Below are 57,671 nucleotides of genomic sequence, written 5' to 3'. Positions count from 1 at the left end.
CCTTCGTCACCGGCGCCCTGTTCAGCTTCGGCCAGAAGCTCGCTTTGGCGCTGGCCCGGCGCGGCGCCCGCTCCGCCTGGGTCGGGGATGGCGTCGTCTGGCTCGCCCTCCTCGTCGGGTCGTTCGCCGGAACGGTCGCCTACGGGCGCCTGGCGTTGTATGCCCTCGCCATCCCCGCCGGCATCGCCGGTATCCTCGCCCTCGTCGCCACGGTCCTGACGGCACGGCGTGCCTCCGGCACGACGCCGGCGTGAGGTCCGGGCGCCACAGGTTCGGGTGCCCCGGGCCGACCGCAACCGCCTGACGAGAGTTCCCGCCGGATGGCCGAGACCGCTCCCTCCCTCCGCGACCACGTCGCCCCCATCGCGGCCGGCGCCCACGTCACCGCCGCCATGTGGCTGAAGGACACCCTGGCCCTGGCGCTCGGCGACGGCGCCGTGCTCCTCGCCGCCCGGGGCGAGGTTCGCCGCATCGAATCCCACCCGCAGGGCGCCATCCTGGTCGCAGCCGGCGACGGACGCCGGATCGTCACCGGCGGCGATGACGGTCGTGTGGTCGCGACCTCGGCCGAGGGGGAGACCGTCGCGGTGGCCTCCGCCAAGGGCGGCACCTGGATCGACGCCCTCGCGCTCCATCCCGATGGCGCCATCGCGTATGCGGCCGGGCGCAACGTGGTGGCGCAGGATGCCAAGGGTCGTGAAAAGGTGTTCGCCGCACCGTCCACGGCCCGGGGCCTCGCCTTCGCGCCGAAGGGCTATCGCCTCGCGGTGGCCCACTACAACGGCGCGACCCTGTGGTACCCGAATCTCGAGACCGCCCCCGAGTTCGTCGAGTGGAAGGGCTCGCATATCGACGTGACCTGGTCGCCCGACGGTCGCTTCATCGTCACCACGATGCAGGAGAACGCCCTGCACGGCTGGCGTCTCCAGCCCGACCGGGGCCACATGCGGATGTCGGGGTATCCCGGCAAGGTCCGCTCCGTGGCGTGGTCCGGCGACGGGAACTGGCTCGCCACGGGCGGGGCCGAGGCGGCCATCATCTGGCCGTTCGATTCCAAGGAAGGCCCCACGGGCAAGGCCCCCCGCGAATGCGGCGTGCGCCCGGCTCGGGTTTCCCGCGTGGCGTTCCACCCGAAGGCCCTCGTCCTCGCCATCGGGTACGAGGACGGCTGCATCCTGCTCGTGCGCTTCGCCGACGGCTCCGAACTCCTCGTGCGCCCGGCCGTGAGGGGCTCCGGCGTTACGGCCCTGGCCTGGGATGCGCGCGGCGCCCGCCTCGGCTTCGGCTGCGCCGATGGCGCCGCCGGCCTCCTCACCCTGCCGGGTTGACGTCGTGGCGCTGTTCGGATTCGGGCGCCGTCCGTCCCCGGCGGACGCCGCGGTGCGTGAGCGGCTTCTCGCCTGGACCCAAGCCGCCGCCGGCCTCGGGGCGGACGCCGTGGTCAAGGTCAACGAGATCGTCTGCGCCGACCCGGCCTGTCCCGGCCTGGAGACCATCCTGCTACTGATGCCGCCGGGCGCGGCAACGCGCGCCGTGAAGATCGGGAAGCCCATGGCTGAGGTGACGGAAGACGACGTGCGCCAAGCCCTGACGTCGGACTGACCCGGTCGGCCCGCGCACCCGAGGTCTCGCGCGGGGCGGGTCCCGCGCAGGATTGAATCCCGGTCGCTTTTCTGTCATATGCCGCCTCGCGTTGAACCGCCCGGCTGATCGGGCTGCCGTGGCGGTTCGTGCTGCTCCATCAGAAGCATCAACCGAGCGCATCCCTCCGATCCACCCGGATCGGGGCCAATGCGCGTTCAGGAGAGCCAAATGCCCAAGCTGAAAACCAAGTCGGGCGCGAAGAAGCGCTTCAAGATCACCGGCACCGGCAAGGTCATGTACGCCCAGGCCGGCAAGCGCCACGGGATGATCAAGCGGACGACGAAGCAGATCCGCAACCTGCGCGGCACCACAACCCTGTTCGAGGGCGATGCCGCCAACGTGAAGAAGTACTTCCTGCCCAACAGCCGGTAAGTTTTCCTCACCCGCCGAACTGCCTTTTTCGTAATCCAGGAGAGAACCCATGGCCCGCGTCAAGCGCGGCGTGACCAGTCACGCAAAGCACAAGAAAGTCCTCAAGGCCGCCCGTGGTTATTACGGCCGCCGCAAGAATACGATCCGGATCGCCAAGCAGGCGGTCGAGAAGGGCATGCAGTATGCCTACCGCGACCGGAAGAACAAGAAGCGCACGTTCCGTGCCCTCTGGATCCAGCGCCTCAATGCCGCTGTCCGTGAGCATGGCCTGACCTACTCGCGCTTCATCAATGCCCTGTCGAAGTCCGGCATCGAGGTGGACCGCAAGGCCCTGTCGGAGCTGGCCATCCATGAGCCGGCGACCTTCGCCGCCGTGGTCGAGAAGGCCAAGGCGTCGCTGCAGGGTGCCGCCAAGGCCGCTTGAGGCGCCTTCGTCCGACCTTCCGGTCGCGACCCGACGGACAAGGCGCGGTTCCCCATGGGGCCGCGCCTTTTTTCGTGTTGCCGAGGCGCCCCGGAGAATTGCGGGCCTCGCCCGCCCGCCTGGGGCTTGCCAAGCCGGCCTCGACCCGCAAAACCCCACTCATTACCCGCGACCTCCTACCCGCCACCCCATGAGCGCCCGGCCATCCCGCGGCCGCCCGCGCACCCGGTGAGTTGAACCCGATGACCGATCTCGACACCCTCGAAGGCGACCTCCTCGCCCAAGTCGCGGCCGCGTCCGACGAAGCGGCCCTCGACGGCGTGCGGGTGGCGGCGTTGGGCAAGAAGGGTTCGGTCTCCGAACTCCTGAAGACCCTGGGGGCCATGACGCCCGACGAGCGCAAGGCGCGCGGACCCCTCATCAACGGGCTGCGCGACCGCGTTCAAAGTGCCCTCGGCGCCCGGCGCGAGGCCTTGGCGGAAGCGGCGCTGACGGCGCGCCTCGCCGCCGAGCGCATCGACGTGACGCTTCCCGTGCGGGAGGCGCCGGAGGCGCGCGGACGCATCCATCCCATCAGCCAGGTCATGGACGAGATCGCGGCGATCTTCGCCGCCATGGGCTTCTCCGTCGCCGAAGGTCCGGACATCGAGACCGACGACTACAACTTCACCGCCCTGAACTTCCCGCCCGGCCACCCGGCCCGAGAGATGCACGACACCTTCTTCCTGGCGCCAGACCGTAACGGTCATCGCAAGGTGCTGCGCACCCACACCTCGCCGGTCCAGATCCGGACCATGAGGTCGAATGCGCCGCCGATCCGGGTGATCTGTCCGGGCCGGACCTACCGTCACGATTCCGACCAGACCCACACGCCGATGTTCCATCAGGTCGAGGGCTTGGTGATCGACAAGGCGGCCAACATCGCCAACCTCAAATGGGTGCTGGAAGAATTCTGCCGCACCTTCTTCGAGGTCGATGCCGTGAAGATGCGGTTCCGGCCTTCGTTCTTCCCCTTCACCGAGCCCTCGGCCGAGGTCGACATCCAGTGTTCGCGCAAGGGCGGCGAGATCCGCTTCGGCGAGGGCTCCGACTGGCTCGAGATCCTCGGCTGCGGCATGGTCCACCCGAATGTGCTGCGCAATTGCGGCCTCGACCCCGACAGCGTCCAGGGCTTCGCCTTCGGCATGGGCATCGACCGCATCGCCATGCTGAAATACGGCATGCCGGACCTGCGTCCGTTCTTCGAGGCGGACGTGCGCTGGCTCGACCATTACGGCTTCCGGCCGTTGGATATCCCGAGCCTGGTGTCGGGGCTGACGGGGTGAGATCGAGAGCGACGGGGGGACGCCCGGATGACCGAAGCCGAAATTCGCAAGGTTGCCAACGAGGTGCTGCGCGAAACGCTCGGAGCCCATGGCTTCGAGCAGGCCGACGTTCGTCCGGCCCCCGATTTCGACGGTGAGCCGGCACTCTACGTCACCGCCCATTTCAAACCGCAGGCGGGTGTCACCAGTGGCGAGGCCTCGACCCGGGCGCTGTCCTCGCTGCGTCGCAGCCTCCTCGACGCGGGTGAGGAGCGGTTTCCCTACATCTGGTACGACTATCCGGATGACGAGGTGCTTGGCGACGATCCCGTGAACACGCTTCCGGACCGGCTTTGATGCCGAGGCTCGGAAATCCGTTGGTCTACGATCTACTCGAGACGTCGCGCGCACTCGCGGGTACGGGAGGGCGAGCGAACCTTCGCAAAGCGGCCATGCGTCGAGCCACGAGCGGGGCTTACTACGCGGTCTTTCACGCGCTCTGTTTCATTTGCGCGAGTGAGCTGATCGGTTGGAGCCAGGACAACGATGTCTTGGAGCCGAGTTATCGTCTCCTGGACCATGGGACGGCGAAGAAGCGTCTCAACAGCCGGGATGCGACCTTAATTGGACCGTGCGTGACCGATATCGGTAACAACTTCTTGAGTTTGCAGGAAGCCCGAAACGTTGCGGACTATTCCCCACCCGCCCTGGCGGTCCGCCACGATGAGACGCTGCGGCTGATCGAGGTTGCGGAGCGGACTGTGGCGCTGATCGAATCTCTTCCAAAGCAGGACCGCAAGAAGCTTGCGGTTCTCCTCATCGCCAGAACCCGGCCGCTTTAGGCCAGACCGAGTCGAATCCATGAAATTCACCCTCTCCTGGCTGAAAGATCACCTCGAGACCGAGGCGCCCCTCGACACCATCGCCGAGACGCTGACGCGGATCGGCCTCGAGGTGGAGGGCATCGAGGACAAGGCCGCGACCCTGAAGCCCTACGTGGTCGCCCATGTGCTGTCGGCCGAGCAGCATCCGAACGCCGACCGCCTGCGCGTCTGCTCGGTGGATGCGGGTGACGGACAGCCCGTGCAGGTGGTCTGCGGCGCGCCGAACGCCCGGGCTGGCATGAAAACGGTGTTCGCGCCCCCGGGCACCTACGTGCCGGGCAAGGACATCACCCTCTCGGTGGGGACCATCCGGGGCGTCGAGAGCCGGGGCATGCTGTGCTCGGGCGCCGAGCTCGGTCTGGGCGAGGAGAGCGACGGTATCCTCGACCTGCCGGCGGACGCGCCGACGGGGCAGCCCTACGCGATCTATGCCGGCCTCGACGATCCGACCATCGAGATCAACCTGACGCCGAACCGGGCCGATTGCACCTCGATCCACGGCATCGCCCGCGATCTCGCCGCCGCCGGCGTTGGCGTCCTGCGGCACGAGCAGCAGCGGCCCATGCGCGGGGAGGGGGCTTGCCCGGTGCCCGTCACCCTGGCGTTCGAGGCGCACGACAGCGCGCTCTGCCCCTACTTCACCCTGCGCCGGATCACGGGCGTCACCAACGGGCCGTCGCCGGACTGGATGCAGGCGCGCCTGCGCGCCATCGGGTTGCGCCCGATCAACGCGCTGGTGGACATCACGAACTACCTCACCTTCGACCGGGGGCGGCCGCTCCACGTCTTCGACGCCGCCAAGGTGGCGGGTGGTCTGACCGTGCGCCGCGCGCGAAGCGGCGAAACGCTCAAGGCCCTCGACGGCAAGACCTATACGCTCACCGACGACACCGTGGTGATCGCCGATGCCAACGGCGTCGAATCCATCGGCGGCATCATCGGCGGCGAGGCCACGGGGTGCGACGCGGGCACCACGGACGTCCTCGTCGAATCGGCCCTGTGGGACTCCGTGAACATCGCCCAGAGCGGGCGGCGCCTCGGAATCATCACCGATGCACGCTATCGCTTCGAGCGTGGCGTCGATCCGGCCTTCACCCTGCCGGGGCTCGACCTCGCCACGCGCCTCATCCTGGAGATCTGCGGCGGCACCGCGAGCCAGGCCGTGATCGCCGGAGAGCCGCCCGAGACCGGGCGGGTCATCGATTTCCCCTGGACCGAGACCCGGCGTCTCGCCGGGCTCGAACTGTCGCGCGCCGAGATGAAGGTGACCTTGGAGAGCCTCGGCTTCCACGTCGCCGGCACCGGCGACCGGGTGAAGGTGCTCACCCCGTCCTGGCGCGCCGACGCCGAGGGCAAGGCCGACCTCGTCGAGGAGATCATCCGCATCGCCGGCCTCGACCGCATCGAGGCGAAGCCCCTGGAGCCTCTCCACGACAAAGGCGGCCAGCCGGTCCTCACCGTGCTTCAGAAACGGACGCGCCTCGCCAAGCGGGCCCTCGCGGCGCGCGGACTCGTCGAGGCGGTGACGTGGTCGTTCATTCCCCATGACGACGCCGTGCTGTTCGGCGGCGGCCGGGCGGACCTCGTCCTCGCCAACCCCATCGCGGCCGACCTGTCCGATATGCGGCCGAGCCTCGTGCCGGGTCTCCTGCGGGCCGCCCAGCGCAACGCCGACCGGGGCCTCGCCGATGTCGCCCTGTTCGAGGTCGGTCAGTGCTTCGAGAGCGACCAGCCCGAGGGCCAGACCATCCGCGCCACGGCGATCCGCCGGGCCACGGCCGGCCATCTCGGAGGCGGACGCCATTGGGACGGCGCCGCCGCCCCCGTGGATGTGTTCGACGCCAAGGCCGACGCCCTGGCGCTCCTCGCCGCCTTCGGCATCCCCACGGGGGGGTTGCAGGTGGTGGCCGGCGGGCCGGACTGGCTCCACCCCGGCCGCTCCGGCACCTTGCAGTTCGGACCCAAGAACCCAGTCGGATATTTCGGCGAGGTCCATCCGCGCGTGATGAAAGCCCTCGATCTCAAGGGGCAGATCGTCGCCTTCGAGATCACCCTCGATGCCGTTCCCCTGCCGAAATACCGCCCGACGAAGGTAAAGCCCGCCCTGGCCCTCTCGGACTTCCAGGCGGTCTCGCGCGACTTCGCCTTCGTGGTGCCGCGTGACGTGGCGGCGGGCGAGGTGGTGAAGGCGGCCCAGGCCGCCGAGCGCAAGCTCATCGCCGGTATCGACGTGTTCGACATCTACGAGGGTGTCGGCATTCCCGAGGGGTCGAAGTCGGTGGCCATCGCCGTCCGGCTTCAACCCGTGGAGCGGACCCTGACGGATATGGAGATCGAGGCGGTGACCGCCCGGATCGTCGCCGAGGTCGGCCGCAAGACCGGCGCGACCCTGCGCGCCTGACCGAGACCCGGAGCCTCGACATGATCGACCACGCCCTCGTCGAAGCCCTCTCGGCGGCGCGCTACCTCCCGGCGGACGAACTCCGGCGCGCCGTGGCGGCGCCGGAGACGGTGGCGGATGAAATCCTACGGGTGCTCGCCGGACCCGTCGCGGGCGTCGAGGTGTCGGAGGCGGATGCCAACCTGCTGTTCTACGGTCTGCACGTGCTGGCTGCCGCCCGCGACACCCGCGCGTTCGTGCCCCTGGTGCGCCTGCTGCACCAGGACGGCGAAACCCTCGACGCCCTGCTGGGCGATGCCCTGACGACCACGCTGGCGCGTGTCCTCGTCAGCGTCTTCGACGGGGACGTGGCCCCCCTCCACCAGCTCATCCTCGATAGCAGCCTCGACGACGTCGTGCGTTCGGAAGCCCTCGCGGCCCTGACCTTCCTGACCCAGACGGGCCGGGTCGACCGGCAGGCGACCCACGACCTCCTCGTGCGCTTCGACGACAAGCGCGCCGCCGTGGAGGGCGATCTCGGCTGGGTCGGCTGGGAGGAGAGCATCGCCCTCCTGGGCTTTGCCGATCTGGCGCCGCGCGCCGCCGCCGCGCGGAAAGACGGGCGCCTTACCGACGAGTTCAGCGACGAGCCCTGGTTCCGCACCACCCTGCGTCAGGCGCAGGCCAAGCCCGACGACCGCGCCCGGTTCGATCCGCGTCGCTACGGCACCGTCGATGATCCCGTGGCGGATCTGGCCTGGACCGCCGAGGATGCCGGCCAACCCGTGCGCAACCCCCTGAAGAATGTCGGCCGCAACGATCCGTGCCCTTGCGGCAGCGGCAAGAAGTTCAAGAAGTGCTGCCTCGACAAGGCGGCTTGATCGGGCGGATCAGCCGCGCCCGCCCAAGCGCGTGACGAGGCTGGCCGCCAGCCCGTCGTAGTCGCGCAGATGTACCCCGTCCGGGGGCGCGGCCCGGGTGGTGAGGCCCGGCCCGCCATCGCGAAACTCTGCGAACGGATCGAAGAACTCGCATCCGGTGCGCTCGCACAGATGCCGGAGGGCCGTGCTGTACGCGGCCACCGCCAGGGGATCGCGTTCCGCCTCCGCCTCCGGGCCGAGGGGCGGCACGGCCGCGACGAGAACCGTTTCGGCATCGGCCCGCAGCCATCCGAGGATGCGCGTCGCGGCCGCCTCGAACCCCGCGAGGGTCACCGCCGACCGTGGGGCGGCCCGGCGCAGGACATCGTTCGTTCCGAGCATCAGCACCGCCACTCCGGCCGGGACCCGGAAGCGGAGGGCGTCGACTTGCCGGGCATAGAGCCGCGCCGACGCGCCGCCGATGCCGCCGTTGACCACGGGTATCCGCCGCGCCAGGGCATCCCCCAACAGTTCCGCGTGCGAGTTGCCGGCCACGAATGCGAAGCCGGGCTTTGCCGCATCGAGGGCGGCGCGGATCTCCGGCAGGCGTCGGGCGAGGTGCGCGCCGGCCAGGCGTCGATTGCGCGGCGCCTCGTCCTCGGCACTGGACGCGAGGGCACTGCAGGCGGCGACGAGAACGCCCCGGCGCGTCCACTGCCCGGATCGTGTCCGGGCGTCGTCGCTTCTCATCGCACTGCCGTGCCCTCCTGGCTCCACGTGGGCCTTCGTGGCCTCGTCGCCTCGGCCGGGGAAGGCACCGCCCCGGATCGATCCGCGTCAGGCCGCGAATCCGGCGGATCGCGTGGGCATCAGGGCGGCATACTGCGCCTCGGGGACGCCATACGCCTCTGCCGAAGCTTCGAGAAGGCGTCTCCGATCGCGGATGACGATGATGCCCCGGTGGATCACCAGGGCTCCGAGGGTCACGAGGTCGCGCAGGGCCGTCGTCACACCCGCGCGCCGAACCCCGAGCATGAGCGACAGGAACTCGTGCGTGAGGGCGATATCCTCCCGGTCGACGCGGTCGTGGCACATGAGCAGCCACCGGGCGAGGCGCTGCTCGATGGTGAAGCGGCCGTTGCAAAGCGCCGTTTGGGCGACCTGGATCGAGAAGACGTGGGCGTATCGCAGGAAGTAGAGGTGCAGGGCGTGGTTCGACTCCACCGCCTCGCGAAAATCCGTCGCCGCGATCCGAAGGACCCTGCACGGAATCTGCACGAAGGATTCGTGCGGAGTGCTGTCGAGGCCGTAGAGCAGGGGGACCCCCGTCATGCCCTCCGGACCGATCAAGCCCGTTTCCAGGCGGGCGCCCCCGGGCGTTCGAGCGATCACGGAAATCAGACCGGGGCCGGGAAAGCACACCTGCGCAATCGCGGCGTTCGGTCGCTCGATCACCTGCTCCTGTTCGAGGGAGACCCCGGAGAGGTGGGGAGCGAGCCGTGCGAACAGGTCAGGCGGCAGATTGGCCAGCAGGGTGTTCTTCAAGCCGGACTGGTCGAAGGGCGATGTCATGGATGATGGGGGTCCGATCAATCAGTCGTCTGGAAATTTCATGTCTGTGGCTCGCTTCGTGGTCGTGGATACCCAAAGACGAAAGCTGTCGTTGATCTAAGATAGAAATCGCAAGAATCGTTCATTCCCGCCCCGGTCGATGTCGAAGGGGGCGTCGGTCGAGAAGGAACTGGGCCGGCGATCGAAGACCGGACACCCTCGTCGTTGGGATCAGTTGCAGCCGATGCAGATGCCCTTCGAGATTTCGTTGTCCTTCTTCTGTTGGGGTGTGCGCCGATCCGCGTCGCGGCTGACCTCCCCACCGGCCGCGGCACCCGGGGGCTTGGTCTGTCCCACGGCCGTGGTGTTGCGCGCCCGCGTCGTGGACGTGACGTCCCCGCCCGTTCCGGTCTCCATGGGGGATTGGGCAAGGGCGAGGCCGGACACCGCGAGGGTGAAGGCGACGGAGCAGATCGGAAGGACTTTCGACGGCACGTGTATTCTCCTGACCGAGGGACGACGGGGTTCAACGAACCCGGCCACGGAGGGTTCGGCGGCCCGTGCCTTTCGGTGCGGTGTCGCACGGGGGGCGGTCAGGGCCGGATTGGCGAGGCAGACGCGGGTGAGACGGGCATTCGTGGCCATGTGTCGAGCCCGTCGGGACGTGCGGCAGGAATACGCCGGCTTTTCCCGGAGCCGCCCCTGATCCTTGCGCGATCGGACCCTAGTTTGGAGGATATCCAGACTTCAAATCGCCGCCGCCCGGGGCAGCGCGATGTTCGCCCAGGCGTGCCCAACCCATCGACAGGTTCGAAAACCCCATGACGAGTCCAAGAGACTTCGAATTGAGCCGACGTGAATTGGTTGTGGGAGCGACGGCGGCCGGCGCCCTCACCACGCTCCCCCGGGGAGCCCACGCGGAGCAAGACCCCATGGATCAACCGGTTCTCGCCAAGGTCGCTTTTACGATCAACGGCGAACGCCGCGAGCTCGAACTCGATACCCGCACCAGCCTCCTCGACGCGGCCCGCGAGCACCTGCACCTGACGGGCTCGAAGAAGGGTTGCGACCACGGCCAATGCGGCGCCTGCACCATGATCGTCGACGGACGGCGCATCAATGCCTGCCTCACCCTCGCAGTCATGCACCAGGGTTCCGAGATCGTCACCATCGAGGGGCTGGGGCAGCCCGGCAACCTTCACCCGATGCAGGCCGCCTTCATCGCCCATGACGGCTATCAGTGCGGCTACTGCACGCCGGGCCAGATCTGCTCGGGCGTCGCCGTGCTGGCCGAGATCAAGGCCGGCATCCCCAGCCACGTCACGGCCGACCTCAACGCGCCGATGCAGGTGAGCGAATCCGAGATCCGCGAGCGCATGAGCGGCAACATCTGCCGCTGCGGTGCCTATTCCAACATCGTCGAGGCGATGACAGACGTTGCCGGGAGGCCCGCATGAAATCCTTCACCTACGAGCGTCCGAGCACGCCGGCGCAAGCAGCCCAGGCCCTGTCGGGCAAGCCGAACGCCAAGTTCATCGCGGGCGGCACCAACCTCCTCGACCTCATGAAGCTGCAGATCGAGACGCCGACCCACCTCGTCGACGTGAACGGCTTGGGGCTGGATAAGATCGAGGCGACGCCGGAAGGCGGCCTGCGCGTCGGTGCCCTGGTGCGCAACACCGATCTCGCCGCCGATGCGCGGGTGCGCAAGGATTACGCGGTGCTCAGCCGGGCGTTGCTGGCCGGCGCCTCGGGGCAGTTGCGCAACAAGGCGACGACCGCCGGGAATCTGCTCCAGCGGACGCGCTGCCCGTATTTCTACGACACCGCCCAACCCTGCAACAAACGCCAGCCCGGCTCGGGTTGCGGCGCCCTCGCGGGGGTCTCGCGCACCCTCGCGATCATCGGGGCGAGCGAGGCCTGCATCGCCACCCATCCGGGCGACATGGCGGTGGCCATGCGCGTCCTCGACGCCACCGTCGAGACCGTGGATGCCAGGGGCAATGCCCGCCGCATCCCCATGGCCGAGTTCCATCGCCTGCCCGGCGACAGGCCGGAAATCGACACGACTTTGAAGCCCGGCGAGCTCATCACCGCCGTCACCCTGCCCAAACCGCTGGGCGGCAAGCACATCTACCGCAAGGTCCGCGACCGGGCGTCCTACGCCTATGCCCTCGTCTCGGTAGCGGCGGTGATCCAGCCCGATGGGTCGGGCCGGGTCGCCCTCGGGGGCATCGCCCCCAAGCCCTGGCGGGTCGAAGCCGCCGAGGGCGTCCTGCCGAAGGGCGCCCGCGCGACGACGGAGCAGCTCCTGGCCGGTGCCAAGCCGACCCACGACAACGCCTACAAGATCAAGCTGGCCGAGCGCACGCTCGGCGCGGCGCTCATCGAAGCGAGGGCTTGAGCCATGAAGTTCGACACGCCCGCGGGCCAGAACCCCATCGACCAGCTCAAGGTCGTCGGCAAGCCCACCGATCGCATCGACGGCCCCTACAAGACCACCGGCACCGCGCCCTATGCCTACGAGCGCCACGACGTCGCGCCGAACCAAGCTTACGGCTATGTCCTCGGCGCCGGGATCGGGAAGGGACGCCTGCGCGCCCTGAACACCGCGACTGCACGCAGGGCGCCCGGCGTGATCGCCATCGTCAGCACCCTCGACACGCCAAAACTCGGCCTTGGACGGATGAACACCGCGAACCTGTTCGGTGGGGCGGAGATCCAGCACTACCATCAGGCCATCGCCCTCGTGGTCGCCGAGACCTTCGAGCAGGCGCGCGCCGCCGCCTTCCTCATCCGGGCCGATTACGCCGCCGAGCCGGGCGCCTTCGACCTCGACGTCGCGGCCAAATCCGCCAAGCCCGTCGAGGGCGGCAGCGGCGAGGGCAGCGGCAGCGGCGCCGAGGATCGGGTGGGCGATTTCGAGAAGGCCTTCGCCGAGGCACCGGTCCAGTTCGACGAAACCTTCACGACGCCCGACGAGAGCCACGCGATGATGGAGCCGCACGCCTCCATCGCCGCCTGGGACGGCGACAAGCTGACCCTCTGGACCTCCAACCAGATGATCGCCTGGGGCAAGGGCAGCGTCGCCAAGATCCTCGGGATCAAGCCCGAGAACGTGCGGATCGATTCGCCCTATATCGGCGGTGGGTTCGGCGGAAAGCTGTTCGTGCGCTCCGACGCGATTCTCGCCGCGCTGGGCGCCAAGGCGGCGGGGCGTCCCGTCAAGGTGGCGCTGACGCGGCCCCTGATCGCCAACAACACCACCCACCGGCCCGCCACGATCCAGCGCATCCGCATCGGTGCGACGAAGGACGGACAGATCACCGCCATCGCGCATGAGAGCACGTCCGGCAACCTACCGGACGGACGGCCCGAGACCGCCGTCGATCAGACGAAGCTCCTCTATGCCGGGGCGAACCGCCTCACCGCCCTAAAGCTCGCCCATCTCGATCTGCCCGAAGGCAACGCCATGCGGGCGCCGGGCGAGGCGCCGGGCCTGATGGCCCTCGAGATCGCCATGGACGAAATGGCGGAACGGCTCGGCCTCGATCCCGTGGCGTTCCGCATCCGCAACGACACCCAGGTCGATCCGGGGCATCCCGACCGCCCGTTCTCTCACCGCAACCTCGTCGGATGTCTCGAACAGGGGGCCGAGCGATTCGGTTGGGGCAAGCGCAATCCGAAACCCGGACAGGTCCGGGACGGGCATTGGCTCATCGGGATCGGCATGGCGGCGGGGTTTCGCAACAACATGCTGACGAAGTCGGGCGCCCGCGTCCGCCTCGACGCCAAGGGCGTCGTGACCGTCGAGACGGACATGACCGATATCGGCACCGGCAGCTACACCATCATAGCCCAGACGGCGGCCGAAATGATGGGCCTGCCCCTGGAACGGGTCGTGGTGCGGCTCGGCGATTCCGACTTCCCCGCCTCGGCCGGGTCCGGCGGCCAATGGGGCGCCAACAATTCCACGGCGGGCGTCTACGCGGCCTGCGTGAAGCTGCGCGAGGCCGTGGCGCAGAAGCTCGGCGTCAACTCGGCGGACGCGGTGTTCGCCGAGGGCGAAGTCCGGTCCGGCAATCGGGCGATGCCCCTGGCCGAGGCCGCGACGGACGGCGACCTCACGGGCGAGGATTTCATCGAGTACGGCGACATCTCGAAGCAGAAGCAGCAATCCACCTTCGCGGGCCACTTCGTGGAGGTCGGCGTCGATATGCACACGGCCGAGATCCGGGTCCGCCGCATGCTGGCGGTCTGCGCCGCCGGGCGCATCCTCAACCCGAAATCGGCCCGCAGCCAGGTTATCGGCGGGATGACCATGGGGGTGGGCGGCGCCCTGATGGAGGAACTCGCCGTGGACACGAAGCGCGGCTTCTTCGTCAACCACGATCTCGCCGGCTACGAGGTGCCGGTCCATGCCGACATTCCGCATCAGGAGGTGATCTTCCTCGACGAGGTCGATCCCATGTCGTCGCCGATGAAGGCCAAGGGGGTGGGCGAACTCGGCATCTGCGGCGTCGGCGCGGCCGTGGCGAACGCGGTCTACAATGCCACGGGCATCCGGGTGCGGGACTATCCCATCACCCTCGACAAGCTCTTGGACCGCATGCCCGACGCGGCCTGAGCGAATCCCGTGGGGCGCGCCCGATGCGCGCCCCGCCTCACTCTCGACACGCTGACCTTCGAGAGCCTAGATCCGGCGGGGGAGGGGCTTTCCCACCCGCCCGTGTCGCCAAGGGGTCTTCGTGAAGCGCGGTCGCCTCAAGATCGGTCATCCGGCCCCAGCGCAAGACAGCCGCCAGGATTCGCGCGCCGCTCCGCGTTCCCATACGGGAATCGAGGCGCCCCTCGACCTCCTCGGTCCCGACGCGCCCCGCTTCGATCGGCGCGAAGTCAACCTGCGCTGGCTCTGCGCCAGCACCCTGACGGGCTTGACGGGCGCCGGCCTCATCGGGGCGGCGATCCACGTCTCGTTTCAGAGCGACATCTCGTTCGCGGCGATTCCCGAGCGGGCGGCCGTGGTGGTCAAGCCGGCGCCGAGCGACGACGACATCGCCCTTGCCCGCAAGGGCGACCGTCTCGTGCGCAACCTCATGATCGCCTCGGCCAAGCAGAGTTTCCGCGCGCCCGTGACCGTGCGGTTGGCCGACAGGGAGATCATCAAGGTCCGGCCCTTCGTCCGCGTCTCCACGGCCCTGTCCATGACCACGGGCGTGTTCGCGGCCGAGATGCCCAAATTCGATCCCATGAAGTTCACCTCCGACGAACCGACCGAGCGGGCACCCGATCCCGGCATCACGGAGGGGCCGGGCGGCGAGGTGACGGTGGTCAAGCAGGACCTCGTCGGGCTTCCCGTCGAGGCCGGTTCGCCCGCCCTCACCGATGATGACGTCACCGCGCAGGTGGAGGAGGAGCGCCGCCTCGCTACGGAGGCCGGCCGCCGCAGCGCCGTGCCGGTGGCGCCCCAGATCATGCTGTCGCGCACCCTGCAGCACGGCGGCCCAAATCCGGATTTCGACGGGGCGGCCCAACCCGCCGGCGGCAGCCCGTTCCAGTCCATCGACGTTCTCGTGGTCCCGGAGAACGTGACGAAGCTGCCCAAGGTGAGCTTGCGGGCCGGCGATGTGTCCCTCGTCGACGAGCGCGACCTCGCCCTCAAGCGTGGCGAGACCCTCGATGCGGTGTTGCGCGCCACGGGACAGGCCAGCGAGGAGCAGGTCCGTGGCATCGTCGCGGCCCTCGGCGGACGTGCCCGCATCGCCGAACTCACCGAGGGGCAGCAATTCCGCCTCCAGATCGCCCCGGGGCCGAAGCCCGGCGATCCGAGGCAGGTGACGCGTGTAATCCTGTATGGTGAGGGCGGCATCGAAGGCATCGCCGCCGTCAACGACCGGGGCGCCTTCGTCTCCGTCGCGCCGCCGACGGAGGGCGCGCCCTCGGCCAAGGTCGCGGGCAAGACCGAAGCGACCTCCGAGGACGAGGAGGACGACGGCTCCGGCCCCCGCCTGTACCAGAGCCTCTACGAGACGGCGGCCCGGCACGAGTTGCCCCGCACCACCGTCGAGGATCTCGTGCGGATCTTCGGCTACGACGTGGATTTCCAGCGGCGCATCTCGCCGGGCGACTCCCTCGACGTCTTCTACACCTTCGACGAGGAGGCGGGGCAGGGCAACACCGAGCGGCCGGAACTCCTCTACGCCTCGCTCAACCTCGGCGGCGAGCCGCGCAAGGTGTACCGCTTCCAGTCACCCGACGACGGCACCGTCGATTACCTCGACGAGCAGGGCCGGTCGCTCAAGAAGTTCCTCATCCGCAAGCCCATCGCCGACGGCATCATGCGGTCAGGCTTCGGCTATCGGCGCCACCCGGTGCTCGGCTACGCCAAGCTCCATACGGGCGTCGATTGGTCGAACCCCATCGGCACCCCCATCGTCGCGGCGGGCAACGGCACGGTGATCAAGGCCGACTGGGATTCCGGTTATGGCCGGAGGGTCGAGATCCAGCACATCAACGGCTACGTCACGACCTACAATCATATGTCGCGGTTCGCCCGTGGCATGGCGGCGGGTGTGAAGGTCCGGCAGGGGCAGGTGATCGGCTATGTCGGGTCCACCGGTCTCTCGACGGGTGCACACCTGCATTACGAGGTGATCATCAACGGCCACTTCGTCGATCCGATGAAGATCCGCGTCCCCCGGGGGCGCGAACTCGACGGCCGGATGCTGGCCGAGTTCGCGCGTCAACGCGAGCAGATCGACGCCGTCATGCAGAAATCGCGCTCCGCCACGGCCATGGCCCAGCGCGATCCCATTCGCTGATCCTGGGCCGCCGCCGACGCCGCCGGCTCCGCAAGGGCGGAGTTCGACGACGGTCAGGCGCTGTGCGGGCTTTACTTGGGATTCGGTTTCCGCTTCGGGCGAGCGGAAGCCGGATCAGGCCGAGGCCGTCTCGCCGAGCATGATCCGGGCGGTGTCGAGCATCGTCTTCATGGCCGCCGCGGCATCCTTGTAGGCCGGGGTTCCGACATCCCAGTTGTGGGTCGCCAGGGCGCCGATCATACGCTCGGCGCATTCCAGGGCCTTGGCCTCGGCTCTGATCAGGTCGGGCAGGGCCGGATGGTTGCCGAGCGGTCCCGTGCGAAGCAATCCGGCGAGGCTCGCGCCGTCGTTCCAGGGCAGCTTGGCGAGATTGCGATCCGGCTCGGCGAGGCCGACGAGGACACGGGCGAGCTTGCGCTTCCAGGAGCCAATATCGGCCGGCAGCCGTACGATGGCGTAGGTGGATTGATCCCGGGGGCCGTTCGCCAGGGCTTTCTGCCCCACGGTTTCGGCTTTCACGAGACGGTCCGTGATCTGCGCGATCTCTTCGTGCGTCTTCGCGGCCTTGCCGGCGATGCCCTGGACGGTCGTCGAGATTTCGGCCGTGGCGCTGCGCTGCTGGCCGAGCATATGGGCGATGGCGTGGTTGAGGTCCGTCGCCTTGCCGATCCGGTCGTTGGCCTGGGCCACCCGGGTCTCCAGGCCCTCGACGATGCTCCGGCCCGTGGCGACGGCGCTGCGGCTCTCGCTCACCGCCTGCGCGATGGAGCCCATCTCGACGGTCAGCGTGTTGAGGAGCGTGCGGATCTCTCCGGTGGACTTCGCTGTCTGGGCCGAGAGGGACTTCACCTCGGCGGCGACGACGGAGAATCCGCGTCCGGCCTCGCCGGCCCGGGCGGCCTCGATGGTGGCGTTGAGTGCCAGCAGGTTCGTCTGGCTGGATATGGCCGCGATGGCGGTGGCCATGGCCTCGATCTGCGCGATGGCCCGCTCCAGCACGACCACCCGGTCGGAGATCTGGACGGTGCGACCCTCGATCGCCTGCATGGCGTTCCGCGCCTGGCCACCATCCGTGATACAGTGCTGCATCGCCGACAGGGCGTCTTCGGCCACCTTCACCACCGTATCGGACGTCTGGGCGACTTCAGCGATGGAGGCCGCCAATTCTTCCGCCGCGCCCGCGATGGTCTGGGTCGCGCGGGCGACTTCGCCGATGTCGTAGGTCATCCACCCGGTGTTGGTCGCGGCCTCCGAGGCTTCGCGCGCCACCCGTGCCGTGCTGCCGAGGGCCTGCAAGGTGGTCCGGCTGCTCGACGCGTGGAATTGGCCCAGGGCGGACTTCAGGGGACCTTCGGGAAGGTCGGTCGCGTTCAGATCCTGGGTCGCCATCAGGCGCTCCACGGCACGGACCAGGAGGGTATCGTCCGCCGGAGCGGGGGCGGCGGCCGACGTCGTCTCCGACGTCGTTTGATTCTTCGCGAATCGGGTCAGGGGCAGACCAAGCATGGAGCGGCGTCCTTTGGCAACGGACGACGAGTAGTCCGGTTGAATTAAAAGGTACTTAACATGGGGTTGCTTGCGGGCTCGCGAAAAGGTTTTCCGCACTCGTCCGAAGTGACCAGCCGTCCCGCCTGTACCAATGTCCATCGCACTTTCACGATGCAACTTCTGCTAGTTTCTTTCAAAGATCGAGCGGACTGTCTCCGGGCCATCGAACCGGTCCGGATGAGGTCGCCGATGGCCGCTCATACGAACGCTGCTTGCGTCCTTCGGAATGACGGCGTTCGGTTGTTCTCTTGACCCGCGCGGTCTCCAGATCCAGCGATTACTTCCGGAGAGTGGATGCCGGATCGATCTTGGCGCGATGTCCTGCCGATTTAAGCCATGCCTGGTGCCGCCGTGCCCGTCGCCGGGGGGGTGAGCGGATAGGCGGCGTTGCGGTCGAGGAGCGTCGGTGGGTGAATCGGGGCCGCGATGGTACAGACGACGCCCTCCGTCGCGAAAAGAAGCTTCACGTCTCCAGCGAGATCGCGGGCGAGGCTGCGTTCGATGAGGCGTGAGCCGAAGCCCGTGCGGGTGGGTGGGGTGACGGGCGGGCCGCCGCTCTCGCGCCAGCTCAAGGAAAGACGCAGATCCGGGTCTCGGCTCACCGTCCATCCAATCGCGATGGTGCCGCCTTCCCGCGACAGGGCGCCGTATTTCACCGCGTTGGTGCCGAGTTCGTGCAACGCCATGGCGATGGAGAGGGCGACGCGCGGCGGCAGGCGTAGGGCCGGCCCGGCGACATGGAACCGCGAGGCTTGGCCGTCGCCCGCATCGAGGGGCGCGATGGCGTCGGCGACGACGGTGGCGAGTTCGGCTCCCTCCCAACTCTCGCGGGTGAGGACGTCGTGGACCCGCGCCAGGGCGAGGAGCCGCGCCTCGAAGGCCGCCCGTGCCGCCTCGGCTTCCGCGCCCTCGAGGCGGCGCAGGGATTGACCGGCGATGGATTGCACGGTGGCGAGGGTGTTCTTCACCCGGTGATTGAGTTCGTGGATGAGGAGCAGGAGGTGCTCCTCCGCCCGCTTGGCCTCGGTGATGTCGACGTTGCAGCCCGTGTAGCCGAGGAAGGCGCCGGTATCGTCCCGGCGCGGAACGCCTTCGCAGCGCAGCCAGCGGACCTGACCGTCGCGGTCGATCACCCGGACTTCACCGCGGAACGACCGGCGGGCCTCGAACGCGTCCCGGAACAGGGTCGAGAAGGCCGGCAGGTCTTCGGGGTGAACAATCCTCTGCCAGCCATCGTCCTGCAGGGTTTGGGCCGCCGCGCCGAACAGGTGCTCGAAATGCATGTTGGTGAAGCTGAGCGTCGCGGTCTCGTCCGTCATCCAGATCAGGGCCGGGGCCGAATCGGCCATGTGCCGGAAGCGCGCTTCGCTCTCCCGTAAGGCGCTCAAGCCGCGCTCGGTTTCGGCCAGGGCCCGATCGCGTTCGCGGATGCGCGTGCGCAACTGGATCGAGGCATCGGCCAGGACCTCGCCGAGGGTGCGGATCTCGTTGATCTGGGAGGAGACGCGGGGGATCGCCTCGCCCCGGGCCAGGGCCGGCCCCGTCGCGGCGAGGCGCCGGAGGGGCCGGGCGACCCGCGACCACAGGCTCACGGCGAGGACCGACGACGTCGCGAGCACCACGAGGCCGAAGCCGCAGAACGCCCAGATCCAGCCATGCAGCCGGGCTTCGACGAGGGATTGCGGGATGACGGCCCCCACGGTCCATCCCGTGAGGCGGGCCCGGGCCTCCACGACGGTGACGGGCTTCATGGATCGGTCCTTCCCCTCCCAGACCCCCGCCGTGCTCGTCTGCCTCTGGCGCAGCATCGGGAAGCGGGAGCGGCCCACCACGAGATCCGGATCGGGCAGGCGCGCGAGCACGACGCCGTTCCGGTCCGAGATCCCCGTCGTCCAGCCGGCGACGCTCTCCCGAGTGATCAGGGCCTGGAGACGCGCCACGGGCGCGGTGAAGCTGAGGATGAAGGCGACCTCCCCCTCCACCGAGACCGGGACCGCGATGGCGTAGCTCGCCGTCATCGGGGACGATCCCTGAAGGAGGTTCGACACCACGGCCCGCACGGAGCCGCTGGCCACCTCGCCGTCGAACGGTAGGCCCATCTTCGGCATCGGAGCGCCTTTCGGCACCGCCGTGTTGACGAGTTGCTGCCCGTCGGGGCGGCGCAGGAGGATGTCGAGGCCCACCGCGTCGCGTACGAGCCGGGCCTGGGTCTCGAAGTTGGCGAAATCGGAATCCCTCAGGCGCGGGGAGGTCGCGAGGGTCTGGAGCACCGAGACGAGGCCGGCGGTGTCCCGATCGACCGAGAGGGCGATGCTGCGCACGTTCTCGCGCGCGTCCTGCTCGAAGCGCGCGCGCTCCGTGCTGGCATAGCGCACGAGGAGAATCGCCGTGAACAGCAGGCCCGGTCCAATGAGGGCGATGACGAGGGCGATGAGGTAGACCTGGGTCGAGACGTCGCCGCGCCAGAGATCGGGCAGCAGGCGGCCGAGGCGCTTCGAGCGCCGCCGCAAGCGTTCCAGGGGCGCGCGGCCGGGGCGCGCCTTCTCCGGATGTGACTTGCCCGGACGTGAATCCCCTGGACGTGACTCGCCCGGAATCATCTCGCCCGGCACGGTCTCGCCACCACCGGCCTGCGGGTCGGGGCCGATCATGGACGATCGACGTGACCGAGGTCGCGGGCCGGGTCGATTCGATCGCGGACCCGCTGCTTGAGCGTCTTCACGTCGGGAAAGCCGCCGTCCCGCGTCCGGTCCCAGATCGTCTCTGCGCCGCACGCGATCACGAACACGCCGCCCGATCCGGGAACCAGGGCGACTTCACCGAGGTCGTCTCGGAAGGTGGAGAGAAGTTCCTGAGCCATCCAGGCCGCACGCAGGAGCCACTGGCATTGCGTGCAGTAGACGATGGCGATTCTCGGCTTCTCGACGAGGGCGACCGGCGTTCCATCCATGGCCGGCACAGCGCACCGAACCCCCCCGACTTGTCAACCACGGGGCGTGGGGTGGCTCCTTCCGATCCGGGCCACGCTTGTCGCCGGCCCCTCGACCGGGAAACACTTTTCTTCTGAACGGCCGAGCCTATCTGTCGCAGGGCGCTCCGCGTCGGGCGCCCCGTCCTCACCGTTTTCCCCGGAGTTCCCCCGCATGCCTTCAGGCGCCGCCATCCTCCCGAACCCGTCCGTCTTCGGCCGTGTCCGTGCGGCGTTCGTGGCCCTGGCGCTCGCCACCACGCTCACGGGCTGCGGCGCCATCAACCGGGTGCCGACCTTGGAGGAGCAGGCGAAATCGTCCTGGAGCGAGGTCCAGAACCAGTACCAGCGCCGGGCCGACCTGATCCCGAACCTCGTCGAGACGGTGAAGGGCTACGCCCAGCAGGAGAAGGACGTGCTCGTCGGCGTCACGGAGGCCCGGGCCAAGGCCACGAGCGTGAAGGTCGATGCCGGGACGGTGAACGATCCGCAGAAGTTCAAGGAGTTCCAGGATGCCCAGAACCAGCTCTCGGGCGCCCTCGGCCGCCTGCTCGTGAGCGTGGAACGCTATCCCGATCTGAAGTCGAACCAGAACTTCCTCGCCCTGCAATCGCAGCTGGAGGGGACCGAGAACCGCATCGCCGTGGCGCGGCGCGACTATATCGGGGCCGTCCAGGCTTACAATACGGAGGTGCGGACCATTCCGGGCCGCTGGATCGCCGCGTGGTTCTACCCCGAGGCCAAGCCGATGGAGACCTTCACGGCAACGCCGAATTCCGAGCGGCCCCCCAGTGTGAAGTTCTAGGCCGCCATGGCGCATCTCGCCGACCGTGACGTGCGGGCGGTCCTCCTCGGGCTCGTGCTTATTCTCCAGGCGACCTGGGGGGCAGGGCCCGCCTCGGCCGCCGACCCGACGTTTCCGGCGCTCGGCGGGCGAGTCGTCGACGCGGCGGGTCTGCTCGGAGCGGAGGATCGCGCCGGCCTCGCGGCGAAGCTCAAGGCCCATGAGGACAAGACCTCCGATCAGGTCGTGGTCGCCACGGTGCCCGATCTGCAGGGCCTAACGGTGGAGGATTACGCCAACCGCCTGTTCCGGCACTGGGCGCTCGGCCAGAAGAAAACAAACAACGGTGTGCTGCTGCTCGTGGCCCCGAAGGACCGCAAGGTTCGAATCGAGGTCGGCTACGGCCTCGAAGGCGCCCTGACGGATGCCCTGTCGAAGGTGATCATCACGACGGCGATCACGCCACGGTTCAAGGTTGGCGACTATGCCGGTGGCCTGAATGCCGGCGTCGATGCGATCCTGTCGATCCTGTCGGGGGACGCCGAGACCTGGCAGCGCAAGGCCGAGATCCGCCGGGACGAGGCCGATCCGAGACAGGTGATCCTCTTCATCGTGATCTTCCTGGTGATCCTGTTCCTGGCCTACCGCATGAACAGGGGTGGGCGCGGTGGCGGGTTCGTGGTCCTGCCCGGGCCTTCCTCCGGGGGATGGAGTGGCGGCGTCTCGGGCGGCTTCGGGGATGGCGGATTTTCCGGCGGCGGCGGTTCGTCGGGTGGGGGAGGGGCCTCGGGTGACTGGTGAGTCGATCCTGAACCGGGACGCCCTGGCGCGGATCGCCGAGGCCGTCCGCCGCGCCGAGGCCGCGACGGCGGGCGAGATCGTCGTGCTGATTGCGGCCCGGGCCGGAACCTACCGCTCGGCGCCCCTGGCCTTCGCCCTAGCCTGCGGGCTCCTCGCGCCGTGGCCGCTGATCCTCCTCACGCCGTGGAGCGCCGCTTCAATCTGCCTCGCCCAGGCCTGCGTCGTTCTCGGCGCCTTGGGCCTCGGCCTGCATCCGCGCCTACGCATGGCTCTGGTGCCGCTCGCGATCCGGGAGGCCCGCGCCCACGAGGCGGCCCGACGGGAATTCCGGTCGCGCGGCCTGTGCCGGACGCCGGATCGCACGGGGATCCTCATCTATCTCGCCTGCGCCGAGGGCCATGCCGAGATTGTGGCCGATTCCGGCATCGCCGCCCGCGTGCCGGCCGCCGCGTGGCAGGATTCCATCGGGGCGTTGCTCGCCGCCCTGCGCCGGGGCGACATGGAGGCGGGGCTCCTCGCCGCCGTCGAACGGGTCGGTGCGATCCTGGCGGCCGAACTGCCCGGCCGCCCGGACGATCCCGACCTTCTCCCCAACCGCGTCATCGTCGTCGCGTGACGTATTGAGCTTGGGGCGCTGGCCGTGAGTCGCGCTCAACGGCCGCCGTTCGCTGAAACGCAAGGGTGACACTTGTGTGATGATGTTCGCGGTTTGCCTCAGACATCTGGCCCTGGCGCCGGATTTGCGCAAAAAGGGGGCTTGACGATCTGCGGATAAGGACAGGTCGCGGGAGTGAGGCGCCGATGAGTGCGATCAGTAAACACGGGCCCTGGGCCCTCGTCGGAGCGTTGGGCGCCGCCGCCCTCGCCATAGTGGCCACCACGCGTGGGGAAACGGTCAACGCCCTCTGGATCGTGGTCGCCGCCGTCTGCGTCTACCTCATCGCCTACCGCTACTATTCGCTGTTCATCGCCCGGAAGGTGATGCAGCTCGACGAGACCCGCCCGACCCCGGCGCACCGCCACAACGACGGGCTCGATTACGTTCCCACCAACCGCAACGTCTTGTTCGGGCACCATTTCGCCGCCATCGCGGGCGCCGGTCCCCTCGTCGGCCCCGTGCTCGCCGCCCAGATGGGCTACCTGCCGGGCCTGCTCTGGATCCTGGCCGGCGTCGTGCTCGCGGGCGCCGTGCAGGACTTCATGGTCCTGTTCATCTCCATGCGGCGCGACGGTCGCTCGCTCGGTGAACTCATCCGCGCCGAACTCGGGACCATTCCGGGCGTCATCGCGCTGTTCGGCACCTTCATGATCATGGTGATCCTGCTCGCCGTCCTGGCGATGATCGTCGTGAAGGCGCTCGCCGAGAGCCCGTGGGGCACCTTCACGGTCGCGGCGACGATCCCGATCGCCATGCTGATGGGTCTCTATGCCCGCTACATCCGCCCCGGAAAGGTCGGCGAGGTCTCGATCATCGGCTTCGTGCTCCTGATGCTGGCCATCGTGTATGGCGGCAACGTCGCGGCCGATCCGTACTGGGGTCCGTTCTTCACCTTCACGGGCACGCAACTCTGCTGGCTGCTCATCGGCTACGGCTTCGTGGCCTCGATCCTGCCGGTCTGGTTGCTTCTGGCCCCGCGCGACTACCTTTCGACCTTCCTCAAGATCGGCACCATCGTGGGCCTGGCGCTCGGCATCGCCTACGTCGCCCCGCACATGCAGATGCCGGCCGTGACGAAGTTCGTCGACGGCTCCGGGCCGGTCTGGGCCGGGTCGCTGTTCCCGTTCCTGTTCATCACCATCGCGTGCGGGGCGGTCTCGGGCTTCCATGCCCTGATCTCGTCGGGCACCACCCCGAAGCTCATCGACCGTGAGACGGATGCGCGCTTCATCGGCTACGGCGGCATGCTCATGGAGAGCTTCGTCGCCGTGATGGCCCTGGTCTCCGCCAGCGTCATCGAGCCGGGCATCTACTTCACCATGAACTCGCCGGCCGGCCTCGTCGGCACCACGCCCGAGAGCGCGGCGGCCGCGGTGACGAAGCTCGACCCCGCCTTCACCATCACGGCGGCCCAGATCGCCCAGACCGCCGTCGATGTCGGCGAGCACTCCATCATCTCCCGCGCCGGCGGCGCGCCGACCCTGGCGGTCGGCATGGCGCACATCATCTCCTCGGCCATCGGCGGCAAGGCGATGATGGCGTTCTGGTACCATTTCGCCATCCTGTTCGAGGCCCTGTTCATCCTCACCGCCGTGGATGCGGGCACGCGGGCCGGCCGCTTCATGCTGCAGGATCTGCTCGGCCTCGTCTCGCCGAAGTTCAAGGATACGTCCGCCTGGGCGCCCAGCATCCTGGCCACGGCCCTGTGCGTCGGTGCCTGGGGCTACTTCCTCTACCAGGGCGTCACCGATCCGCTCGGCGGCATCTACACCCTGTGGCCGCTTTTCGGCATCTCGAACCAGATGCTGGCCGCCGTGGCTCTCACCCTCGCCACCGTGGTGATCTTCAAGATGAAGCGCGAGCGCTACGCGTTCGTGACCATCATCCCCACCGTGTGGCTGTGCATCTGCACCCTGACGGCCGGCTGGCAGAAGATCTTCTCGGCGGACCCGAAGATCGGCTTCCTCGCCCATGCCGACCGGTTCTCGGGTGCCATCGCGGAGGGCAAGGTTCTGGCACCGGCCAAGAACATGGCGGACATGCACAAGATCGTCTTCAACGATCGCATCGACGCGGCCCTCGCGGTGATGTTCGTCGGCCTCGTCGTCGCCATCGCGGCCTTCGGCATCAAGGCCTGCGCGAAGGCCTACCGGGCCGATCGCTGGACCGCCCTGGAAAGCGGCGGCCCCGTCGCGGTTCCGGCGGAGTAAGCACCATGGCGCTGTCGTCGATGGAGTTGCGGGACCGTCTCAAGACCTTCTCGAAATGCGTCTGCGACGGCGCCCGCCTCATGGTGGGGCAGGGCGATTACGAGGCCTATGCCGCCCATATCCGTAAGACCCATGCGGATCAGGAGCCCATGAGCGAGCGCGAGTTCTTCCGCAATCGCGAGAATGCCCGCTTCGGGGTCGGCAACCGCAACGGGTTCCGCTGCTGCTGAACGGTCCGTCACGGTCTCCGGGGGCGCCACCGGAGACCGCGCGCGCCTTCGTCGCGCCGGCCATGACGGCGTTTGTATTCAATCCGAAACAAATCTCCCGCATGCCCCCTCCCTGCGTCGCGGTTCCGTGACGGCACGGTCCGTGCGACCGCCCGAAGGGTCGACGACGGAGACGGCATGGGTCTCGTTCAGTACGCGCTGAAATTCCGGATCACGATCTACGTCCTTGCCGTGCTGATGATGCTCGGCGGTGCCGCCGCCGTCGTCGTGGCGCCGAAGGACGTGCTGCCCACCGTCGATATCCCGGTGGTCGTGGTGGTGTGGACCTATAACGGCCTCTCGACCGCCGAGATGGAGCGCCGCATCACCACCTATGCGGAGTTCTCCCTCTCGAACAACGTCAACAACATCGCCCGGATGGAATCGACCACCCTGCAGGGCACGGCGATCCAGAAGATCTATTTCGACGGGGCGGTGAGCATCGATCTCGCTATCGCCCAGACCGTCTCGGCGATGAACTCCATCCGCTCCACCATGCCACCGGGGGTTCAGCCGCCCATCGTCCTGCGGTTCTCGGCGTCCTCCGTGCCGGTGATCCAGCTGTCCCTGTCCTCCGACCGCGAGAGCCTGACCAAGGTCTACGACTACGCCCAGTACCGGATCCGCCAGCGCCTGACCCAGGTGCCGGGCTCGACCCTGCCGTCGCCCTTCGGCGGCACCCCGCGCCAGATCATGGTCGACCTGGATCTGCACGCCCTTCAGGCCCTCGGTCTCACGGCCTTGGACGTCACCAACGCGGTGACGGCCCAGAACCTCACGGTGCCCTCGGGCTTGGCCAAGATCGGCGAGCAGCAATACCCCGTGCAGCTCAACGCTTCGCCCGAGGCCATCGACGCCCTGAACCAGATCCCCATCAAGGTGGTGGGCGGCCAGCCGATCCTCGTCCGCGACGTGGCGCATGTCCGCGACGGCGGTCCGCCGCAGGTCAATATCGTGCGGGCCGACGGCCTGCATTCCGTGCTGATGCGGATCTTCAAGAACGGCACCGCCTCGACCCTCGACGTCGTCAACAACGTCAAGAAGGCCCTACCCGACATCCGCGCCGCCGCCCCCGAGGGTATGAGCCTCAAGCCCCTGTTCGATCAGTCGGTCTTCGTCTCGGCAGCCATCGAGGGGGTGATCCACGAGGCGGTGATCGCCGCCGCACTCACCGGCCTCACCATCCTGCTGTTCCTCGGCTCTTGGCGCTCCACCATCGTGGTGCTGGTGTCGATCCCGCTGTCGATCCTCACCTCCCTGGCCATCCTGACGGCGCTCGGCGAAACCATCAATGTGATGACCCTGGGCGGTCTCGCCCTGGCGGTGGGCATCCTCGTCGACGACGCCACGGTGGCCATCGAGAACACCTACCGGCTGTTCGAGGAGGGCGAGCCGTTCCGCAAGTCCGTGGTCGAGGGCGCCGCCGGCATCGCCAAGCCGGCGCTCATCTCCACCCTGTCGATCTGCGCCGCCTTCGTGTCGGTCTTCGCCCTGACCGACACGCCGAAATACCTGTTCACGCCCCAGGCGCTGGCCGTCGTGTTCGCGATGCTGACCTCCTACGTCCTGTCGCGGACCCTGGTGCCGGTGCTCATCGACGTGCTGGTGGCGCGCGAATACGCCGAACGCCATGGCGGCGGGGTCGAGGCGCCCCGCCGGGGCCGGATCGGCCGGGCGCTCGGCTGGCTCAGCCGCCCGATCTTACGCCTCGCCGGATGGATCCGGCACGGCTTCGAGGCCCGGTTCGCCCGCTTCCAGCGCGGCTATGTCGGTCTGCTGCACGTGGTCCTACGGCGGCGAATCGTGACGCTCGGGGTGGTCGCCGCCGTCCTCGCGGGCTCGGCCGGTCTGTTCACCCTGGTCGGCCAGGACTACTTCCCGCAGGTGGCGTCGAGCCAGATGACCCTGCATCTGCGCACCCGCCCCGGCATGCGAATCGAGACCGCCGAACAGGTCTTCGCTGACGTCGAGAACGTGGTCCGCGAGGTGATCCCCGAGGGCGAGATCGATCAGATCCTCGATAATATCGGACTGCCGTCGAACAACTACAATTTCGCGTTCTCGGACGGCTCGTTCGTCGCCTACAACGACGGCCAGATGCTCATCAACCTGCGCGAAGGCCACGGCTCCGTCGCGGACTACACCAAGCGCCTGCGCGAGACGCTGCGCGAGCGTTTTCCCGACGTGGTGTTCTATTTCCAGCCGTCCGACATCATCACCCAGATCCTGAATTTCGGCACCCTGGCGCAGATCGACATCCAGGTGTCGGGCCGCAACACGGCGAAGGATCTCGAAGTCGCCCAGACCATCGTCCGGCGCCTCAAGGCGACGCGCGGGGCCGTCGACGTCCACCTGCACCAGATCGTCGGCACGCCCCAGTTCTTCGTCGATGTCGACCGCAAGCTCGCCTCCGAACTCGGCCTGACCCAGCAGCAGATCGCGCAGGGGCTCAACGTCTCCCTGGCGGGGTCCTTCCAGGTGACGCCGAACTTCTGGACCGATCCGAAGACCGGCATCCCCTACCAGCTCTGGGTGCAGACGCCGGAATTCCGCAACGATTCCCTCGACGCCCTCAAGAACACCCCGCTCCTCGTCCAGGGCGGGCCGGAGGCGCCGGGCGTGCTGACGCTCCTGTCCAGCGTGTCCACCATGCGGCGCGAGGGGTCCCAGACGGTGGTCAACCACGTCAACACCCAGCCGACCTTCAACATCTACGCGGCGGTGCAGGATTCCGACCTCGGCTCCGTGGCGCGGGACATTCGCACCATCGTGGCGGAGGAGCAGAAGGGCCTGCCGGCCCCCGACAAGATCACGGTGCGGGGCCAGATCGAGAACATGCAATCGGCCTTCACCCGCCTGGAGGTCGGCCTCTCCATCGCCCTCGTCGCCGTGTATCTGCTGATGGCCGTGAACTTCCAGAGCTGGGGCGACCCCTTCGTGGTGCTGGCGGCCCTGCCCCTCGCCTTCTGCGGCATCGTCGCCAGCCTGTTCATCACCGGGACCACCATCTCGATTCCGTCGCTGTTCGGCGCGATCATGTCGGTGGGCATCGCGTCCGCCAATTCGATCCTCCTCGTCACCTTCGCCAAGGAGCACCGCGAGGCGACGGGGTGCGGTGCCGCCGAGGCGGCGCTCCTCGCCGGCGAGACCCGCCTGCGTCCGGTGCTGATGACGGCGGGCGCCATGTTCCTCGGCCTCATCCCCATGGCGCTCGGCACGGGTGAGGGCGGTGAGCAGAACGCGGCGCTCGCCCGCGCCGTGATGGGGGGCATCGCCGTCGGCACGCCCTCGACCCTGCTGTTCGTTCCGTTCCTCTACAGCCTCCTGCGCCGGGGCGAGGTGCGACCCCTGGAGGATTACGCGTGAGCCATTCGCCCCGTGACCCCGCCGACGTGCCGCCGCCGCCGCGCGCCGGCCCGTTCGTCCTCGTCGGCCTCGGCGTCGCCGGGCTGCTCGCCTGGGGGGCGTACGGCCAATGGCAGCAGCGCGCCGCCGCTGCCGAGACCCAGCGCAGAATCGAGACCCACGTCCCGCGCCTGCGCACGGCCACCGTGGAGCGGGCCGACAAGCCCGTGGAGATTACCCTGCCGGGCCAGACCGAGCCCTTCGCCAGGGCCGATCTCTATGCCCGCGCCACCGGCTACATCGCCGAGCGGCGGGTCGATATCGGCTCGCGGGTGCGCCAGGGCGACATTCTCCTGCGTATCGCCGCCCCCGACCTCGACCAGCAATTGGCACAGGCCGAGGCGCAATCCGGGCAGCTCGCCGCGCAACTCCTCCAGGCTCGCTCCATGGTCGATCAGGCCAAGGCCAACGTGGATCTGGCCAAGGTGACCAACTCGCGGACCTCGACGCTGGCGGGCCAGGGCTGGGCCTCGAAGCAGAACGCCGACAATTCGCAGGCGAGCGTGCTGAGCCAAGCCGCGACCCTGGCCTCGGCCGAGGCGGGTGTGAAGGTGGCCGAGGCCAATATCAAAGCTCAAGGCGCCACCGTCGATCGGTTGAAGGCGCTGACCGGCTTCAAGAATATCGTCGCGCCGTTCGACGGGGTGATCACGACGCGCGGCGTCGATGTCGGCGACCTCGTGCACGCCGACGGCAGCGGCACGGCGCTTCTGAGCATGGAGCGAGATGACGTCCTGCGCGTCTCCGTCAACGTGCCCCAGAGTGCCGCCGAGGGGATTCGTCAGGGCCTGGACGCCACGATCCGCGTGCCGCAACTCCCCGACCGGCGGTTTTCAGGCAAGGTCGAGCGCAGTTCCGTCGCCCTGAGGCTGTCGTCGCGGACCCTCACGACCCAGGTCGATGTGCCCAATGCCGATCGGGCGTTGCGCGCGGGCCTCTACGTGTCCGTGACCTTCCGGGTGCCGCGGGTCCGGCCCGTCGCGGTGATTCCGGCGGAAGCCATGGTGTTCAACCAGCGTGGCACCCAGGTGGCGCTCGCGGGCGACGATGGCCGCGCGCGATGGCGCACGGTTCACGTCCAGCGCGACCTCGGGCCGGCCCTGGAGATCGATGACGGCCTGGAGGGTGGCGAGCAGATCGTGCTGAGCCCGCCCGCCGATCTGCGCGACGGCCAGAAGATCGAGCGCCAGGCGCCCCCCGACGCCGCCAAGCCCGTGACGGCGGCAGCCCGCTGATTTCGAGTCGGGGATTGCAAAGGGATCATCCCTTCGTCGGGTGTCGGGCAGAGTCCGACGAACTCTCCGGCAACGCGGCCTGAAGCAGCCCGCTCGGTTGCGCTTCCCCGCCCCGGAGTGGACAAGGCGGCCCCGGAGCCGCCGCGCGGTTCGCCCGAGATACCCTGATCTCATGCACGTTCACCCTTCGACGGCGCCGGACGACCGGTCCCGTGTCGCCTCCATCGCCGCCGCCATCGTGTGCGTCGCCGTGGTGGGCATCGGCATCGGCCTCACGATTCCGCTTCTATCCATCGAGATGGCCCGGATGGGCGCGTCGAGCACCCTCATCGGGGTGAACACCGCCATCGCCGGCCTCGCCAGCATCCTCACGGTGCCGTTCGTGCCGCGCCTCGCCGCGCGCATCGGCGTTGTCCGCCTCCTCATCCTCGCCCTCGCGACGGGCTGCGTGATGCTCACGGGCTTCAAGGTGCTGCCCGACATCGCCTGGTGGTTTCCCCTGCGCTTCGTGTTCTCGGCGTCCCTCGGCGCCCTGTTCGTCCTGTCCGAGTTCTGGATCAGCGAGGCGGCACCGCCGGCCCGGCGCGGGCTGGTGATGGGGATCTACGCCACGATCCTGGCACTCGGCTTCGCCGTCGGCCCGACGCTGCTCACGCTACTGGGGACGGAGGGGTATGCCCCCTACCTCGCTGGCTCTTCCCTGTTCCTCGCCGCCATGGTGCCGCTTCTCCTCGCCCGGGGCCTGTCGCCCGAGATCGGCCACGGCGGTGGCCGCTCGTTTATCGCCTATCTGCGCCTTGCCCCGGCGGCGACGGCGGCGGCCCTCCTGTACGGCGCGGTGGAGACGGGGGGCTTCGCCATCCTGCCCCTTTACGGCCTGCGCCTCGGCTACGACGCGCAGATCGCGGCCGGGCTCGTCTCGGCTATGGCCCTGGGGAACGTCCTGTTCCAGATCCCGTTCGGCTGGCTCGCCGACCGCATGGACCGGCGCGTCGTTCTCCTGGCCTCCGCCCTCTTCGGAGCGTTCGGCTCGCTCCTGATCCCCGTCGCGTCCGCGTCGTTCCCGGCGCTCCTCGTCCTGCTGTTCGTCTGGGGCGGAATCGCCGGCACGCTCTACACCGTGGGTCTGGCGCAACTCGGCGCCAGCGTGCGCGGTCCGGAACTGGCCGGGGCCAACGCCGCCTTCGTGCTGCTCTACAATGTCGGGCTCATGCTCGGTCCGCCGATCATCGGCGGCGGTATGGATCTCGTGCCGCCCCAGGGCTTCGCCTACACCCTCGGCATCCTGTTCCTCGCCTATGCCGGCCTCGTGGCCTGGCGCCTGCGCGGCTATCCCCGGCCTTGACGAAACCCGGCCGATGAGGCAATGACCGCCCCGGTATTCAGCCGGCTCGAGCCGGCCCTTTTGCGTTTCGCTGATGCGGAATGCCGCCATCATAGGAGCGCCGCGCCATGGCCAAGGCCGTCACCGTCAAGATCAAGCTGCTGTCGACCGCCGATACGGGTTACTTCTACGTCACGAAGAAGAACTCCCGGACGCAGACCGAGAAGCTCTCCATGAAGAAGTACGACCCCGTCGTGCGCAAGCACGTCGACTTCAAGGAAACCAAGATCAAGTAAGCCGCTTCACGGCAACGTGACGGTTCGAGGCCGCTTCCCCAGGGGAGGCGGCCTTTTTGTTGTGCCGTGACGCATCCGCGCCGGTTGAAGCCGGCGGGGGTTCGGGCGATGGAGGGGCCAACGCAGCCTTCGCCGGGACGGACCGCATGAGCCAGGACTTCGACGTCGATCTGTTCGTCATCGGCGGCGGCTCCGGCGGCGTGCGCGCCGCGCGGATCGCCGCCGGACACGGCGCCCGCGTGCAGCTGGCGGAGGAGTACCGGGTCGGTGGCACCTGCGTGATCCGGGGCTGTGTGCCGAAGAAGCTCATGGTCTATGCTGGCCGGTTCCGCGAGGAGTTCGAGGATGCGGCCGGGTTCGGCTGGAGCGTGCCGGAGCCCCGCTTCGACTGGGGCGTCCTGAAGACCCGGCGTGACGCCGAGGTGGCGCGCCTGGAGAGCCTCTACGATACCAATCTCGGCAAGGCAGGCGTCACCCTCGTGCATGAGCGGGCTGTGATCGAGGACGCCCAGACGGTGCGTCTCGTCGGCTCGGACCGGCGGGTGCGGGCGAAAACCATTCTCGTCGCCGTCGGCGCCCATCCCGTGAAGGTTCCGGCGGTGCCGGGCTGCGAACTCGCCATCACGTCGAACGAGGTTTTCGATCTGGAGACCCTGCCGGAGCGGATCCTCGTGGTCGGCGGCGGCTACATCGCGGTGGAATTCGCCGGCGTGTTCGCGGCCCTCGGGGCACGCACCACCCTGGCGCATCGCGGCGACCGGCTCCTGCGCGGCTTCGACGACGAGATTCGCGAGGCCCTCGACGAAGCCTACGCCAAGCGCATGGATCTCCGGCTGAACACCAGTGTGGAGCGCCTGGAGCGCATCGCTGGCGGCATCCGCGCCACCTTGAGCGACGGCTCCACCCTGGAGGTCGATCAGGTGCTCTACGCCACGGGCCGGCGCCCCAAGGTCGAGGGCCTGGGGCTCGAGAACGTCGGGATCGACCTCGACGCGGCGGGCGCGATTCCCGTCGATGCGTTCTCGCAGACCCGCGTGCCGTCGATCTACGCGGTCGGGGACGTCACCAACCGCGCCGCCCTCACGCCCATCGCCATCCGCGAGGGGCATGCCTTCGCCGACACGGTGTTCGGCGGCAAATCCTGGTGCGTCGATCACGACCTCATCCCCACGGCCGTGTTCTCGACGCCGGAGATCGGCGTCGTCGGCCACAACGAGGACAAGGCGCGCCAGCTCTATGGCCGCATCGACGTCTACCGGTCGCGCTTCCGCCCGATGAAGGCGACCCTGTCGGGGCGCGACGAGAAGGTTCTGATGAAGGTCATCGTCGATTGCGCCAGCGACCGGGTGGTCGGCGTCCATATCCTCGGCCACGATGCCGGCGAGATCATCCAGGCGGTGGGCATCGCCGTCACCATGGGTGCGACGAAGGCGGATTTCGACCGGACCATCGCGGTCCACCCCACCGCCGGCGAGGAACTCGTCACCATGCGGACGCCCGTGGGAGGTTGAGGAACCCCATACCGTCGCAGCCGGGAACGGCGGGCGGGGGGGCGGGGTTGCCGAGGAGCGCTGGTGCGCATCCGGAGCCCCCATGACCGACAAGATGGCCGACCCGAAGATCGAACCCTATACCGGTCCGGCGGGCGGCTGGGGCTCCGCCGCGTCCCTGGCCGAGATCCTGCTCCGGGAGGAGATCCCCGTCTCGGGCGCGGCTCTGCTGATGAAGCAGAACAAGCCCGACGGCTTCATGTGTACCTCCTGCGCCTGGTCGAAGCCGAAGAAACCGGCGGCGTTCGAGTACTGTGAGAACGGTGCGAAGGCGACCGCCTGGGAGCAGACGACGAAGCGCGTCGGCCCCGACTTCTTCGCCGCGCACACGGTGAGTGAGCTCCTGACGTGGAGCGACTACGCCCTGGAGGAGAAGGGCCGGCTCACCCATCCCCTGCGGTACGATTCCGCGAGCGACCGCTACGTGCCGGTGGCATGGGCCGACGCCTTCGCGGAGATCGGCCGCGAGTTACAGGCCCTGGAGCCGAAATCCGTCGTCTATTACGCGTCGGGCCGGGCGTCGCTGGAAACCTCCTACATGTACGCGCTGTTCGCGCGGATGTACGGCAACAACAACCTGCCCGACTCCTCGAACATGTGCCACGAGCCGACTTCGGTGGGCCTGAAGGCGTCCATCGGTTCGCCCGTGGGCACCACGGTGCTGGAGGATTTCGAGACCACCGACCTGATTCTGTTCTTCGGCCAGAACGTCGGCTCCAACTCGCCCCGCATGCTCCATCCCCTGCAGGAGGCGCGCAAGCGCCGGGTGCCGATTCTCACCTTCAATCCGTTGCGCGAACGCGGGCTGGAGCGCTTCACCAACCCGCAATCGCCCATCGAGATGGCGACCCGGAGCGAGACCGAGATCTCGACGCAGTATCATCAGGTGAAGGCCGGCGGTGACATCGCGGCCATGACCGGCATGTGCAAGGCTCTGTTCACGGCCGACGACGAGGCCCGAATCGTCGGGCGGCCACGAATCCTCGATGTCGCGTTCATCGAGGAGCACACCCACGGCATCGATGCGTTCAAGGCCTTTTGCGAGGCGCAGGACTGGGATGACTTGGAAGCCCGGTCCGGCCTCACCCGCGCGGCCATGGAGACCGCCGCCGCGTCCTACGGGCGCGCCCGCGCCGTGCTCGGCGTTTACGGCATGGGCCTGACCCAGCACCGCAAGGGCACCGAGACGGTGCAAATGCTCGTCAACCTCATGCTCCTGCGGGGTAATGTCGGGCGGCCCGGGGCCGGCCTCTGCCCCGTGCGCGGCCATTCCAACGTCCAGGGCCAACGCACGGTCGGCATCACGGAAAAACCGGAGCTCGCTCCCCTCGATGTGTTGTCCGAGCAATACGGTTTCGAGCCGCCCCGTGAAAAGGGCCTCAACACCGTGGAGGCGTGCGAGGGCATCCTCGACGGATCCGTGAAGGGGTTCATCAGCCTCGGCGGCAACTTCGTTCGGGCGATTCCCGATACGGTGCGGATGGAAGAGGCGTGGCGGCACATGCGCCTGACGGTGCAGATCGCCACGAAGCTCAACCGTTCGCATCTCGTCAACGGCACGGTGGCTTACCTACTCCCGTGCCTCGGCCGCATTGAAATCGACACTCAGGCCACGGGCATCCAGGCGGTCTCCATGGAGGATTCGACCTCCTGCTTCCACGGCTCGCGGGGCTTCACCAAGCCGGTGGGTCCGCAAGTTCGGTCCGAGCCCTGGATCGTCGCCGAACTCGCCAAGGCGACCCTGGCGCCGAACCCGAAGGTCGATTGGGATGCCTGGGTCGGTGATTACGCCAAGGTCCGCGACGCCATCGAGGCGACTTATCCGAGCGTGTTCCACGACCTCAACGGCCGGATGTTCGAGCCCGGTGGCCTGCACAAACCGATCCCGGCCCGCGAGCGGACGTGGGAGACCGAGACCGGCAAGGCCAACTTCATCGTGCCGGCGGGATTGGAGGCCGATCCCGATATGCCGGCCCGGGGCGCCGACATCCTCGACCTCATGACGCTGCGCTCCAACGATCAATTCAACACCACGGTCTACGGCTATGACGACCGCTTCCGGGGCGTGAAGGGCACGCGCATGATCCTGTTTATGAACGCCGCCGATATTGCCCGCCTCGGTTTGAGCGACGGCGCCAGCATCGATCTCACGACGCCGTCCGACGACGGTTTCACCCGTAAGGTCGAAGGCTTGCGGGTCATCGAGTACGATATTCCGGTGGGCAATTGCGGCGGCTACTATCCGGAGCTGAACCCGCTGATCCCCCTCTGGCACCACGACGAGCAATCGAAGACCCCGGCGGCGAAGGCGATTCCCGTTCGCATCACCCCCTCGACGCGCATCCCCCGTGACCCATAACACCCCCATGGACCAGCACGACGACGCGCACGATCGCCGTCAGGCGATCATCGACCGGTTGCTCGCCGAGGCCCTGCGCCCCGTCGATGACGATCGCCTGCCGAGCCACGACGCCCTACCGGAGGATATGCGCAAGGCCGTCGATATCCTGCTCGCCAAGGCCGAAACGCAGCGCTTGCGCCGGCTGACCTATGACGACCTCGAAGAGGCCCTTCCGCCTCGCGACGTGACCTCGGAGGATCTGGAGGCGATTTTCTGGATCCTGTCGGAGCACGGCATCGCCATCGAGGAGGGCGACGGGGCCTGATCCGGCAGCAGGGCAGACCAACCGTCCCCGACTCTCGCGTCTGCGAACAAACCCCTCTATAAGCCGCGCTTTCCGTGCCGCTTTCGGCGCGCGAAGACGGCCGGCCGAGGGGTGGCGGGAGACAATCATGGGTGAGCGTCGGACATCGAAGACGGGCTGGACGCCGAAATCTTGGCGCGACCTGCCGATCCAGCAGGTGCCGGCTTATCCGGACGCCGCTGCGCTTTCCGCCGTCGAGACCCAGCTCGCGAGCTTTCCGCCCTTGGTCTTTGCAGGCGAGGCCCGGAAGCTGAAATCCGCCCTGGCGCGCGTCTCGACGGGCGAGGCGTTCCTGCTCCAGGGCGGTGATTGCGCCGAGAGCTTCGACGAGCATTCGGCCGACAACATCCGCGATTTCTTCCGCGTGTTCCTGCAGATGGCCCTGGTGCTCACCTTCGCGGGCGGCTCGCCGGTGGTGAAAGTCGGGCGCATCGCCGGACAGTTCGCCAAGCCCCGTTCGTCGCCCACCGAGACCATCGGCGGCGTCAGCCTGCCGAGCTACCGCGGCGACATCGTCAACGGCTTGACCTTCACGGAGGAGGCCCGCGTGCCCGATCCGCGCCGGCAACTCGAAGCGTACCGCCAGTCGGCGGCGACGCTCAACCTCCTGCGCGCCTTCGCGACGGGCGGTTACGCCAACCTCGAGAACTCGCATCGCTGGATGCTCGGCTTCGTGAAGGATTCGCCGCAATCGGCCCGTTACGCCGATTGCGCCGAGCGCATGACCGAGGCCCTCGACTTCATGCGCGCCATCGGGATCAACCCCGAGACGCACCAAGAGGTTCGCACCACGGACTTCTACACCAGCCACGAGGCCCTGCTGCTCGGCTACGAGGAGGCGCTGACCCGCGTCGATTCCACGAGCGGCGAGTGGTACGCCACGTCGGGCCACATGCTGTGGATCGGCGACCGTACGCGTCAGGCCGACCACGCGCATATCGAGTACGCGCGCGGCATCCGGAACCCCATCGGCCTGAAGTGCGGGCCGTCGATGACCGCCGAGGGACTCATCGGCCTCATCGATCAGCTGAACCCCGCCAACGAGGCCGGGCGCCTCACCCTGATCTGCCGCTTCGGCGCCGACAAGGTCGGCGATCACCTGCCGGGTCTGATCCGGGCGGTGGAGCGCGAGGGCCGCAAGGTGGTGTGGGTGTGCGATCCCATGCACGGCAACACGATCTCGGCCGGCGGCTACAAGACCCGGCCGTTCGAGCGGGTGATGCAGGAGATCGAGAGCTTCTTCGGCATCCACCGGGCCGAGGGCACGATTGCGGGCGGCATCCATCTGGAGATGACCGGTAAGGACGTCACCGAATGCACGGGCGGCGCCCGGGCGCTGACGGCCGACGACCTGCAGGACCGTTACCACACCTACTGCGACCCGCGCCTCAACGCGGAGCAGGCCCTGGAGGTGGCGTTCCTCACGGCCGAACTGGTGAAGCGCGAACGGGCCGAGTTCGAGCGCCCCCGCCTCGACGCGGCGGAATGAGTCGGCCTCCACGCGATCGACGTGGTCGCGGGATCAGAGGTCGGTGCGGGGCTTGAGCGAAGCTGAACTTCGCCATTGCGCCGGGCGCAAATGGAGTTCTGACGACGCAAAAGGCCCCGCCGTTGAGGCGGGGCCTTTTCTTATGCGCTCTCGGATTTCGGTGCCGCAGAAACCGCCTAATGCAACCAGCCCGTGAAGAAGTAGATGATCAGGATGATCGGCAAGGGAATGCCGATGAGCCAAAGCAAACCGCCCTTAAGCATGACGCAACTCCCGTGAAGACATCTTTTCTCCAACGGGTCGGGTTGGAGTTGAGTTCCTGAATCTATCGCGGGGTGGCGCTTCTACAGGGTGTCCCGCTGTCCCTTGCCCCGGCTCTCGTAATAGAACGGGATCGGCAGATAGGGAGCGAGGTTCCCGGCCACCTGCGTTTCGAGGTCCGTCAGGACGAGGCCGGTGATCCGGGGCAGGTCGAGGCTCCGCGCCTCCGCGAAGGTCACCCAGGCGAGTTCGACCAACTCGGAATTCGGCGTGACAATTCCGGGGATCTCCCGCGCCACCGCCTTGCGGTCGACGGCGAAGAAGCGGGTGTCGAACCGCCGGGGCCGGCCCGGTGGGGTGATGGCACGGGCGACGAAATGCAGGTCTTCGAGGTCCGGGAGGATCTCGGCCGCGCGGAATGCCTGCCAACTGCCCTCGGGCGTGGCCTCCGGCGGTCCGTACTCGCGGGTGCCGAGCATGAGCCCGGTCTCCTCGTAGGTCTCCCGGATCGCGGCCAGGGCCAGGGCGCGCCCGAGCGCGTGGGAGGCGCGCGGAACGCGCAGCGCCAGGGCATCGCAGGCTCTCGCCGAGAGCGCGCCGGCCACGGGCATATGTCGATCACCAGGTTCGATGCGGCCGCCCGGAAATACGAATTTGCCGGGCATGAAGGCGAGGGACGGGTGCCGCCGGCCCATCAGAATTCTCGGCGTCCGCTTCGTGCGATCGAGGATGATGAGGGTCGCGGCGTTGCGAGGCCGCAGGGTCGCCGTTCTGGCGACGCCGGACTTTTCGACGCCGTGCTCCGGCGGATCAGGCGGGGCCGAGACCTGGGCTGCGGATGTCGCTCTGTCCACGCTGAGGCTCCTCCGGGGGCGATACGGCTACGCTTCGGACGGGTAGCGTGGCGAAGCCCCCCATGCCAAGGGCGTATTGCAGACCGACGACGGCACCCTTCACCGGTTGCAACAGGGCGAGGGCCGAGCCCAGGGTGACGACGGGCCAGAAGCTCAGCTGGAACCACAACGGCACGTCGTAATTCGTCTCGAGCTCGAGGATGAAGTATCCGACGATGTGGCCGACGATGAAGATCACCACGTAGGGCGGAAGATCGTCGGCGCGGTGGCTATGCAGCGCGAGCCCGCAGGCGTCGCAGTTCGGCCGGACCTTGAGAAACCGACCGAACATCCGACCCTCGCCGCAATGGGGGCAGCGTCCCAGGAAACCGCGCGTCATGGACGTCACGAGGCCGGTGCGTTCGGCCGGAAGGGTCTCGACGCGCGCGGTCATGGGCTCGGTCCGTCCTGTTCGTCGGAGGCTGTCTGTCTACACCACCGGCCTCATCGGCGCGACCCGCGGTGACGCGACCCGGAGTTGCGGATGCCGGGGGGGCGCCCCGGCGCCCCGGCCTTGCGGGTGGCGCGAGCCTTCCCGCCTGCGGGACCGCGTGTCGGACGCGACTGGCCGTCCGACAGCAATTCAAAGCGCAGGGCACCCGCCACGGCGGCGGCCTCGACGAGACGCACTTCGACCCGGTCGCCGAGGCGGTGGGTTTCGCCCGAACGCTCGCCCACCAGGGCGTGCCGGGCCTCGTCGTGGCGGTAGAAATCGGCGCCGAGGGTCGAAATCGGCACGAAGCCGTCGGCCCCGGTCTCGTCGAGCTTGATGAACAGCCCCGCGCGGGTCACGCCCGAGATCTGTCCGGTGAACTCGGCCCCGACCCGGTCGGCGAGGTGGTGGGCGATGAGACGGTCGATGGTCTCGCGCTCGGCCGCCATGGCCCGGCGCTCGGCCGCCGAGATCTGCTCGCCGATTTGATCGAGCATCCCCACGGTGACGTCCGACGACAGGCCGTCGCGTCCGAGGCGGCAGGCCGCGATGAGGGCGCGGTGGACGATGAGGTCGGCGTAGCGTCGGATCGGCGAGGTGAAGTGGGCGTAGCGGCGCAGGTTCAGGCCGAAATGCCCGAGGTTCTGCGCGGCGTAGACCGCCTGGGCCTGGGAGCGCAGCACCACCTCGTTGATGAAGATCGCGTGTTCTGTCTCGGCCACCGCCCCGAGGAGGCGGTTGAACAGGGCTGGGCGCAGGGCCCCTTCCTTCGGGATCTTGATGCCGATGGAGGCGAGCACTTCGCCCAAAGCCCGCATCTTCTCCAGGGCCGGCTCGTCGTGGACGCGGTAGATCAGCGGCTGTTTCGCCTGTTCCAAGGTCTCGGCGGCGGCGACGTTCGCCTGGATCATGAACTCCTCGATGAGCCGGTGCGCGTCGAGGCGGGCCGGCACCACGACGCGGTCGACGGCGCCGTCAGGGGTGAGGAGCACCTTGCGCTCCGGGAGGTCGAGGTTCAGGGGACCGCGCGCGTCACGGGCGGCTTTCAGGGCGTCATAGGCGGACCAGAGGGGGCGCAAGACCGGATCGAGCAGCGGCGTGGTGGTTTCGTCCGGAAACCCGTCGATGGCGGCCTGGGCCTGAGCGTAGGACAACTTCGCGCGCGAGCGCATGGTCACCCGATGGAAACTGTGGCGCCGCTTCGTCCCATCGGCGGTGACGACCATGCGCACAGCCAGGGCCGGGCGGTCTTCGTGCTCGCGGAGCGAACACAGGTCGTTGGAGATGCGCTCGGGCAGCATCGGTACCACCCGGTCGGGGAAGTAGACCGAATTACCCCGCATCAGGGCTTCGCGGTCGAGGGCCGAACCTGGGCGGACATAGGCCGCGACGTCGGCGATGGCCACGGTGACGACGAAGCCGCCCGGATTGGCCGGGTCGGGATCGGGGACCGCCATCACGGCGTCGTCGTGGTCCTTGGCGTCGGGCGGGTCGATGGTGATGAGGGGCTCGGCCCGCCAATCTTCCCGCCCGTCGAGACCGGCGGGCGCCACGGCGTCGGCCTCCGCCAGCGTCGCGGCGGAAAACACATGGGGGATGTGGTGGAGGTGAAGCGCGATGAGGCTGATCGCCTTCTCGGAGCCGAGCGATCCCAGCCGCTCCTTCACCCGGCCCCGGGGCAGGCCGAACTGGGTCTCGCGCTGGAGGCTGACGCTCACGAGGTCGCCGTCACGGGCCTCGCCTTCCTCGCCGGCCGGGATCGCGATCTCGCGGCCCTGCGCGCGTTTCTCGACGGGAATGATGCGTCCGCCATCCTTCCCGGCGCGGTAGACGCCGATGATCTCGGCCTTGTTCTTGCCCACCACCTTGATGACGCGGCCCGTATAGCGCCCGGCTTCGCCCTCCGTCGCGGCGACGCGTAGGAGGACCCGGTCGTTGAGACCGGGCGCCGCGAGACCGGGTTTACGACCCGGCCGCGGCGTCATTACGGTGATCTTCGGCGGCGGTCCCTTCTCCACATCCCACTCGACGGGGGTTGCGATGAAATCGCCGTCGCGGTCGCGGGACCGGATATCGGCGAGCACCACCGCCGGCAGGCGTCCGGCCTCGGTGAGACCGCCGCGTCCGCGCTCGATGGCCCCGTCCTCTTCAATCTCCTTCAGGATGCGCTTGAGGCCGATGCGGTCGGCCCCCTTGATGCCGAAGGCCGCCGCGATCTCGCGTTTGCCGACCTTCTCGGTCGCGCTCGCGATAAAGGCGAGAATGTCCTCACGGGAGGGGAGGGCGGGGCGCCCGGGGTTCGGATTGATACGCTTGGCCAAATCAACGGGCTCGCGGCGCGGGGTCGTGACCCTGCGCAAGAGATGTCGGCCGATCCCAGCATGGAATCATGGCCTGTCGCCGTAACATGGGCGCGCGGGCGCTTCCGGACAACGGCACGCAGCCCGCCCTCAACATCGTTCATCCCGTGGCGGCGGATCATCCCGTCGCGGCGGACTTGCGGATGCGCTCGACGGCCGCATCGATGTCGAGATCGGGGTCGGTGATTTCGTTCAGGCCGAAGGGACACAGGGCGGGGAGACCGAACTCGACCTGTCCCTCCGCGTCACGGAACTCGGGTGCCTCGGCGTCGCCCACGGCGAGCGTCCACATCCCGTCGATCTTGAGGGAGGCGACCGTCGCGGGGTCGAGGGCGATGCGGGCGTGGCTCTGTCGGGCCTCCTCGCGCCACAGGAGGCTGGCGCGGTCCTCTCCCATCAGGGCCGCTTTCACGAGACTGGCGAGGAGGTGTCTGAGGTCGTTCATGAACATCCGGTCATTGGATCCGCGGCCCTGATCGCAGCGCAAGGCCCGCGCCAATTTCCGAGCCGCTGGGACGTTTTCTCACGCGCTCGTCGGAAGCCAATTGGATCATCCGGCAACCGTATGAATCGGCCTCGGGCAACGGTCGCCGTCGGGGGCGGCGACAAGGTGCGGGGCGGCGTTGCGCGAAGCTGCGAGGGGCATGGGAAGGTTCTCCGAGATCGGTATCCGGCGCCCCCTCACCTCAATCCGCATATACGGAGCGCTGCGGCCAAGCCGTCGCCTCAGGCTTCGAGGCCCTGGGCCGGACCGATCCCGGCGCTTGTCACCCGTGCCCGCCGCCGGGCCGCGCGGCGGCGCAGGACGTAGAGCACGAGGCCGCTCGCGGCCAAGAGGGGCATCAGCAGGGAGGCCGCGAAGAATACGAACGCGATGGCGTCGCCGAAGAAGCGTCCGCGATGCACTTCGAGCATGTTGTCGGCCATGCGCCGGCCCAGTGCCTTGTCGGCGTCACGGGCGGCGGACACTCGCGCTCCGGTGGCAGAATCAAACGTCACCTCGTTGCGCAGGCGGGACGCCCCGAGTTGGTAGCGGATGCGGATCGTAGCCGCGTCGGGGTTGGGGACCGTCAGGATGGCGAGGGTCGCGTCCCGGCCTTCTCCGGCCTGGAACGTCGCCCAGGCCCTGTCGAGGGCCGGCGGTTCCTTCCCGCGCACGGCGGTGCGGGCGGGTTTCGCGCGTGGGCCCTCGCCGGTGAGTACCCAGGTCGCGGCGTCGCGGTACCAATCGTAGGACCACCATAAGCCCGACAGGGCGATAACCGCATAGACCGGCAGCAGCCAGGTCCCCGCGATGGTGTGGAGCGACCACCAGCGCGGGCGGCCGAGACGTCCGAGATTCGGTTTCAGCCAGATCCGCCAGGAATGGATTTTCGGCCAGCGCAGATAGAGGCCGGTTCCGAGGAAGACCAGGAGTGCCACAGCGCTCGCGCCCGTGATGGTGCGGCCCCAACCCTTGCCCTCGCCGGGCAGGAGGAGCCAGCGATGCAGGTCGCGGATCGTCGCGAACGCCGCTTCGAGGCGCGGCGCGCCGAGGTAACGCCCGTCATACGGGTCGAGATAGGACGAGGGCGGCCGTGCGCCATTCTTGTCCGCGACGGCGAAGCGGATGCGCGCGCTCCGCGCCGGATCGGACGAGAGGGTGACGGTGTTGACCTTCGCGCCCGGCCGCTGCGCTTCCACGTGGGCGATCAGGGCCTCGGGGCCGAGGCGGGGCGTCGTCTGGACCGCGACGAAGGCCCGGTCGTGGTCGGCCCAATCGCCTATGGCCTCCTCGTAACTCATCAAAGCCCCCGTCAGGGCGACGACGACAAGGACAAGCCCGGCAGTGAGGCCAAGAATCCAATGTAAGCGGAAGAGGACGGAGCGAAGCATGGCTGTCTGCCGTAGCAGACCGCGCGGGCGGCGGCGATGGCGTGAGGGGGAGTGGGGCGATCACCGCCGCTTCGGTGGCAGAATTCTGCGGCCATGGGTTCGGCCCGTGCTTGCCGCTGCCCATCCGGTCCGGGTTCGACCCTGGCCGAGGGCGTCGCGAATGGCCGCCGGCAGACGGCGCACCTCCTCGCCGTCTCAGAACCACAGATCCGTACAGGCCGCGTTCCAGTGCGATTTCACGTCCTCGGCGGAAGCGAAATCGACACGATCGATGAGAAACGCCAGCGGCACCGACCGTGCGTCATCCGAGAAGCAACCGGCTAAATGAATTGCCAATTCCGGGAACGTCTTGGCATCAAAGTCGATGTCTTGATGGAAGTGGTCGCCTGGCGTCTTGAATTCGGGTGGAAGCGATCGTCGAAGAGGAGGCTTGCGTGCCATGGGACGTCGGCGTGCGTCGGTCGAGTGGGAAAGCCCGCCCAGAGTTACGGCGGCAGAGTATTCGAGACGTAAGTCTATCTTAAATTGTGACATCGAACCGCGCCGAATGCCAAATCGCGACGCTCCGAGGATGAGAGCCGCCGCAACGCGAAACGCCGGAGCCCCCGATCAAGGCCCCGGCGTCGCACGTGTCTGAAAAAGCCGGGCGCGAAGGCCCGGCCCGCTCGCCTTAGAGCGAGTAGTACATCGTGAACTCGACGGGGTGCGGGGTCATCTCGTAGCGCATCACTTCCGTCATCTTGAGCTCGATGAACGAGTCGATCTGATCGTCGGTGAAGACGTTGCCCATCTTGAGGAAGGCGCGGTCGCGGTCGAGGTTTTCCAGGGCCTCGCGCAGCGAGCCGCAGACGGTCGGGATCTGCTTCAGCTCGCGCGGGGGCAGGTCGTAGAGATCCTTGTCCATGGCCGGACCCGGATCGATCTTGTTCAGGATGCCGTCGATGCCGGCCATGAGCAGGGCCGAGAAGGCGAGGTAGGGGTTCGCCATCGGATCGGGGAAGCGGACCTCGACGCGCTTGGCCTTCGGGTTCGTCGTCCACGGAATGCGGCAGGAGGCCGAGCGGTTGCGGGCGGAGTAGGCCAGCAGCACGGGGGCCTCGTAGCCCGGCACCAGGCGCTTGTAGGAGTTGGTCGACGGATTGGTGAAGGCGTTGAGCGCCTTGGCGTGCTTGATCGTGCCTCCGATGAACCACAGGCATTCCTGGCTGAGGTCGGCGTACTTGTCGCCGGCGAACAGCGGCTTGCCGTCCTTCCAGATCGACTGGTGCACGTGCATGCCCGAGCCGTTATCGCCGTAGACGGGCTTCGGCATGAACGTCGCGGTCTTGCCGTAGCTCTGGGCGACGTTGTGGATGCAGTACTTGTAGATCTGCATGTGGTCGGCGAGCAGCGTGAGGGTGTCGAACTTCATGCCGAGCTCGTGCTGGGCGCTCGCCACCTCGTGATGGTGCTTCTCGACCTTCACGCCCATGGACTGCATGGCGGCGAGCATCTCACCGCGCATGTCCTGGGCCGAATCCTGCGGGGGCACCGGGAAGTAGCCGCCCTTCATGGGGATGCGGTGACCGAGGTTGCCGCCCTCGTAATCGGTGAAGCCGTTGATGGGCAGCTCGGTGGAGTCGAGCTTGAAGCCGGTCTGGTACGGGTCGGAGGCGAACTTCACGTCGTCGAACACGAAGAACTCGGCCTCGGGGCCGACATAGATCGTGTCGCCGATGCCCGTGGACTTGAGGTAGGCTTCCGCCAGCTTCGCCGTGCCGCGCGGATCGCGGCTGTAGGGTGCGCCCGTGGACGGTTCCAGCACGTCGCAGACGATGGACATGGTGGAGGCGGAGAAGAACGGGTCCATACAGGCGGTGGCCGGGTCCGGCATCAGCAGCATGTCGGATTCGTTGATGGCCTTCCAGCCGGCGATGGAGGAGCCATCGAACATGGTGCCGTCGGTGAAAATCTCGTCGTCCACGAGGGAGACGTCGAACGTGACGTGCTGCCACTTGCCGCGCGGGTCGGTGAACCGGAAGTCCACGTACTTGACGTCGTTGTCCTTGATTTCCTTCAGGACGTCGGCTGCAGTCTTGGCCATCCTCGGGAGTCTCCTGCGTTCGCGGCATTCAGCCGTGGTTTTGCCGCGCGCCGCCGAAGGGCGGCCCGCGGATGGGGTCGGTTTATAGGGTTTTCGTGCGCGGTGGACCCGGTTCACGCGAAGAAAACGCTCTCCGGCGGCGAGAGACCGTCGATTCCGTCACGCGCCCGTGGTCCGCCCATGCGGATGCTCCCGCGCTCCGCGCGTTCGAGCACCGAACGATGACATCGGTGTGTCGGTGGGCGCTCAGATCGCGTCGGTGCCGGTCTCTCCGGTCCGGATGCGAATCGCTTCCTCGATGGTCGAGACGAAGATCTTGCCGTCGCCGATGCGCCCGGTCTGGGCCGACTTGCGGATCGCCTCGACGGCCCCCTCGACCAGGGCGTCCGAAAGGACGATCTCGAGTTTCACCTTCGGCAGGAAATCTACGACGTACTCGGCGCCGCGATAGAGTTCGGTGTGGCCCTTCTGGCGGCCGAAGCCCTTGGCCTCGATGACCGTGATGCCCTGCAGGCCGACCTCTTGGAGGGCTTCCTTCACCTCGTCCAGTTTGAAAGGCTTGATGATCGCTTCGATCTTCTTCATGCCGGGCGGGCCTGACCTCGATGCTGCTCTGAGCCACTTTGGTATCATCGCGGCGGGGTCACCGCCACGCCGTTTTGGCGATGACGGGCCGAAAATTGCACAACGAATGTGCACATTCTGCAAATCGTTCAGGCTTTCGCCCCGCTCTGGAGCCGCCGCAGGTGGGTCTGCGTGGGACGCGGGCATGTTCGTGAACACCGATGGGGATTGTCCATGGAGACGACGCGCCTGCTCACCGTCGAGGCGATGCGCCGGGTCGATGCGGCCGCGATCGCGAGGGGCGTGCCGGGCACGAGCCTGATGGAGCGGGCCGGCGCCGCCGTCGCCGCGCGGGTGCGGGCGCATCTGCCGGAGGGCGGGCGCGTCCTTGTCCTGTGCGGCCCCGGCAACAACGGCGGTGACGGCTTCGTCGCCGCCCGCCTGCTGCGAGACGCGGGGATCGCCGTGGATCTCGTGGCCCTCGTTCCGGTCACCGATCTCTCGGGCGATGCCGCCGCTGCGGCGGCGGCTTCTTTCAAGGGCGATGCCGCCGCTGCGGCGGCGGCCTGGACCGGCCCGGTCCTCGCCCCGGCCGACCTCACGGATGTCCATGGCTACGGCCTCGTCGTCGATGCCCTGTTCGGGGCCGGGCTGTCGCGCGATCTCGAAGGCGATGCCGCCGTCCTGGTCGAGCGGTTGGGGTGCACGACGGCGCCCGTCATCGCCGTCGATGTGCCGAGCGGGATCGATGGCGATACCGGCGCCGTACGGGGCTGCGCCGTGCGCGCCGTCGAGACCGTGACCTTCGTGGCCCTGAAGCCCGGGCACCTGCTCCAGCCGGGCCAGGATCGTTGCGGGATCGTGCATGTGGCGGAGATCGGCACCGATGCGGCCGATCTCACCGCCGGATTTGGCGCGGACGCGCCCCTGTGGCGCAACGGTCCCGATTTGTGGCGCAGGACGTTCCCGCGCCTCGCGGCGGCGAGTCACAAATACACGCGCGGCCACGCCCTGGTTCTGTCCGGGCCCGCCCATCGCACCGGCGCGGCGCGCCTCGCCGCCCGCGCGGCCCTGCGGGTCGGCGCGGGCCTCGTCACCCTGGCGGCACCGCCCAACGCCATGGCGGAGAACGCAGCTCACCTGACGGCGATCATGCTGCGCGCCTGCGAGGGCGCCGACGATCTCGACGATCTCCTGGTGGACGAGCGCCTCAACGTCGTGGTGGCCGGTCCCGGCCTCGGCGTCGGCGAGGCCACCCGCGATCTCGTCGCGGTGGCGGCCGGCGCCGGACGCCACCTCGTCCTCGACGCCGACGCCCTGACGAGCTTCAAGGGGCGGGCGCGGCTCCTGGCCGCGCATATCGCCGATGGCGCGTCGCAGGCCGTGCTCACCCCGCATGCCGGCGAGTTCGCCAGGCTTTTCGAGGGCACCGACGCCGTCGCCGACGATCTGTCGAAACTCGAACGCGCCCGCCGGGCCGCGGCGCTGACCGCAACGGTGGTGGTGTTCAAGGGGGCCGACACGGTGGTCGCCGCCCCGGACGGGCGCGCGGCGATCAACGACCACGGTACGCCCTATCTCGGCACCGCCGGATCGGGCGACGTGCTGTCGGGCCTCATCGCCGGACTGCTCGCCCAGGGCATGCCCCTATTCGAGGCCGCCGCCGCCGCCGTCTGGATGCATGGCGATGCCGGCCGCCGCCACGGACCCGGTCTTATCGCGGAGGATATTCCGGAGCTGATGCCGGCGGTGCTGCGGGGCATCCTCGGCCTCTGATCGGGGGCGGGCTGATCAGGATGAGGTCACCTCGAACCAGCCCCAAAGGCCGGTATCGAACCGCTCCAGCACCGTCGAGCCGAGGGCCCAGCGACCGGGATTGTCGGCCTTGAAGGCGATGCGGGCGGTGCGGCCTTCGAGGAGCTGGAAGGTGTCGAGCCAGTAGGGCTCCCAGCCGTCGTCGAGGGGGTGGAGCAACCGGAAGGCGTGGCCGTGCAGGTGGAGGGCCTGGGGAAACGCGGTTTCGTTGCGCAGGGCCAGCACCACCACCTGCCCGCGCTTGACCGTGAACAGGGGCGGAATGCCGGCGGCCCCCGAGGTGCCGTTGACCGCCCAGATCTTTCCCGGGTCACCGGTATAGACCGGATCGGCCGCCGGCTTGTCTTTATCGAGGCGGGCGCCGCCCGTGAGCACCACGTCCCGCCGTACGGCGTTCTGTAGCTTCACCTCCGCCGGCAACAGCTTGTTCTCGCCGATGGGACCGATGGCGGCGCGCTTGCCCCCCACCGGCTCGCCTCCGGTGGTGAGGGTGGCGAGCGCGAGGCCGTTGCCCACGAGGGCGGTGATGCTGCCCGACGCGCCCGCCTCGGTAGCGACATCCAGCATGAGGTCGTAGCGGGTGCCGGGCGGGAAGGGGAGGGTGGCGCGCAGGGGTTCGAACGCGTCGGTGGGCTGCCCGTCCACCGCCGCCACGTAGACCTTCAGGTTGTCGAAGCGGATGCGGGTGCCGCGCGCGTTGCAGGCATTGGCGAGGCGTAGGCGCACGCGGGCGCCGGGCCGCACGGTGATCGCCTCCGGTACCGGTTTGCCGTTCACCGTGACGAGGCTGCCGAGGCGCCCCGAACTCGCCGCGAAGGCGGTCTGGCCGAACGGCAGCAGGGTGCCGTCGTCGGCGAGCCGCCAATCCTGCATCAGCACCGTGAGGTCGTGGTCGACGCTCGGCGGCGTCGCCTCCTCGACCACGAGCATCCCGGCGAGCCCTCGGCCCGACGGCTCGCTCGAGCCACCGACCACGAGGGGGCGAATCAGGAAGCTGCCGGCATCGGGCGGTATGAACGCATAAGAAAAGTCGCCCCCCGGCGGGATCGGTGCCTGGGTCAGCCCCCCGACGCCGTCCATGGGGTTCTGGTTGCGCACCCCGTGCCAATGGAGGGACAGGGGCTTGTCGGTTCTGTTCTCGACCCGCAGGCGCACGGTCTCGCCGAGCTTGATCCGAATCACCGGCGGAACGCTCGCGCCGTCGAACGCCCAGACCGGGGTCGCGGCGACTGGCTCGGGCTTGAGCCGGGCCGTGGCGGGCGCCGCGCGGAAGGGGCGCCCCGGACTCTCCGGATTCGATTCGGGGGCGGGCTTCTGAAGTGACGAAGGCTTGGCGGGCGTCTGCGCAGCCGCCGTCGATCCGAGCGCGAGAGCCGCCGCGCCGCCGAGCAGGGTTCGCCGCGACAGCGCGAGCTCGCTCGGCGACGACCGGACGGGGAGCGGCGAGGGACGATGCGGCATGACACCTCTGGCGAGCGGCGCGCGGGCGGGACGACACCCGCGCCGCTTGTAGACGCGGGGCCGGGGCGCGCCAACCGGCCTGCGAATCGGTCTTCTCGGTGGGCGGGCGGGCGCGCGTTCCGGACCGTATCGGAGGCTGACTTTTTTTGCTGCGGTCCGTTGCGCCCGTGTTATAGCACCGCGCTCTGGCGGCGGGATGCGCGCCGGAGGTCGTTGCTTGCGGGCGTGGCGGAACTGGTAGACGCGCTGGATTTAGGTTCCAGTGTCGCAAGACGTGGGGGTTCGAGCCCCTCCGCCCGCACCAGTCCATCGCCGTCGAGGACGGATCGGCCTAGCGCGAATGGCCGGGCCGTTCGTCGCGATTCGGCCTTCGGTTCAAGCGTGACGTCCTGGTGCCGACCCTATCCCCGGCCCTCTCGGGCGGCGGGGAGCGAATGAATTTGCGCCGATGCGCGCACGAGAGCGGAAAGACGACCATGCAGGTGACCGAGACACTCTCCCAGGGGCTGAAGCGCGAGTTTCAGGTATCCTTCGCCGCGCATGAGCTCGAGGAGCGCCTGAACAGCGAGCTGTCGACCCTCAAGGACAAGGCCCAGATCAAGGGCTTCCGCCCCGGCAAGGTGCCGGTGGCGCACCTGCGCAAGCTCTACGGCCGCTCCGTGATGGCCGACGTGCTGCAGAACGCCGTCAACGAGGCCAACCAGCGGATCGTCCAGGACAACAACCTGAAGCTCGCCCTCGAGCCGAAGGTCGAATTCCCCGGTGAGCAGTCCGTCGTCGAGCGGGCGCTGGACGCCAAGGCCGATCTGTCCTTCAACATCGCCCTCGAGGTCCTGCCGACCTTCGAGCTCGCCGATCTGTCCGACGTCAGCCTGACGAAGCTCGTGGCCAAGCCGTCCGACACGGAGGTCGACGAGGCCATCACCCGCATGGCCTCGTCCAACCGCAGCTTCACGGCGCGTGACGAGGGGGCCGCCGCCGAGACCGGCGACCGCGTCACCATCGATTTCGTCGGCCGCATCGACGGTGTCGAGTTCGAGGGCGGCAAGGGCGAAGGCATCGACCTCGAACTCGGCTCTGGCCAGTTCATCCCCGGCTTCGAGGATCAGCTCGTCGGCGCCAAGGTCGGCGAGAATCGCGTGGTGAAGACCACCTTCCCGGAGGCCTACGGGGCCGAGGCGCTGGCCGGCAAGGCCGCGGAGTTCGACGTCACCGTCACGGCCATCCAGGCACCGGGCGAGACCAAGATCGACGACGAACTCGCCAAGAACTTCGGCATGGAATCCCTCGACAAGCTGAAGGAAGCCGTCGCCACGGCCATCGGCAGCGACTTCGAGGCGCAGTCCCGTCGTAAGCTCAAGAAGGAGCTTCTCGACGCCCTCGACACGAAATACGCCTTCGAGCTGCCCCCCAGCCTCGTCCACCAGGAATTCGCCGCCGTGTGGGCCCAGGTCGAGCAGGACCTGAAGACCCGCGAGAAGACCTTCGAGGACGAGGGCACCACCGAGGAGAAGGCCACGGCCGAGTACCGCAAAATCGCCGAGCGTCGCGTGCGCCTCGGCTTGGTGCTTGCGCAGGTCGGTGAGACGGCCGATATCAGGGTGAGCGACGACGAGGTGAACCAGGCGCTGATCGCCCGGGTCCGGCAGTTCCCCGGCCAGGAGCAGCAGGTCTGGGACTTCTACCGCAAGAATGCCCAGGCGCTTGCCGAACTGCGTGCGCCGATCTTCGAGGAGAAGGTCGTCGATCACGTCCTCGCCCAGGTGAAGCTCGTCGAGGAGCCCGTCTCGAAGGAGGCGTTGTTCGACGACGAGGACGACACCGAGACGTCCAAGGCCGAGTCCGGCAAGGACGAGACCGTTCCGGCCGGAAGCGACGAGGCTCTGCCCGCCGTCGCCAAGGCCGACTGAGCCCGGTGCTCCTTTCGAGGGCGGCGGGCCATGAGTAAGGCGGCGTTCACCGTCGCTCGAGTTCGCTGAAACGTCCGGCCCGCGCCCGATTCGCGGCGCGGCCGGACCCCTCGAAGTTTGGGGCACGTGATGATGAGAGATCCGGTCGACTATTATAACTCCGCGCTCGTGCCCATGGTGGTCGAGCAGTCGAGCCGCGGCGAGCGTGCCTTCGACATCTATTCCCGTCTGCTGCGCGAGCGCATCATCTTCCTGACCGGTCCGGTCGAGGATTACGGTGCCTCGCTCATCGTGGCGCAGCTCCTGTTCCTCGAGGCCGAGAACCCGAAGAAGGAAATCTCCTTCTACATCAACTCGCCCGGCGGCGTGGTGACCTCGGGCCTGTCCATCTACGACACGATGCAGTTCATCCGCTGCCCGGTCACGACCCTGTGCGTCGGTCAGGCCGCCTCCATGGGCTCCCTGCTGCTGACCGCCGGCGAGCCCGGCCATCGTTTCGCCCTGCCCAATGCCCGCATCATGGTGCACCAGCCCTCCGGCGGCTTCCAGGGCCAGGCCACCGACATCCTCATTCATGCCCGCGAGATCGAGGCCCTGAAGAAGCGCCTCAATGAGATCTACGTGAAGCACACTGGCCGCGACTACGACGCCATCGTCAACGCCCTGGAGCGAGACAACTTCATGACGGCCGACGCCGCCAAGGAGTTCGGGCTCATCGACGAGGTGATCCAGAAGCGTCCGGAGCCGGCTCCCACCACCTGAGGGCGTGCGCGCCGGCCCCGCGTGGGGCCGGCCGCGTCGTTTCGTGGCGGGCGGGAATCGCCTGCCTTGATCCGGCCGCGGCAGCGTGCTTGCATCGTCAGTCCGAGGCGAAATCGGCAGATGCGCGCAGGTGACTGTTTCTTTAGGCCGATGGCATTAAATTCGAAGGATGCGTGTGCGCCCGGGATCGGCGCCATGCCCGCGAACGGAGACCGATATGAGCAAGACTGGCGGCAACGACTCGAAGAGCACGCTGTACTGCTCGTTTTGCGGCAAGAGCCAGCACGAGGTCCGCAAGCTGATCGCGGGCCCGACGGTGTTCATCTGCGACGAGTGTGTCGAACTGTGCATGGACATCATCCGCGAGGAGTCGAAATCCTCCCTGGTGAAATCCCGCGACGGCGTACCCACGCCGAAGGAGATCCGCCGCGTCCTCGATGACTACGTCATCGGCCAGGACTTCGCGAAGAAGGTTCTCTCCGTCGCGGTCCACAACCATTACAAGCGCCTCGCCCACGCCTCGAAGCACAACGACGTCGAGCTGGCGAAGTCGAACATCATGCTGATCGGGCCGACGGGCTCGGGCAAGACGCTGCTCGCCCAGACCCTCGCGCGTATCCTCGATGTGCCGTTCACCATGGCGGACGCCACCACCCTGACGGAAGCCGGCTATGTCGGCGAAGACGTCGAGAACATCATCCTCAAGCTGCTCCAGGCTTCCGACTACAACGTCGAGCGGGCGCAGCGCGGCATCGTGTACATCGACGAGATCGACAAGATCTCCCGCAAGTCGGACAACCCGTCCATCACCCGCGACGTCTCGGGCGAGGGCGTGCAGCAGGCGCTCCTGAAGATCATGGAGGGCACCGTCGCCTCCGTGCCGCCCCAGGGCGGGCGCAAGCATCCGCAGCAGGAATTCCTGCAGGTCGACACCACCAACATCCTGTTCATCTGCGGCGGTGCCTTTGCGGGCCTCGAGCGGATCATCTCGCAGCGTGGCAAGGGCACGTCCATCGGCTTCGGCGCGACGGTGCAGGCCCCCGACGACCGCCGCACCGGCGAGGTGTTCCGGTCCGTGGAGCCGGAGGATCTGCTGAAGTTCGGCCTGATCCCCGAATTCGTCGGCCGTCTGCCTGTCCTGGCGACCCTGGAGGACCTCGACGAGGCCGCTCTCAAGAAGATCCTGCAGGAGCCCAAGAACGCCCTGGTCAAGCAGTACCAGCGCCTGTTCGAGATGGAGAACGTCGAATTGACGTTCCAGGACGAGGCCCTGTCCCTCGTCGCCCGCAAGGCGATCGAACGCAAGACCGGCGCCCGTGGCTTGCGTTCGATCCTGGAGACCATCCTGCTCGAGACCATGTACGATCTGCCCGGTCTCGACTCCGTCGAGCAGGTGGTGATCGGCCCCGAGGTCGTCGATGGAAAGTCGCGTCCGCTGTACATTCACGGTGATCGCAACAAGGAAGCCCCGGCCAGCGTCAGCGCCTGATCGGTGCGGCGTCCCGCGGCCCGGCCCTTCCCGAGGGGCCGGGCCGGAGCGGATCTTGTAAAGATCCGCTCACGCTTCCATCTGAATTCCAAGCGCGATGGCCGTACGCTCACCCCTTGAGGTGCGGCGTCCCGCTACCAGCCGCGTCTTCTTTTGAATACTTCCGACCCCCTCGCGGCCCGGTCGGCCCCGACACGTCACCCGCTCGTATGAGGCGTGACGGCTCGGCGTCCATCATGAGGAAGTCCGACATGACTCAACCGAAATCGCGCCAGCCTGTCGTTCCGGGCTCCACGGGCTCCTACGCCGTTCTGCCGCTCCGCGACATCGTGGTATTCCCCCACATGATCGTCCCGCTCTTCGTCGGGCGCGAGAAGTCGATCCGTGCCCTCGAAGAGGCGGTGCGGACGGACCGGCACATCCTGCTGGCGACCCAGATCAATGCCAGCGACGACGATCCGGCCACGGACGCCATCTACAAGATCGGTACCCTGGCGAGCGTTCTGCAACTCCTCAAGCTCCCCGACGGCACCGTGAAGGTGCTGGTCGAAGGCGCCGGCCGCGCCAGGATCACGGCGTTCAACAAGTCGGACTCCTACTACGAGGCCGAGGCCGAGACTCTCACGGACGAACTCGGCGACAGCGTCGAGGCCGAAGCCCTCGCGCGCTCGGTCATCGCCGAGTTCGAGAACTATGTGAAGCTCAACAAGAAGATCTCGCCCGAAGTCGTCTCCGCCGTGACGCAGATCGACGAGCCTTCGAAGCTCGCCGACACCGTCGGCTCGCACCTTGCCGTCAAGATCGCCGACAAGCAGGCGATTCTCGAGATCCCCACGGTGGCGCAGCGCCTGGAGCGCGTGCTGTCCTTGATGGAGAGCGAGATCTCGGTCCTCCAGGTCGAGAAGCGTATCCGCACCCGCGTCAAGCGGCAGATGGAGAAGACGCAGCGCGAGTACTATCTAAACGAGCAGATGAAGGCGATCCAGAAGGAGTTGGGCGACTCCGAGGATGGCAAGGACGAACTCGCCGAACTCGAAGACAAGATCGAGAAGACCAAGTTCACCAAGGAGGCCCGTGACAAGGCTTTGGCGGAGCTGAAGAAGCTGCGCCAGATGTCGCCGATGTCGGCTGAGGCGACGGTGGTGCGCAACTACCTCGATTGGATGCTGGGCATCCCGTGGAGCAAGCGCACGAAAATCAAGAAGGACCTGCTCGGCGCCCAGGTGATGCTCGACGAGGATCACTTCGGTCTCGACAAGGTCAAGGAGCGCATCGTCGAGTATCTCGCCGTGCAGCAGCGGGCCAACAAGCTCACGGGGCCGATCCTCTGCCTCGTCGGTCCTCCGGGCGTCGGCAAGACCTCGCTGGGCAAGTCCATCGCCAAGGCGACGGGCCGTGAGTTCGTGCGCATGTCGCTGGGCGGCGTTCGGGACGAAGCCGAGATCCGGGGGCACCGCCGGACCTATATCGGCTCGATGCCGGGCAAGATTGTGCAGTCCATGCGCAAGGCCAAGAGCTCAAATCCGCTCATCCTCCTCGACGAGATCGACAAGATGGGTATGGATTTTCGCGGTGATCCGTCTGCGGCCCTCCTCGAGGTACTGGACCCCGAGCAGAACGCGACCTTCAACGACCACTACCTCGAGGTCGATTACGACCTGTCGAACGTCATGTTCGTCACCACGGCCAACACGCTGAACATCCCCGCGCCCCTCATGGACCGCATGGAGGTGATCCGCATCGCTGGTTACACCGAGGAGGAAAAGGTCGAAATCTCGCGCAAGCACCTAATTCCGGGAGCCATCAAGAAGCACGGTCTCGATGCCAACGAGTGGCAGATCGACGAGTCCGGGCTGCTCATGCTCATTCGCCGCTACACGCGGGAAGCGGGCGTGCGTAATCTCGAGCGCGAGATTTCGAACCTCATTCGCAAGGCGGTGAAAGAGATCCTCATCACCAAGGTGAAGTCGGTCACCGTCACGGAAGAGAACCTGCCGGTCTTCCTCGGTCCGCCGAAGTTCCGCTACGGCGAAATCGACGAGGAGGATCAGGTTGGTGTGGTCACGGGGTTGGCCTGGACCGAGGTGGGCGGCGAGTTGCTGACCATCGAAGGCGTCATGATGCCGGGCAAGGGCAAGATGACGGTGACGGGCAACCTGCGCGACGTGATGAAGGAGTCGATCTCTGCGGCGGCGAGTTACGTCCGTTCGCGGGCCGTCGATTTCGGCATCGAGCCGCCTCTGTTCGAGCGCCGGGATATCCACGTCCACGTGCCGGAGGGGGCGACCCCGAAGGACGGACCGTCCGCCGGCATCGGTATGGCCACTGCCATCATCTCGACCCTCACGGGCATCCCCGTGAAGAAGGACGTGGCGATGACCGGTGAGGTCACCCTGCGCGGCCGCGTGCTGCCCATTGGCGGCCTCAAGGAGAAGCTGCTGGCGGCCCTGCGCGGCGGTATCAAAACCGTGCTGATCCCCGAGGAGAACGCCAAGGACATCGCCGAGGTGCCCGACAGCGTGAAGAACGGGATGGAGATCATCCCGGTCTCCCGGATGGATCAGGTGCTGAAGCACGCCCTCGTGCGGGTGCCCGAGGCCATCGAATGGGAGGAGCCGGCCCCCCCGGTTCGCCCGGTGATCGGCGAGGACGAGACCGCGACGGTCATCGCGCACTGAGCGCTCAGCTCGGAAAAGGCTCCGGCGGAAACGCCGGGGCCTTTCTTCATATCGCCCCACCGCTTGCATGGCGCCGATGGCTTCGCTACGAAACGCGCGCCCGGGCGGTTAGCTCAGTTGGTAGAGCGTCTCCTTTACACGGAGAGGGTCGGGGGTTCGAGTCCCTCACCGCCCACCAGGCCATACGGTAGGACGAACTGAGTTCCTTAGTCTCGAACATCGTAGACCTTTGAAAAATCCGTGACAGACGTTTCGTTGGCGGTCTGGATCTGACCTTGCCCCCTGGCCTGTCCTCATTCTGAAGCTAGGGTCCGTCGAGCAGGAGACGGACGATGAAGAAGAGCCGGTTCCGCGAAGAGCAGATCATCGGCATCCTGAAGTAGCAGCAGGCTGGGCTGCCGGTCACCGAGATCTGCCGCCGCCATGGGATCAGCGATGCGACGTTCTACACGTGGCGTTCGCGCTACGGCGGCTTGGAGGTCTCGGACGCGCGGCGTCTGAAGGCGCTCCATGAGGAGAACCGCAAGCTCAAGAAGCTCCTGGCCGAGGCGATGCTCGATGTGGCGACGCTGCGTGAGGCGCTGGGAAAAACTTCTGACGCCCGGCGCACGGAGAACAGCCGTGAACTGGGCCATCGAGGAGAAGGGCTATTCGCAGCGTCGTGCCTACGGGCTGATCGGCCTTGAGCCGAAGACGTACCGCTAAGCCTCGACGCGAGGTGCTGATCCTCCCCCCGGTTTCGCGGACACTGGGTTAAGAGCGCCTAACAGAACCGTCTGATCTGGTTGAGAGTGATGAGGCTTGTGAAGGCCTCGTAGATGTCGGCGCGGCGCTCGTAGCGGATGGGCAGACGGCGGAAGCGATTGAACCAAGCGTGGGTTCGCTCGACGACCCAGCGGTGGCGCCCAAGCTTCTCGCTGCTCTCGATGGCCTTTTCGGGCGATGCGCGGGACGATCCCCCGCGCCCGGCACTCCTGGCGCCGCGCCTTGGCATCGTCGGCCTTGTCGGCGTGCAGCTTGTCGGGGCGTCGGCGCGGGCGACCGCGCCGGCCCGTACCGATCGGCGGGATGGCATCGAGGGTCGGTGCCATCTGCGGGCTGTCGTGCCGGTTGGCGCCTGTCAGCCTGATGCCGAGCGGCGTGCCGCGGGCGTCGGTGACGAGGTGGCGCTTCGTGCCCGGCTTGCCCCGGTCCGTCGGGTTCGGGCCGGTGGCAGGCCCCCCTTTTTGGCCGGGACAGAGGCACTGTCCAGGCTCGCCCGACGCCAGTCGATCTCACCGGCCGCGTGCAGGCGCTCCAACAGAACCGGATGCAGACGCGCCCACACGCCGGCTGCCTGCCAGTCGCGCAGACGCCGCCAGCAACTCATGCCGCTCCCGCAGCCCATCTCGGCCAGCAACATCTCCCAAGGCAGGCCGGAGCGCAAAACGAACAAGATGCCGGTCAGCGCTGCCCGATTGTCAATCGGAGGTCGTCCGCCCTTCGGGCGAGGCCGAGGCGGCGGCAGGAGCGGAGCAATCTCGCTCCAAAGATCGTCGGCAAGCAGAGGTCAAGCCATGCTCAACCAACGCAAAACCCCATGCATCGTGCCGTTCTGTTAGGCGC

Annotated in this window: 48 protein-coding genes, 2 tRNA genes and 3 pseudogenes (1 of these 53 running past the window's edge); 35 read left to right on the top strand and 18 right to left on the bottom strand. The window is 68.0% G+C overall.

Features of this window, described 5'->3' with window-relative positions; genetic code table 11:
* The 10 genes from BM249_RS01795 to BM249_RS01750 all read left to right on the top strand — a co-directional run.
* On the top strand, positions 1-254 hold the end of the coding sequence (locus tag BM249_RS01795) for a YoaK family protein (RefSeq protein WP_091968381.1). 412 nt of this gene lie to the left of the window's left edge; only the last 254 of its 666 coding nucleotides appear in the window; its start codon lies off the left edge, out of view; its stop codon occupies positions 252-254.
* A gap of 66 nt (positions 255-320) precedes the next feature.
* Entirely contained in the window at positions 321-1,328 is a 1,008-nt protein-coding gene (locus tag BM249_RS01790; RefSeq protein WP_091968379.1) for a WD40 repeat domain-containing protein, read from the top strand.
* Between the two features lie 52 nt (positions 1,329-1,380).
* Positions 1,381-1,602, top strand: a complete 222-nt coding sequence (locus BM249_RS01785) for a hypothetical protein (RefSeq protein WP_425284775.1) — start codon at positions 1,381-1,383, stop codon at positions 1,600-1,602.
* A gap of 210 nt (positions 1,603-1,812) precedes the next feature.
* Complete coding sequence (gene rpmI, locus BM249_RS01780) at positions 1,813-2,016, top strand: 50S ribosomal protein L35 (RefSeq protein WP_018044555.1); 204 nt, start codon at positions 1,813-1,815, stop codon at positions 2,014-2,016.
* Positions 2,017-2,065: 49 nt separating this feature from the next.
* Positions 2,066-2,440 carry a 50S ribosomal protein L20 gene (gene rplT / locus BM249_RS01775; protein ID WP_091968377.1) on the top strand — a complete coding sequence of 125 codons (375 nt, stop codon included), beginning with the start codon at positions 2,066-2,068 and terminating at the stop codon, positions 2,438-2,440.
* A 242-nt stretch (positions 2,441-2,682) separates the two neighbouring features.
* Positions 2,683-3,765, top strand: a complete 1,083-nt coding sequence (pheS, locus tag BM249_RS01770; protein WP_091968376.1) for a phenylalanine--tRNA ligase subunit alpha — start codon at positions 2,683-2,685, stop codon at positions 3,763-3,765.
* A gap of 27 nt (positions 3,766-3,792) precedes the next feature.
* Entirely contained in the window at positions 3,793-4,101 is a 309-nt protein-coding gene (locus tag BM249_RS01765; RefSeq protein ID WP_091968373.1) for a hypothetical protein, read from the top strand.
* Positions 4,102-4,379: 278 nt separating this feature from the next.
* Positions 4,380-4,586: a hypothetical protein gene (locus tag BM249_RS21105; RefSeq protein WP_143103664.1), complete on the top strand. Its 207-nt coding sequence runs from the start codon at positions 4,380-4,382 to the stop codon at positions 4,584-4,586.
* A gap of 19 nt (positions 4,587-4,605) precedes the next feature.
* Positions 4,606-7,029, top strand: a complete 2,424-nt coding sequence (gene pheT, locus BM249_RS01755; protein ID WP_091968369.1) for a phenylalanine--tRNA ligase subunit beta — start codon at positions 4,606-4,608, stop codon at positions 7,027-7,029.
* A 20-nt stretch (positions 7,030-7,049) separates the two neighbouring features.
* On the top strand, positions 7,050-7,889 hold the full coding sequence (locus tag BM249_RS01750) for a DUF1186 domain-containing protein (RefSeq protein WP_091968367.1): 840 nt from the start codon (positions 7,050-7,052) through the stop codon (positions 7,887-7,889).
* Between the two features lie 9 nt (positions 7,890-7,898).
* Here the strand turns inward: BM249_RS01750 and BM249_RS01745 are convergent, their stop codons facing one another.
* The 3 genes from BM249_RS01745 to BM249_RS01735 all read right to left on the bottom strand — a co-directional run bounded on the left by BM249_RS01745 (position 7,899) and on the right by BM249_RS01735 (position 9,914).
* The gene (locus tag BM249_RS01745; protein WP_091968365.1) at positions 7,899-8,618 is read right to left on the bottom strand and encodes an SGNH/GDSL hydrolase family protein; all 720 of its coding nucleotides are present in this window, start codon (positions 8,616-8,618) and stop codon (positions 7,899-7,901) included.
* 87 nt (positions 8,619-8,705) lie between these two features.
* Positions 8,706-9,440, bottom strand: coding sequence for a Crp/Fnr family transcriptional regulator (locus tag BM249_RS01740; RefSeq protein WP_244528533.1), 735 nt, complete (start codon positions 9,438-9,440; stop codon positions 8,706-8,708).
* A gap of 210 nt (positions 9,441-9,650) precedes the next feature.
* The gene (locus BM249_RS01735; RefSeq protein ID WP_244528532.1) at positions 9,651-9,914 is read right to left on the bottom strand and encodes a hypothetical protein; all 264 of its coding nucleotides are present in this window, start codon (positions 9,912-9,914) and stop codon (positions 9,651-9,653) included.
* A 326-nt stretch (positions 9,915-10,240) separates the two neighbouring features.
* Here BM249_RS01735 and paoA point away from each other — a divergent pair, with 326 nt between their 5' ends.
* From paoA to BM249_RS01715, 4 genes are all read left to right on the top strand, one after another.
* Positions 10,241-10,876 (top strand): aldehyde dehydrogenase iron-sulfur subunit PaoA, encoded by a 636-nt coding sequence (gene paoA, locus BM249_RS01730; protein WP_091968363.1) that lies wholly within the window; start codon positions 10,241-10,243, stop codon positions 10,874-10,876.
* A complete protein-coding gene (locus tag BM249_RS01725; protein WP_091968361.1) occupies positions 10,873-11,823 on the top strand; it encodes an FAD binding domain-containing protein in 951 nt (316 codons plus the stop codon). The genes paoA and BM249_RS01725 overlap by 4 nt, the downstream gene beginning before the upstream one ends.
* Before the next feature lie 3 nt (positions 11,824-11,826).
* Complete coding sequence (gene paoC / locus BM249_RS01720; protein ID WP_091968359.1) at positions 11,827-14,046, top strand: aldehyde oxidoreductase molybdenum-binding subunit PaoC; 2,220 nt, start codon at positions 11,827-11,829, stop codon at positions 14,044-14,046.
* A gap of 121 nt (positions 14,047-14,167) precedes the next feature.
* Positions 14,168-16,240 carry a M23 family metallopeptidase gene (locus tag BM249_RS01715; protein ID WP_091968357.1) on the top strand — a complete coding sequence of 691 codons (2,073 nt, stop codon included), beginning with the start codon at positions 14,168-14,170 and terminating at the stop codon, positions 16,238-16,240.
* Between the two features lie 114 nt (positions 16,241-16,354).
* Here BM249_RS01715 and BM249_RS22100 read toward each other — a convergent pair whose 3' ends face one another.
* The 3 genes from BM249_RS22100 to BM249_RS01700 form a co-directional block, all read right to left on the bottom strand.
* Positions 16,355-17,746 carry a methyl-accepting chemotaxis protein gene (locus BM249_RS22100; RefSeq protein WP_091968355.1) on the bottom strand — a complete coding sequence of 464 codons (1,392 nt, stop codon included), beginning with the start codon at positions 17,744-17,746 and terminating at the stop codon, positions 16,355-16,357.
* Positions 17,747-18,117: 371 nt separating this feature from the next.
* Entirely contained in the window at positions 18,118-20,439 is a 2,322-nt protein-coding gene (locus BM249_RS01705) for a sensor histidine kinase (protein WP_244528531.1), read from the bottom strand.
* A complete protein-coding gene (locus BM249_RS01700) occupies positions 20,436-20,738 on the bottom strand; it encodes an Rdx family protein (protein WP_091968353.1) in 303 nt (100 codons plus the stop codon). The genes BM249_RS01705 and BM249_RS01700 overlap by 4 nt, the downstream gene beginning before the upstream one ends.
* A 193-nt stretch (positions 20,739-20,931) precedes the next feature.
* On the opposite strand from BM249_RS01700, the gene BM249_RS01695 reads away from it, so the two are divergent.
* The 13 genes from BM249_RS01695 (at position 20,932) to BM249_RS01635 (ending at position 37,482) form a co-directional block, all read left to right on the top strand.
* Entirely contained in the window at positions 20,932-21,561 is a 630-nt protein-coding gene (locus BM249_RS01695) for a LemA family protein (RefSeq protein ID WP_091968351.1), read from the top strand.
* A gap of 6 nt (positions 21,562-21,567) precedes the next feature.
* A complete protein-coding gene (locus tag BM249_RS01690) occupies positions 21,568-22,341 on the top strand; it encodes a TPM domain-containing protein (RefSeq protein ID WP_091968349.1) in 774 nt (257 codons plus the stop codon).
* Complete coding sequence (locus tag BM249_RS01685; RefSeq protein WP_091968346.1) at positions 22,331-22,957, top strand: TPM domain-containing protein; 627 nt, start codon at positions 22,331-22,333, stop codon at positions 22,955-22,957. Before BM249_RS01690 ends, BM249_RS01685 begins: the two co-directional genes overlap by 11 nt.
* A gap of 185 nt (positions 22,958-23,142) precedes the next feature.
* Positions 23,143-25,209, top strand: a complete 2,067-nt coding sequence (locus BM249_RS01680) for a carbon starvation CstA family protein (protein ID WP_091968343.1) — start codon at positions 23,143-23,145, stop codon at positions 25,207-25,209.
* A gap of 5 nt (positions 25,210-25,214) precedes the next feature.
* Positions 25,215-25,439 carry a YbdD/YjiX family protein gene (locus tag BM249_RS01675; RefSeq protein ID WP_091968341.1) on the top strand — a complete coding sequence of 75 codons (225 nt, stop codon included), beginning with the start codon at positions 25,215-25,217 and terminating at the stop codon, positions 25,437-25,439.
* Between the two features lie 177 nt (positions 25,440-25,616).
* Positions 25,617-28,844 (top strand): efflux RND transporter permease subunit, encoded by a 3,228-nt coding sequence (locus BM249_RS01670; protein ID WP_091968339.1) that lies wholly within the window; start codon positions 25,617-25,619, stop codon positions 28,842-28,844.
* Positions 28,841-30,118 carry an efflux RND transporter periplasmic adaptor subunit gene (locus tag BM249_RS01665; protein WP_091968336.1) on the top strand — a complete coding sequence of 426 codons (1,278 nt, stop codon included), beginning with the start codon at positions 28,841-28,843 and terminating at the stop codon, positions 30,116-30,118. The genes BM249_RS01670 and BM249_RS01665 overlap by 4 nt, the downstream gene beginning before the upstream one ends.
* A gap of 172 nt (positions 30,119-30,290) precedes the next feature.
* Positions 30,291-31,463: an MFS transporter gene (locus tag BM249_RS01660; protein ID WP_091968334.1), complete on the top strand. Its 1,173-nt coding sequence runs from the start codon at positions 30,291-30,293 to the stop codon at positions 31,461-31,463.
* Positions 31,464-31,570: 107 nt separating this feature from the next.
* Entirely contained in the window at positions 31,571-31,738 is a 168-nt protein-coding gene (gene rpmG / locus BM249_RS01655) for a 50S ribosomal protein L33 (RefSeq protein ID WP_091968331.1), read from the top strand.
* Between the two features lie 146 nt (positions 31,739-31,884).
* Complete coding sequence (gene gor / locus BM249_RS01650; protein WP_091968329.1) at positions 31,885-33,249, top strand: glutathione-disulfide reductase; 1,365 nt, start codon at positions 31,885-31,887, stop codon at positions 33,247-33,249.
* Positions 33,250-33,343: 94 nt separating this feature from the next.
* Positions 33,344-35,647, top strand: coding sequence for an FdhF/YdeP family oxidoreductase (locus BM249_RS01645; RefSeq protein WP_091968824.1), 2,304 nt, complete (start codon positions 33,344-33,346; stop codon positions 35,645-35,647).
* 7 nt (positions 35,648-35,654) lie between these two features.
* Entirely contained in the window at positions 35,655-35,954 is a 300-nt protein-coding gene (locus BM249_RS01640; RefSeq protein WP_091968327.1) for an RNA polymerase sigma factor region1.1 domain-containing protein, read from the top strand.
* Positions 35,955-36,081: 127 nt separating this feature from the next.
* Complete coding sequence (locus BM249_RS01635) at positions 36,082-37,482, top strand: class II 3-deoxy-7-phosphoheptulonate synthase (protein WP_091968325.1); 1,401 nt, start codon at positions 36,082-36,084, stop codon at positions 37,480-37,482.
* A gap of 344 nt (positions 37,483-37,826) precedes the next feature.
* Here BM249_RS01635 and BM249_RS01630 read toward each other — a convergent pair whose 3' ends face one another.
* The 8 genes from BM249_RS01630 to BM249_RS01600 form a co-directional block, all read right to left on the bottom strand.
* A complete protein-coding gene (locus BM249_RS01630; RefSeq protein WP_091968323.1) occupies positions 37,827-38,597 on the bottom strand; it encodes an NUDIX hydrolase in 771 nt (256 codons plus the stop codon).
* Positions 38,554-39,030, bottom strand: coding sequence for a DUF983 domain-containing protein (locus tag BM249_RS01625; RefSeq protein ID WP_091968321.1), 477 nt, complete (start codon positions 39,028-39,030; stop codon positions 38,554-38,556). The genes BM249_RS01630 and BM249_RS01625 overlap by 44 nt, the downstream gene beginning before the upstream one ends.
* A 50-nt stretch (positions 39,031-39,080) precedes the next feature.
* Entirely contained in the window at positions 39,081-41,390 is a 2,310-nt protein-coding gene (rnr, locus tag BM249_RS01620; RefSeq protein ID WP_091968319.1) for a ribonuclease R, read from the bottom strand.
* Between the two features lie 157 nt (positions 41,391-41,547).
* A complete protein-coding gene (locus tag BM249_RS01615; protein WP_091968821.1) occupies positions 41,548-41,874 on the bottom strand; it encodes a hypothetical protein in 327 nt (108 codons plus the stop codon).
* 281 nt (positions 41,875-42,155) lie between these two features.
* Positions 42,156-43,304 carry a PepSY-associated TM helix domain-containing protein gene (locus tag BM249_RS01610; protein ID WP_091968316.1) on the bottom strand — a complete coding sequence of 383 codons (1,149 nt, stop codon included), beginning with the start codon at positions 43,302-43,304 and terminating at the stop codon, positions 42,156-42,158.
* 195 nt (positions 43,305-43,499) lie between these two features.
* Positions 43,500-43,745, bottom strand: coding sequence for a hypothetical protein (locus BM249_RS21100; RefSeq protein WP_143103663.1), 246 nt, complete (start codon positions 43,743-43,745; stop codon positions 43,500-43,502).
* Between the two features lie 229 nt (positions 43,746-43,974).
* Positions 43,975-45,387 (bottom strand): type I glutamate--ammonia ligase, encoded by a 1,413-nt coding sequence (gene glnA / locus BM249_RS01605; RefSeq protein WP_091968314.1) that lies wholly within the window; start codon positions 45,385-45,387, stop codon positions 43,975-43,977.
* Between the two features lie 246 nt (positions 45,388-45,633).
* A complete protein-coding gene (locus BM249_RS01600; RefSeq protein ID WP_003600526.1) occupies positions 45,634-45,972 on the bottom strand; it encodes a P-II family nitrogen regulator in 339 nt (112 codons plus the stop codon).
* A 213-nt stretch (positions 45,973-46,185) separates the two neighbouring features.
* Between BM249_RS01600 and BM249_RS01595 the strand changes: the two genes are divergently transcribed.
* Entirely contained in the window at positions 46,186-47,727 is a 1,542-nt protein-coding gene (locus BM249_RS01595) for an NAD(P)H-hydrate dehydratase (RefSeq protein ID WP_091968311.1), read from the top strand.
* Between the two features lie 15 nt (positions 47,728-47,742).
* Here BM249_RS01595 and BM249_RS01590 read toward each other — a convergent pair whose 3' ends face one another.
* Positions 47,743-49,227 carry a multicopper oxidase family protein gene (locus tag BM249_RS01590; protein WP_091968309.1) on the bottom strand — a complete coding sequence of 495 codons (1,485 nt, stop codon included), beginning with the start codon at positions 49,225-49,227 and terminating at the stop codon, positions 47,743-47,745.
* 219 nt (positions 49,228-49,446) lie between these two features.
* Here BM249_RS01590 and BM249_RS01585 point away from each other — a divergent pair.
* The 7 genes and pseudogenes from BM249_RS01585 to BM249_RS01555 all read left to right on the top strand — a co-directional run.
* Positions 49,447-49,531: transfer RNA gene (locus tag BM249_RS01585), tRNA-Leu, on the top strand.
* Between the two features lie 172 nt (positions 49,532-49,703).
* The gene (gene tig, locus BM249_RS01580) at positions 49,704-51,137 is read left to right on the top strand and encodes a trigger factor (RefSeq protein ID WP_091968306.1); all 1,434 of its coding nucleotides are present in this window, start codon (positions 49,704-49,706) and stop codon (positions 51,135-51,137) included.
* Between the two features lie 132 nt (positions 51,138-51,269).
* The gene (locus tag BM249_RS01575) at positions 51,270-51,899 is read left to right on the top strand and encodes an ATP-dependent Clp protease proteolytic subunit (protein ID WP_091968819.1); all 630 of its coding nucleotides are present in this window, start codon (positions 51,270-51,272) and stop codon (positions 51,897-51,899) included.
* 217 nt (positions 51,900-52,116) lie between these two features.
* Positions 52,117-53,388 carry an ATP-dependent Clp protease ATP-binding subunit ClpX gene (clpX, locus tag BM249_RS01570; RefSeq protein ID WP_091968304.1) on the top strand — a complete coding sequence of 424 codons (1,272 nt, stop codon included), beginning with the start codon at positions 52,117-52,119 and terminating at the stop codon, positions 53,386-53,388.
* 251 nt (positions 53,389-53,639) lie between these two features.
* Positions 53,640-56,066: an endopeptidase La gene (lon, locus tag BM249_RS01565; protein WP_091968302.1), complete on the top strand. Its 2,427-nt coding sequence runs from the start codon at positions 53,640-53,642 to the stop codon at positions 56,064-56,066.
* Positions 56,067-56,168: 102 nt separating this feature from the next.
* Positions 56,169-56,244: transfer RNA gene (locus BM249_RS01560), tRNA-Val, on the top strand.
* 154 nt (positions 56,245-56,398) lie between these two features.
* A pseudogene (locus BM249_RS01555) lies at positions 56,399-56,768 on the top strand (transposase); the annotation flags it as partial.
* Positions 56,769-56,829: 61 nt separating this feature from the next.
* Here the strand turns inward: BM249_RS01555 and BM249_RS22095 are convergent.
* From BM249_RS22095 to BM249_RS22190, 3 genes and pseudogenes are all read right to left on the bottom strand, one after another.
* Positions 56,830-57,141: a transposase gene (locus BM249_RS22095; protein ID WP_425284774.1), complete on the bottom strand. Its 312-nt coding sequence runs from the start codon at positions 57,139-57,141 to the stop codon at positions 56,830-56,832.
* A pseudogene (locus tag BM249_RS22195) lies at positions 57,065-57,334 on the bottom strand (transposase); the annotation flags it as partial. The gene BM249_RS22095 and the pseudogene BM249_RS22195, both read right to left, overlap by 77 nt.
* Before the next feature lie 53 nt (positions 57,335-57,387).
* Positions 57,388-57,612, bottom strand: a pseudogene (locus BM249_RS22190) (transposase); the annotation flags it as partial.
* Positions 57,613-57,671 lie beyond the last annotated feature (59 nt).

Source organism: Methylobacterium gossipiicola, assembly GCF_900113485.1.
In the GTDB taxonomy this organism is placed as follows: domain Bacteria; phylum Pseudomonadota; class Alphaproteobacteria; order Rhizobiales; family Beijerinckiaceae; genus Methylobacterium; species Methylobacterium gossipiicola.
The sequence above is the reverse complement of the archived record's forward strand: the minus strand, read 5'-3'. Positions and strand labels throughout refer to the sequence as shown.

What these genes read in the sequence shown, in the direction of transcription:
- lon (WP_091968302.1), top strand. Translation starts at nt 53,640, where the DNA reads ATGACTCAACCGAAATCGCGCCAGCCTGTCGTTCCGGGCTCCACGGGC.
- BM249_RS01680 (WP_091968343.1), top strand. Translation starts at nt 23,143, where the DNA reads ATGAGTGCGATCAGTAAACACGGGCCCTGGGCCCTCGTCGGAGCGTTG.
- paoC (WP_091968359.1), top strand. Translation starts at nt 11,827, where the DNA reads ATGAAGTTCGACACGCCCGCGGGCCAGAACCCCATCGACCAGCTCAAG.
- BM249_RS01645 (WP_091968824.1), top strand. Translation starts at nt 33,344, where the DNA reads ATGGCCGACCCGAAGATCGAACCCTATACCGGTCCGGCGGGCGGCTGG.
- rpmI (WP_018044555.1), top strand. Translation starts at nt 1,813, where the DNA reads ATGCCCAAGCTGAAAACCAAGTCGGGCGCGAAGAAGCGCTTCAAGATC.
- tig (WP_091968306.1), top strand. Translation starts at nt 49,704, where the DNA reads ATGCAGGTGACCGAGACACTCTCCCAGGGGCTGAAGCGCGAGTTTCAG.
- BM249_RS01635 (WP_091968325.1), top strand. Translation starts at nt 36,082, where the DNA reads ATGGGTGAGCGTCGGACATCGAAGACGGGCTGGACGCCGAAATCTTGG.
- BM249_RS01695 (WP_091968351.1), top strand. Translation starts at nt 20,932, where the DNA reads ATGCCTTCAGGCGCCGCCATCCTCCCGAACCCGTCCGTCTTCGGCCGT.
- BM249_RS01745 (WP_091968365.1), bottom strand. Translation starts at nt 8,618, where the DNA reads ATGAGAAGCGACGACGCCCGGACACGATCCGGGCAGTGGACGCGCCGG.
- glnA (WP_091968314.1), bottom strand. Translation starts at nt 45,387, where the DNA reads ATGGCCAAGACTGCAGCCGACGTCCTGAAGGAAATCAAGGACAACGAC.
- BM249_RS01790 (WP_091968379.1), top strand. Translation starts at nt 321, where the DNA reads ATGGCCGAGACCGCTCCCTCCCTCCGCGACCACGTCGCCCCCATCGCG.
- BM249_RS01670 (WP_091968339.1), top strand. Translation starts at nt 25,617, where the DNA reads ATGGGTCTCGTTCAGTACGCGCTGAAATTCCGGATCACGATCTACGTC.
- BM249_RS01725 (WP_091968361.1), top strand. Translation starts at nt 10,873, where the DNA reads ATGAAATCCTTCACCTACGAGCGTCCGAGCACGCCGGCGCAAGCAGCC.
- BM249_RS01595 (WP_091968311.1), top strand. Translation starts at nt 46,186, where the DNA reads ATGGAGACGACGCGCCTGCTCACCGTCGAGGCGATGCGCCGGGTCGAT.
- pheT (WP_091968369.1), top strand. Translation starts at nt 4,606, where the DNA reads ATGAAATTCACCCTCTCCTGGCTGAAAGATCACCTCGAGACCGAGGCG.
- BM249_RS01660 (WP_091968334.1), top strand. Translation starts at nt 30,291, where the DNA reads ATGCACGTTCACCCTTCGACGGCGCCGGACGACCGGTCCCGTGTCGCC.
- BM249_RS21100 (WP_143103663.1), bottom strand. Translation starts at nt 43,745, where the DNA reads ATGGCACGCAAGCCTCCTCTTCGACGATCGCTTCCACCCGAATTCAAG.
- BM249_RS01600 (WP_003600526.1), bottom strand. Translation starts at nt 45,972, where the DNA reads ATGAAGAAGATCGAAGCGATCATCAAGCCTTTCAAACTGGACGAGGTG.
- clpX (WP_091968304.1), top strand. Translation starts at nt 52,117, where the DNA reads ATGAGCAAGACTGGCGGCAACGACTCGAAGAGCACGCTGTACTGCTCG.
- BM249_RS01705 (WP_244528531.1), bottom strand. Translation starts at nt 20,439, where the DNA reads ATGATCGGCCCCGACCCGCAGGCCGGTGGTGGCGAGACCGTGCCGGGC.
- BM249_RS22100 (WP_091968355.1), bottom strand. Translation starts at nt 17,746, where the DNA reads ATGCTTGGTCTGCCCCTGACCCGATTCGCGAAGAATCAAACGACGTCG.
- BM249_RS01640 (WP_091968327.1), top strand. Translation starts at nt 35,655, where the DNA reads ATGGACCAGCACGACGACGCGCACGATCGCCGTCAGGCGATCATCGAC.
- BM249_RS01625 (WP_091968321.1), bottom strand. Translation starts at nt 39,030, where the DNA reads ATGACCGCGCGCGTCGAGACCCTTCCGGCCGAACGCACCGGCCTCGTG.
- BM249_RS01610 (WP_091968316.1), bottom strand. Translation starts at nt 43,304, where the DNA reads ATGCTTCGCTCCGTCCTCTTCCGCTTACATTGGATTCTTGGCCTCACT.
- BM249_RS01575 (WP_091968819.1), top strand. Translation starts at nt 51,270, where the DNA reads ATGAGAGATCCGGTCGACTATTATAACTCCGCGCTCGTGCCCATGGTG.
- gor (WP_091968329.1), top strand. Translation starts at nt 31,885, where the DNA reads ATGAGCCAGGACTTCGACGTCGATCTGTTCGTCATCGGCGGCGGCTCC.
- pheS (WP_091968376.1), top strand. Translation starts at nt 2,683, where the DNA reads ATGACCGATCTCGACACCCTCGAAGGCGACCTCCTCGCCCAAGTCGCG.
- BM249_RS01615 (WP_091968821.1), bottom strand. Translation starts at nt 41,874, where the DNA reads ATGAACGACCTCAGACACCTCCTCGCCAGTCTCGTGAAAGCGGCCCTG.
- BM249_RS01750 (WP_091968367.1), top strand. Translation starts at nt 7,050, where the DNA reads ATGATCGACCACGCCCTCGTCGAAGCCCTCTCGGCGGCGCGCTACCTC.
- BM249_RS01740 (WP_244528533.1), bottom strand. Translation starts at nt 9,440, where the DNA reads ATGACATCGCCCTTCGACCAGTCCGGCTTGAAGAACACCCTGCTGGCC.
- BM249_RS22095 (WP_425284774.1), bottom strand. Translation starts at nt 57,141, where the DNA reads ATGCCATCCCGCCGATCGGTACGGGCCGGCGCGGTCGCCCGCGCCGAC.
- BM249_RS01675 (WP_091968341.1), top strand. Translation starts at nt 25,215, where the DNA reads ATGGCGCTGTCGTCGATGGAGTTGCGGGACCGTCTCAAGACCTTCTCG.
- rpmG (WP_091968331.1), top strand. Translation starts at nt 31,571, where the DNA reads ATGGCCAAGGCCGTCACCGTCAAGATCAAGCTGCTGTCGACCGCCGAT.
- BM249_RS01590 (WP_091968309.1), bottom strand. Translation starts at nt 49,227, where the DNA reads ATGCCGCATCGTCCCTCGCCGCTCCCCGTCCGGTCGTCGCCGAGCGAG.
- BM249_RS01765 (WP_091968373.1), top strand. Translation starts at nt 3,793, where the DNA reads ATGACCGAAGCCGAAATTCGCAAGGTTGCCAACGAGGTGCTGCGCGAA.
- rplT (WP_091968377.1), top strand. Translation starts at nt 2,066, where the DNA reads ATGGCCCGCGTCAAGCGCGGCGTGACCAGTCACGCAAAGCACAAGAAA.
- BM249_RS01700 (WP_091968353.1), bottom strand. Translation starts at nt 20,738, where the DNA reads ATGGATGGAACGCCGGTCGCCCTCGTCGAGAAGCCGAGAATCGCCATC.
- paoA (WP_091968363.1), top strand. Translation starts at nt 10,241, where the DNA reads ATGACGAGTCCAAGAGACTTCGAATTGAGCCGACGTGAATTGGTTGTG.
- BM249_RS01690 (WP_091968349.1), top strand. Translation starts at nt 21,568, where the DNA reads ATGGCGCATCTCGCCGACCGTGACGTGCGGGCGGTCCTCCTCGGGCTC.